At 57.0% G+C, this 56854-nt stretch carries 58 protein-coding genes, 4 tRNA genes, 1 other RNA gene and 2 pseudogenes (1 of these 65 cut by a window edge); 11 read left to right on the top strand and 54 right to left on the bottom strand.

Annotated elements, in window-relative coordinates:
- Positions 1–193: 193 nt before the first annotated feature.
- The 11 genes and pseudogenes from EL26_RS24715 to EL26_RS19410 all read right to left on the bottom strand — a co-directional run bounded on the left by EL26_RS24715 (position 194) and on the right by EL26_RS19410 (position 8202).
- Entirely contained in the window at positions 194–559 is a 366-nt protein-coding gene (locus EL26_RS24715) for a YmaF family protein (protein ID WP_420802076.1), read from the bottom strand.
- 252 nt (positions 560–811) lie between these two features.
- Positions 812–1237 (bottom strand): arsenate reductase (thioredoxin), encoded by a 426-nt coding sequence (gene arsC / locus EL26_RS19365; RefSeq protein ID WP_038092966.1) that lies wholly within the window; start codon positions 1235–1237, stop codon positions 812–814.
- Between the two features lie 17 nt (positions 1238–1254).
- Entirely contained in the window at positions 1255–1707 is a 453-nt protein-coding gene (locus tag EL26_RS19370) for an ArsI/CadI family heavy metal resistance metalloenzyme (RefSeq protein ID WP_038092968.1), read from the bottom strand.
- Positions 1708–1726: 19 nt separating this feature from the next.
- The gene (locus tag EL26_RS19375) at positions 1727–3019 is read right to left on the bottom strand and encodes an arsenic transporter (RefSeq protein WP_038093149.1); all 1293 of its coding nucleotides are present in this window, start codon (positions 3017–3019) and stop codon (positions 1727–1729) included.
- Positions 3020–3062: 43 nt separating this feature from the next.
- Positions 3063–3386 (bottom strand): ArsR/SmtB family transcription factor, encoded by a 324-nt coding sequence (locus EL26_RS19380; protein WP_038092971.1) that lies wholly within the window; start codon positions 3384–3386, stop codon positions 3063–3065.
- A gap of 172 nt (positions 3387–3558) precedes the next feature.
- Positions 3559–3876, bottom strand: a complete 318-nt coding sequence (gene yabA / locus EL26_RS19385; protein WP_038092973.1) for a DNA replication initiation control protein YabA — start codon at positions 3874–3876, stop codon at positions 3559–3561.
- Positions 3877–3930: 54 nt separating this feature from the next.
- A pseudogene (locus EL26_RS19390) lies at positions 3931–4629 on the bottom strand (PSP1 domain-containing protein); the annotation flags it as partial.
- A 6-nt stretch (positions 4630–4635) separates the two neighbouring features.
- Positions 4636–5607: a DNA polymerase III subunit delta' gene (gene holB / locus EL26_RS19395; protein WP_038092975.1), complete on the bottom strand. Its 972-nt coding sequence runs from the start codon at positions 5605–5607 to the stop codon at positions 4636–4638.
- Positions 5608–5656: 49 nt separating this feature from the next.
- Positions 5657–6103: a YaaR family protein gene (locus EL26_RS19400; protein ID WP_052036601.1), complete on the bottom strand. Its 447-nt coding sequence runs from the start codon at positions 6101–6103 to the stop codon at positions 5657–5659.
- 2 nt (positions 6104–6105) lie between these two features.
- A complete protein-coding gene (gene tmk / locus EL26_RS19405; RefSeq protein ID WP_038092978.1) occupies positions 6106–6738 on the bottom strand; it encodes a dTMP kinase in 633 nt (210 codons plus the stop codon).
- Between the two features lie 6 nt (positions 6739–6744).
- Positions 6745–8202: an aminotransferase class I/II-fold pyridoxal phosphate-dependent enzyme gene (locus tag EL26_RS19410; RefSeq protein WP_038092983.1), complete on the bottom strand. Its 1458-nt coding sequence runs from the start codon at positions 8200–8202 to the stop codon at positions 6745–6747.
- Positions 8203–8401: 199 nt separating this feature from the next.
- Between EL26_RS19410 and EL26_RS19415 the strand changes: the two genes are divergently transcribed.
- Positions 8402–9832, top strand: coding sequence for an NAD-dependent malic enzyme (locus EL26_RS19415; protein ID WP_038092985.1), 1431 nt, complete (start codon positions 8402–8404; stop codon positions 9830–9832).
- Positions 9833–9892: 60 nt separating this feature from the next.
- On the opposite strand, the gene EL26_RS19420 is transcribed toward EL26_RS19415, so the two are convergent.
- From EL26_RS19420 to EL26_RS19435, 4 genes are all read right to left on the bottom strand, one after another.
- A complete protein-coding gene (locus EL26_RS19420; RefSeq protein ID WP_038092986.1) occupies positions 9893–11017 on the bottom strand; it encodes a Fic family protein in 1125 nt (374 codons plus the stop codon).
- A gap of 65 nt (positions 11018–11082) precedes the next feature.
- A complete protein-coding gene (locus EL26_RS19425) occupies positions 11083–11883 on the bottom strand; it encodes an ABC transporter permease (protein ID WP_238546153.1) in 801 nt (266 codons plus the stop codon).
- A gap of 18 nt (positions 11884–11901) precedes the next feature.
- Positions 11902–12696 carry an ABC transporter permease gene (locus EL26_RS19430; RefSeq protein WP_052036602.1) on the bottom strand — a complete coding sequence of 265 codons (795 nt, stop codon included), beginning with the start codon at positions 12694–12696 and terminating at the stop codon, positions 11902–11904.
- 1 nt (position 12697) lies between these two features.
- Positions 12698–13702: an ABC transporter ATP-binding protein gene (locus EL26_RS19435; protein ID WP_038092988.1), complete on the bottom strand. Its 1005-nt coding sequence runs from the start codon at positions 13700–13702 to the stop codon at positions 12698–12700.
- 118 nt (positions 13703–13820) lie between these two features.
- Between EL26_RS19435 and EL26_RS19440 the strand changes: the two genes are divergently transcribed.
- The 3 genes from EL26_RS19440 (at position 13821) to EL26_RS19450 (ending at position 17151) form a co-directional block, all read left to right on the top strand.
- On the top strand, positions 13821–14351 hold the full coding sequence (locus EL26_RS19440) for a cysteine hydrolase family protein (RefSeq protein WP_038092991.1): 531 nt from the start codon (positions 13821–13823) through the stop codon (positions 14349–14351).
- A gap of 31 nt (positions 14352–14382) precedes the next feature.
- Positions 14383–16131 carry a DEAD/DEAH box helicase gene (locus tag EL26_RS19445; protein WP_038092995.1) on the top strand — a complete coding sequence of 583 codons (1749 nt, stop codon included), beginning with the start codon at positions 14383–14385 and terminating at the stop codon, positions 16129–16131.
- 129 nt (positions 16132–16260) lie between these two features.
- Complete coding sequence (locus tag EL26_RS19450; protein WP_038093000.1) at positions 16261–17151, top strand: acetamidase/formamidase family protein; 891 nt, start codon at positions 16261–16263, stop codon at positions 17149–17151.
- Positions 17152–17202: 51 nt separating this feature from the next.
- Here EL26_RS19450 and EL26_RS19455 read toward each other — a convergent pair whose 3' ends face one another.
- Positions 17203–20652 (bottom strand): efflux RND transporter permease subunit, encoded by a 3450-nt coding sequence (locus tag EL26_RS19455; RefSeq protein WP_238546154.1) that lies wholly within the window; start codon positions 20650–20652, stop codon positions 17203–17205.
- 94 nt (positions 20653–20746) lie between these two features.
- Complete coding sequence (locus EL26_RS19460; protein WP_052036603.1) at positions 20747–20944, bottom strand: sigma factor G inhibitor Gin; 198 nt, start codon at positions 20942–20944, stop codon at positions 20747–20749.
- A 212-nt stretch (positions 20945–21156) separates the two neighbouring features.
- Between EL26_RS19460 and EL26_RS19465 the strand changes: the two genes are divergently transcribed.
- Genes EL26_RS19465 through EL26_RS19475 form a run of 3 tightly spaced genes read left to right on the top strand, consistent with a single transcriptional unit; the run spans position 21157 to position 22621 of the window.
- A complete protein-coding gene (locus EL26_RS19465) occupies positions 21157–21873 on the top strand; it encodes a glycosyltransferase family 2 protein (RefSeq protein ID WP_038093009.1) in 717 nt (238 codons plus the stop codon).
- A gap of 2 nt (positions 21874–21875) precedes the next feature.
- A complete protein-coding gene (locus EL26_RS19470) occupies positions 21876–22271 on the top strand; it encodes a DUF2304 domain-containing protein (protein WP_038093011.1) in 396 nt (131 codons plus the stop codon).
- Positions 22268–22621 (top strand): EamA family transporter, encoded by a 354-nt coding sequence (locus tag EL26_RS19475; protein ID WP_038093014.1) that lies wholly within the window; start codon positions 22268–22270, stop codon positions 22619–22621. Before EL26_RS19470 ends, EL26_RS19475 begins: the two co-directional genes overlap by 4 nt.
- A 79-nt stretch (positions 22622–22700) precedes the next feature.
- Here the strand turns inward: EL26_RS19475 and EL26_RS19480 are convergent, their stop codons facing one another.
- The 3 genes and pseudogenes from EL26_RS19480 to EL26_RS25080 form a co-directional block, all read right to left on the bottom strand.
- On the bottom strand, positions 22701–22967 hold the full coding sequence (locus EL26_RS19480) for a pro-sigmaK processing inhibitor BofA family protein (RefSeq protein ID WP_038093016.1): 267 nt from the start codon (positions 22965–22967) through the stop codon (positions 22701–22703).
- An 84-nt stretch (positions 22968–23051) separates the two neighbouring features.
- On the bottom strand, positions 23052–23348 hold the full coding sequence (locus tag EL26_RS19485; RefSeq protein ID WP_161780759.1) for a hypothetical protein: 297 nt from the start codon (positions 23346–23348) through the stop codon (positions 23052–23054).
- A 14-nt stretch (positions 23349–23362) separates the two neighbouring features.
- Positions 23363–23434, bottom strand: a pseudogene (locus tag EL26_RS25080) (DNA-binding response regulator); the annotation flags it as partial.
- A gap of 122 nt (positions 23435–23556) precedes the next feature.
- Here EL26_RS25080 and EL26_RS25600 point away from each other — a divergent pair.
- The gene (locus tag EL26_RS25600) at positions 23557–23697 is read left to right on the top strand and encodes a hypothetical protein (protein WP_161780760.1); all 141 of its coding nucleotides are present in this window, start codon (positions 23557–23559) and stop codon (positions 23695–23697) included.
- Positions 23698–23779: 82 nt separating this feature from the next.
- On the opposite strand, the gene EL26_RS19490 is transcribed toward EL26_RS25600, so the two are convergent.
- Positions 23780–24088: a YaaL family protein gene (locus EL26_RS19490; protein ID WP_202962870.1), complete on the bottom strand. Its 309-nt coding sequence runs from the start codon at positions 24086–24088 to the stop codon at positions 23780–23782.
- A 99-nt stretch (positions 24089–24187) separates the two neighbouring features.
- On the opposite strand from EL26_RS19490, the gene EL26_RS19495 reads away from it, so the two are divergent.
- Positions 24188–24883, top strand: a complete 696-nt coding sequence (locus tag EL26_RS19495; protein WP_052036604.1) for an endo alpha-1,4 polygalactosaminidase — start codon at positions 24188–24190, stop codon at positions 24881–24883.
- Positions 24884–24902: 19 nt separating this feature from the next.
- Here the strand turns inward: EL26_RS19495 and EL26_RS19500 are convergent, their stop codons facing one another.
- From EL26_RS19500 to EL26_RS19555, 12 genes are all read right to left on the bottom strand, one after another.
- Positions 24903–26783, bottom strand: coding sequence for an HD-GYP domain-containing protein (locus EL26_RS19500; protein WP_152559334.1), 1881 nt, complete (start codon positions 26781–26783; stop codon positions 24903–24905).
- Between the two features lie 24 nt (positions 26784–26807).
- Positions 26808–27245 (bottom strand): DUF2304 domain-containing protein, encoded by a 438-nt coding sequence (locus tag EL26_RS19505; RefSeq protein WP_038093024.1) that lies wholly within the window; start codon positions 27243–27245, stop codon positions 26808–26810.
- Complete coding sequence (locus EL26_RS19510) at positions 27235–27969, bottom strand: glycosyltransferase family 2 protein (RefSeq protein ID WP_038093027.1); 735 nt, start codon at positions 27967–27969, stop codon at positions 27235–27237. Before EL26_RS19510 ends, EL26_RS19505 begins: the two co-directional genes overlap by 11 nt.
- A complete protein-coding gene (gene murJ, locus EL26_RS19515; protein WP_038093030.1) occupies positions 27966–29372 on the bottom strand; it encodes a murein biosynthesis integral membrane protein MurJ in 1407 nt (468 codons plus the stop codon). Before murJ ends, EL26_RS19510 begins: the two co-directional genes overlap by 4 nt.
- Complete coding sequence (locus EL26_RS19520; RefSeq protein ID WP_038093033.1) at positions 29369–30241, bottom strand: polysaccharide deacetylase family protein; 873 nt, start codon at positions 30239–30241, stop codon at positions 29369–29371. Before EL26_RS19520 ends, murJ begins: the two co-directional genes overlap by 4 nt.
- Positions 30242–30254: 13 nt before the next feature.
- Positions 30255–32240 (bottom strand): hypothetical protein, encoded by a 1986-nt coding sequence (locus tag EL26_RS19525; protein WP_038093036.1) that lies wholly within the window; start codon positions 32238–32240, stop codon positions 30255–30257.
- Positions 32241–32256: 16 nt separating this feature from the next.
- The gene (locus EL26_RS19530; RefSeq protein ID WP_038093039.1) at positions 32257–33840 is read right to left on the bottom strand and encodes a hypothetical protein; all 1584 of its coding nucleotides are present in this window, start codon (positions 33838–33840) and stop codon (positions 32257–32259) included.
- Positions 33840–34925, bottom strand: coding sequence for a hypothetical protein (locus tag EL26_RS19535; RefSeq protein WP_038093042.1), 1086 nt, complete (start codon positions 34923–34925; stop codon positions 33840–33842). The genes EL26_RS19530 and EL26_RS19535 overlap by 1 nt, the downstream gene beginning before the upstream one ends.
- Positions 34903–35328: a hypothetical protein gene (locus EL26_RS19540; protein ID WP_038093044.1), complete on the bottom strand. Its 426-nt coding sequence runs from the start codon at positions 35326–35328 to the stop codon at positions 34903–34905. Before EL26_RS19540 ends, EL26_RS19535 begins: the two co-directional genes overlap by 23 nt.
- 25 nt (positions 35329–35353) lie before the next feature.
- Positions 35354–37093: a GT4 family glycosyltransferase PelF gene (pelF, locus tag EL26_RS19545; RefSeq protein ID WP_052036605.1), complete on the bottom strand. Its 1740-nt coding sequence runs from the start codon at positions 37091–37093 to the stop codon at positions 35354–35356.
- Between the two features lie 302 nt (positions 37094–37395).
- Positions 37396–38568, bottom strand: coding sequence for a carboxylate--amine ligase (locus EL26_RS19550; RefSeq protein WP_038093046.1), 1173 nt, complete (start codon positions 38566–38568; stop codon positions 37396–37398).
- Complete coding sequence (locus EL26_RS19555) at positions 38565–39683, bottom strand: KamA family radical SAM protein (protein ID WP_038093049.1); 1119 nt, start codon at positions 39681–39683, stop codon at positions 38565–38567. Before EL26_RS19555 ends, EL26_RS19550 begins: the two co-directional genes overlap by 4 nt.
- A gap of 212 nt (positions 39684–39895) precedes the next feature.
- On the opposite strand from EL26_RS19555, the gene EL26_RS26290 reads away from it, so the two are divergent.
- Complete coding sequence (locus EL26_RS26290; protein ID WP_238546155.1) at positions 39896–40159, top strand: hypothetical protein; 264 nt, start codon at positions 39896–39898, stop codon at positions 40157–40159.
- A gap of 174 nt (positions 40160–40333) precedes the next feature.
- Here the strand turns inward: EL26_RS26290 and recR are convergent, their stop codons facing one another.
- The 14 genes from recR to EL26_RS19630 all read right to left on the bottom strand — a co-directional run bounded on the left by recR (position 40334) and on the right by EL26_RS19630 (position 48353).
- Entirely contained in the window at positions 40334–40939 is a 606-nt protein-coding gene (gene recR, locus EL26_RS19565) for a recombination mediator RecR (RefSeq protein WP_038093054.1), read from the bottom strand.
- Between the two features lie 19 nt (positions 40940–40958).
- Positions 40959–41270 (bottom strand): YbaB/EbfC family nucleoid-associated protein, encoded by a 312-nt coding sequence (locus tag EL26_RS19570; protein WP_038093057.1) that lies wholly within the window; start codon positions 41268–41270, stop codon positions 40959–40961.
- Between the two features lie 27 nt (positions 41271–41297).
- The gene (dnaX, locus tag EL26_RS19575; protein WP_052036606.1) at positions 41298–43370 is read right to left on the bottom strand and encodes a DNA polymerase III subunit gamma/tau; all 2073 of its coding nucleotides are present in this window, start codon (positions 43368–43370) and stop codon (positions 41298–41300) included.
- 102 nt (positions 43371–43472) lie between these two features.
- Positions 43473–44198, bottom strand: a complete 726-nt coding sequence (locus EL26_RS19580) for a hypothetical protein (RefSeq protein WP_038093060.1) — start codon at positions 44196–44198, stop codon at positions 43473–43475.
- A 2-nt stretch (positions 44199–44200) separates the two neighbouring features.
- On the bottom strand, positions 44201–44668 hold the full coding sequence (locus tag EL26_RS19585; protein ID WP_038093063.1) for a protein-export chaperone SecB: 468 nt from the start codon (positions 44666–44668) through the stop codon (positions 44201–44203).
- Between the two features lie 25 nt (positions 44669–44693).
- On the bottom strand, positions 44694–45275 hold the full coding sequence (locus EL26_RS19590; protein WP_038093067.1) for a hypothetical protein: 582 nt from the start codon (positions 45273–45275) through the stop codon (positions 44694–44696).
- A 241-nt stretch (positions 45276–45516) separates the two neighbouring features.
- Positions 45517–46629: a two-component system sensor histidine kinase NtrB gene (locus EL26_RS19595; protein ID WP_081857350.1), complete on the bottom strand. Its 1113-nt coding sequence runs from the start codon at positions 46627–46629 to the stop codon at positions 45517–45519.
- 167 nt (positions 46630–46796) lie between these two features.
- An RNA gene (ffs, locus tag EL26_RS24720) (signal recognition particle sRNA large type) lies at positions 46797–47061 on the bottom strand.
- Positions 47062–47073: 12 nt separating this feature from the next.
- Positions 47074–47165 (bottom strand) — tRNA-Ser (locus tag EL26_RS19605).
- Between the two features lie 11 nt (positions 47166–47176).
- Positions 47177–47267: transfer RNA gene (locus tag EL26_RS19610), tRNA-Ser, on the bottom strand.
- Between the two features lie 24 nt (positions 47268–47291).
- Positions 47292–47756, bottom strand: a complete 465-nt coding sequence (gene tadA / locus EL26_RS19615; RefSeq protein WP_152559336.1) for a tRNA adenosine(34) deaminase TadA — start codon at positions 47754–47756, stop codon at positions 47292–47294.
- A 55-nt stretch (positions 47757–47811) separates the two neighbouring features.
- Positions 47812–47890, bottom strand: a tRNA-Arg gene (locus EL26_RS19620).
- A gap of 42 nt (positions 47891–47932) precedes the next feature.
- Positions 47933–48023 (bottom strand) — tRNA-Ser (locus EL26_RS19625).
- A gap of 75 nt (positions 48024–48098) precedes the next feature.
- Positions 48099–48353 (bottom strand): hypothetical protein, encoded by a 255-nt coding sequence (locus tag EL26_RS19630; protein ID WP_038093077.1) that lies wholly within the window; start codon positions 48351–48353, stop codon positions 48099–48101.
- Positions 48354–49048: 695 nt separating this feature from the next.
- On the opposite strand from EL26_RS19630, the gene EL26_RS19635 reads away from it, so the two are divergent.
- Positions 49049–49360, top strand: coding sequence for a hypothetical protein (locus tag EL26_RS19635; RefSeq protein ID WP_038093079.1), 312 nt, complete (start codon positions 49049–49051; stop codon positions 49358–49360).
- 63 nt (positions 49361–49423) lie between these two features.
- Here the strand turns inward: EL26_RS19635 and EL26_RS24135 are convergent, their stop codons facing one another.
- The 7 genes in view from EL26_RS24135 to EL26_RS24140 are tightly spaced (at most 56 nt apart) and all read right to left on the bottom strand, a layout consistent with a single transcriptional unit that may run on beyond the window.
- The gene (locus EL26_RS24135; RefSeq protein WP_052036607.1) at positions 49424–50233 is read right to left on the bottom strand and encodes a peptidoglycan recognition protein family protein; all 810 of its coding nucleotides are present in this window, start codon (positions 50231–50233) and stop codon (positions 49424–49426) included.
- Between the two features lie 56 nt (positions 50234–50289).
- Positions 50290–50799 (bottom strand): phage holin family protein, encoded by a 510-nt coding sequence (locus tag EL26_RS19645; RefSeq protein ID WP_052036608.1) that lies wholly within the window; start codon positions 50797–50799, stop codon positions 50290–50292.
- 20 nt (positions 50800–50819) lie between these two features.
- A complete protein-coding gene (locus EL26_RS19650; protein ID WP_038093082.1) occupies positions 50820–51107 on the bottom strand; it encodes a hypothetical protein in 288 nt (95 codons plus the stop codon).
- A 4-nt stretch (positions 51108–51111) separates the two neighbouring features.
- Positions 51112–52272: a hypothetical protein gene (locus tag EL26_RS19655; RefSeq protein WP_038093085.1), complete on the bottom strand. Its 1161-nt coding sequence runs from the start codon at positions 52270–52272 to the stop codon at positions 51112–51114.
- The gene (locus tag EL26_RS19660; protein ID WP_038093088.1) at positions 52265–55360 is read right to left on the bottom strand and encodes a fibronectin type III domain-containing protein; all 3096 of its coding nucleotides are present in this window, start codon (positions 55358–55360) and stop codon (positions 52265–52267) included. Before EL26_RS19660 ends, EL26_RS19655 begins: the two co-directional genes overlap by 8 nt.
- Positions 55361–55374: 14 nt before the next feature.
- The gene (locus EL26_RS19665) at positions 55375–55680 is read right to left on the bottom strand and encodes a hypothetical protein (RefSeq protein ID WP_038093091.1); all 306 of its coding nucleotides are present in this window, start codon (positions 55678–55680) and stop codon (positions 55375–55377) included.
- Positions 55681–55724: 44 nt separating this feature from the next.
- Positions 55725–56854, bottom strand: partial view of a phage tail tape measure protein gene (locus tag EL26_RS24140; protein WP_052036609.1) — the 3' end only. It continues 3460 nt past the right edge of the window; only the last 1130 of its 4590 coding nucleotides appear in the window; its start codon lies beyond the right edge, outside the window — the gene reads right to left on this strand; it ends in the stop codon at positions 55725–55727.

Here is a 56854-nt window from a genome sequence, read left to right on the forward strand (position 1 = left end):
AACAACGATCCAAACAACACGATATATCCAGAATGCTCCAAGAGCTGTTTCACATCGAACATGGAGAAATTCCCTTTGACCTCTGACGGCAACGTTCCTACAGAATGTCGACAGTTGCTTTGCAAAGGTCCCGTCTTTCTTTAAAAAACAAAAAACGGCACCCCCAGCGGGTTGCCGTTTTTGTGTGTGTTCTTTACACTTCTCCACCCGTTTTGCCGCGATAGTGATGGGTATGTGGAATGCGGCCGTTACCAGTTGTGACACCTTCAAAGAAATGATAGTGCCCTCCACCTGGCAGAGGAATGGCAGGTCCTGTGGTTCCGTGCAGGTGGTGTCTGTGCCCGTCATCGAATGTGGTGCTGGTTGCATACCGGTGAGTATGAGGCACTCCGCTCGGAGCAGGCTCTGTCGTGCCGGCATCCCGATGCCGATAACCGACATCAAATGAAGTCGTACCGGAAAAGTGGTGGACATGCACAGCGCGTCCGTCCCATGAAAGGAGAAAAACTTGATGGGAGTGGGGCTCTCCCGCTTCCTCGGCTTCCCCACTCCTCTTCATTCGGTCTTCCATTAGTAGCCGGCGCCGCCGTAGCCCGGAACGAGCAGGATGAACAGAACGAAGATGATCAGAAACACGACTGCCCAACGAGTGTAGCCGCCAAATTGTCCGTACATGAGATTCCCCCCTTTCCTCTTGTCCCTACAGACTATGCATCGTCGCTCCGGCTTGTCAGGGCATGTATAACAGGAGTACCGCCTGCTTTTGTACAAAAAAACGACCCTTCTCGAAAACGAAAAGGGTCGCTGTTGCTTATTCGCCTTGCTCTGCAAATCGCCGGATGCGCGCTTCGATGTCATCGCGCACGCGTTGAAACACCGCCCATTTCTCCTCGTCGGTGCCGGTTGCTTTTGCCGGATCGTCGAAGCCCCAATGGGCGCGCTTGACGTGCGGCGGGGTCACCGGGCACTTGTCGTTGGCGTCGCCGCACAGTGTGATCACATGATCCGCTTGGTTCAAAAGCTCGGCGTTGAGGAGGTCGGACGTTTGCTTGGAGATGTCGATCCCCTTCTCCGCCATCGCTTTGACGGCGTTCGGGTTCAAGCCGTGCGCTTCAATTCCCGCGCTGTAGACGTCGTAGCGGTCGCCGAGGTGTTTTTTCCCAAAGCCTTCTGCCATCTGACTGCGGCAGGAGTTGCCTGTGCAGAGGAAGTAGATGATTTTTTTGTTGTCCGTCATGAGAAGAAATCCCTCCGTTAGTCGAGGTTGATCAGTTCGACGGGGGCCGTTGGGCAACAGACGTCCGGTACCGCCGCCTCTCCCGCCGATTCAAATTCGGAGTCTTCCCGGGTATAGAACACTTCCCACGCGTTGCCTGCCGGGTCGTGCACCCAGATTTTATCTTGCACGGCATAACAGCAGGTCGTGTTCATTTCGTCGATCGGGACGAGACCGGCTTCTTGGAAGCGTTGCTTCATCGCGAGGACGGCTTCCGTATTCTCCACTTGGAAGCCCAGATGGTTCAGAACGCCGTTCGATTCATAAGGGCGAACGTTCATGGAAAAATGAAGCGGCGGGTTGTTCAACTCAAACTTTGCGTAGTTCTCTCTGACCTTGGTTGGTTCCTCGCCAAACATCGCGCGGTAAAACGCTAGAGTTGCTTCCAGATCGGTCACGTTGATGGCGACGTGCATGCGGAATGTCGTCATGGGTTTCATCCTTCCTTTTTTAGTGAATGAGGCTGAGCCACAGATACAACCCGACGAGTGTGAGGAAGAGCGTCGGGATCGTGAACACAATCCCGTTTCGAAAGTACCGGCCCCATGTGATCACGACTCCCTTGTGAGAGAGGACATGAAGCCAAAGCAAAGTCGCCAGCGACCCGATCGGCGTGATCTTCGGGCCCAAATCGCATCCAATGACGTTGGCATACACCAGCGATTCTTGCACAACTCCCGTAGCGGTCGTTCCTTGGATCGCGAGGGCGCCGATCATGACGCTCGGCAAGTTGTTCATGATCGAGGACAGAACGGCGGATAGGAAGCCCATCCCCAGCGACGCTGCAAACACCCCTTGGTCTGCCGCTTTTTGGATAAGCAAACCCAACAGATCGGTCAACCCGACGTTGCGAAGTCCATAGACGACGACATACATCCCGATGGAAAAAACCACAATGGTCCAAGGGGCTTCTCTCACCACTCGCCAAGTCTCAATTCGTTTCGACTGCCAAGACGCGAACAAGAAAACCAAAGCCGCAACTCCCGCCGCAATCGAGACACGGATGTTGAGCCATTCGTTCAATAAGTAGCCTGCCAACAAGATACCCAAAATGACCCACGACATGCGAAACAGCCGGATGTCCTTGATGGCTTCGCGCGGCTGTTTGAGTTCGGCCAAGTCATACGTTTTCGGAATGTCCCGTCGGAAGAACAGGTACAAAACGAGCAAACTCGCTCCCAGAGAGAACAAGTTCGGAACGATCATCCTGCCTGCATATTCCAAAAAACCAATACCAAAGTAGTCCGCCGACACGATGTTGACCAAGTTGCTGACCACCAGCGGCAGCGAAGTCGTGTCCGCGATGAACCCGGAGGCGAGAATGAACGGAAGTATCATCCGATCCGGCAGTTTCAAAGCGCGGACCTGCGCCAGAACGATCGGGGTCAAAATCAGCGCCGCCCCGTCGTTTGCAAACAGTGCGGCGACTGCTGCGCCGAGCAGCACGACGTACACAAACATCCGACGTCCGTTGCCCTTCGCCAGCCGCGCGATATGAAGCGCCGACCATTCGAAGAACCCGATCTCGTCCAACAGCAAGGAAATCAAGATGATCGCAACGAACGCAAGCGTCGCGTTCCAAACGATCCCGGTCACTGTCCACACGTCATCAAGCGTCACGACGCCGCACAGCAGAGCCAGAAGCGCACCGCCTGATGCAGACCAGCCGATGGACAACCCCTTCGGCTGCCAGATAACACCGACCAAAGTAAGAACGAAAACGGCGACCGCTACCCATGCCATGGAGGACATGTCGCTGAAACACTCCTTTTGCAAAAAATCACGCTTACCTGCAGCAAACTTTGAGTCCGTTCTGCTTGAGCTCTTCGATCTTGTTGCTCAAATCCGGCATGGCTTGCAAGTTCGCTTCCAGGAAGGGATAGAGCGAACCGTCCAACGAGTAGAAGACCCACTGGCCTTCTCTGCGTTCTTTGACCAGTTTGGCGGTCTTGAGTTTTTTCAAATGTTGCGAGACGGCCGGCTGCGTCATCTGCAGAATTTCAACCAACTCGCAGACGCACAGCTCTTCCGTTTTCAACAAGGCGAGAATGCGCAATCTCGTTTTGTCTGCGAATGCTTTGTAGCACTCCTCCAGAACTTCAAACTCCATGTCATCACCTCATCACTATATAAGCATATGCGAATATCCTTGTCAAACACGCGCAAGTAACGCCCACACCGCCGTCACGTATCACTTGCAAGAAGATCCATAATCTCCAACAGCAAAAAAAACCCTCGTTCGGCATTGGAACGAGGGTTTTCGTTTGAAACGATTTGCGGAACTATTTGTGCAAAAACGAGAGGCAGAACAGGCAATCCCCTTCGGTTCGCAGACTGCCGTAGTGCAGGTTGCAGATGTGAAACCCCTCTTGGTACAGCCGCGCGAGGTTGTCGTACCCTTCGCCCAGCACGGGAGCGGGTTCCCCGGACTTGGTGGTTTTGTCTAACCGCTTCCGCAGGTTTTCGTTCTCCATCGTGAGCTTCTGGTTTTCCTCCAACAGCTCGACGATCTTCTGTTTCAGCGAGCCCAGTTCCCGGTAGAGTTCGCCGATGCGTTCCTCTACGTTGGCAACTTGAGCAAAAACGGCCTGTTTGTCCACACGCGCTCACCCCGCTCGCAAAAAAGTCTAGTGATCGGTATTCTCCCGCTGTTGCTTGCCCTTGCCGTGCGGCTTGCCACCAGCGGCCACTTCGACTTTGCTGCTCTCCGCCTCTTCGTAGCTGTCCGTCTCAAACTTCAGACAGCACATCAAGCGGCCGCACAGCCCGGAGATCTTCGCCGGATTCAGCGAGAGATTCTGGTCTTTCGCCATGCGGATCGAGACCGGGTCGAAATCGCCCAGCCACGAGGAACAGCAGAGGATGCGCCCGCACGGACCGATGCCGCCGAGCAGTTTGGCTTCATCGCGCACGCCGATTTGGCGCAGCTCGATGCGCGTGCGGAAGACCGAGGCGAGGTCCTTCACGAGTTCCCGGAAGTCCACGCGACCGTCCGCTGTAAAGTAAAAAATGATCTTGTTGCGATCAAACGTATACTCGACATCGACCAGCTTCATTTCCATCTTATGGTCGATGATCTTCTGTTGGCAAATATGAAACGCCTTCTTCGCGGCGACCTTGTTCTCTTCCACCTGTTGGGCGTCGCGGGCGTCTGCTACGCGCAGGACCCGCTTCAGCGGCAACACCACGTCTCCTTCGGAGACCATCTTCTTACCGATGACCACTTCTCCGTATTCCACGCCGCGCGCGGTTTCCACGATTGCAAAGTGTCCCTTCTCGATGGGGAGGTCGGCCGGGTCGAAGTAGTAGATCTTACCCGCTTTTTTAAAACGGATTCCGACGACGGCGAACATGCGATTCTAAACCCCCTGCAGCCGCAAGATCATCTGCTCAAGCGTCAATTGTACGTTGGCATTGCCTTGCAAGCGTTTTTTGGTCGAGAGGATCGTGTCGATCATCCCGACGAGTTGATCCGTGCGATACTGCGCTGCCTGGGAGCGGTATTTGTCTAGTTGTCCATCTGCTGCCACGGCTGTTTCAAGTCCTAGGCGTACGTGCAAGACATCGCGATACCACCACGCGAGAGCCTCCAGCAAATCATCGATCTCGCCGGACGTCCAACTTGGCTTGATCACTTTCTCCTGTATCGTAAAGAGGGGATTCCCTCTGCGTGTTGCAAGTTCCTCACTCAATTGTACCATTAGCGACAAGACTTCCGCAAATCTCTCCCCGCTGGCAAATTCCTTCGCCGCCCCAAAACTTTGCTTGAAATGGGCAAGAAATTTCGCCCGCGAGGCAGAAAGTCCCTCTCTCTGCAACAATTCCTGCGTGTGCCCGACCGGCAGACGGTCAAACGGAATCAGTTGGCACCGCGAAATCACGGTCGGCAACAACTTCGATTTCGATTCTGCCAAGAGGATCGCCACGACGGGCGTCGTCGGCTCTTCGAGGAATTTCAGCAAGGCGTTTGCCGCTTCCACCGTCATCCGGTCCGCCTGATGGACGATGTAGACTTTGGTGGCGGTCTCCATCGACTTCCTGGAGAACGCTTTTTGCAACTCCCGGACTTGCGCGATCTTGATGGCGTTGCCGTCGGGCTCGATCACGATCACATCCGGGTGGTTGCCGGACTGAAACAGCCGGCATTGAAAGCAAACCCCGCAGGGCTTCTCGCCTTCGCCTTGGCAGAGGATCGACATGGCCAAGTGGTTCGCGGTCTCCGCTTGCCCGGACCCCTCCGGTCCAACAAACAGATACGCGTGCGCCAAGCGCCCGGTCTGCAAACTCCGGGCCAGCATGTCAGCCGCGGGTCCCGGTACGGGCCAGGTCATCGCGACCCCTCCTCTTTCTGGTAGAATTCCTACGTAACAGTATTTCTTCCTAATAATATAAGTTCAGCAGCAGCCCGCGAATGTCCCCGATCTTGTCGAGGATTTCGAGGTGGTCCTTCTCATCCGCCACGACTTTCTCGGCGAGTTCCGCCATCAAGTCGTCGATTTGAGAGATGATTTTGTACAGACGCATGCGTCCGCGCTTGTCAAAGCCCTGCTTTTCCTTGGACGAAAAACCGCCCTTCACCACGTGTTCGAGGAAGCGGCGGACGCGTTCCTTGTAGTCCTGAAGCGACTTCCACGACATCGACTTGGCGAGCAGTTTCCCCATGTCGTCGATTTGACGCATGAGGTTGTCGAGTTCGGCCTTGGTCATTTTCTGGTTCGCCTGTTGAAACAGGTCTTGAAACGCGGGAGAGCGGACGTCTCCCGTCGCTTTGTCATCGCGCAGGCCGAGCGTGTCCACGAACGGCCTGGAGTTGCCTCCGATTTTCATCCTCAACCGCTCCTTCGCAAGTGCTGACGGAGATCTTGCCAGATCGCTTCGGTCACCGCTTCCACAGGTTGCGTGCCGTCGATGATCACGATGCGGTTCGGCTCTTCCTTGGCAATCTGCAAAAACTGATCGCGCACGCGACGGTGATACTCCAGATCGCGCTGTTCAATGCGGTCGAGCGATTTGCCGCGCGAGGCGAACGCCCGCTCCAACCCGATTTCGCAGGGCACGTCGATCATATACGTGCGGGTCGGCCAGAGGCCGTCGGTGGCGATGGAGTTGATATGCCGGACTTCCTCCAAGGAGAGGCCGAGCCCCGTCGCTTGGTAGGCGAGGCTCGCGTCGATGTATCGGTCGCAGAGGATCACGCGGCCCGCTGCAAGCGCCGGGCGGATCACTTCCGCAACATGTTGGGCACGCGACGCCGCGTAGAGCAGCATCTCCGTCTTGGCGGTCATCGCGTGGTTTTCGGGGTTGAGCAGCATCGACCGAATCTGGTCGGAGATCGGGGTGCCGCCCGGTTCCCGAGTGGTTTGCACTTCTATTTCCAAACGGCCGACGAGTTCGGACAAGCGGCGAATCTGCGTGGATTTGCCGCTGCCGTCCGGGCCCTCAAGTGTGATAAAAAGACCCACTGCTTGCTAGACTCCCTTCTGCTGTTGGGACAGAACCTGTACTTCCGACATCCGGCTGTCCTCCACACCTTGGAACCGGACGCCGGCTTCGCGGAGGGATTGGATGTGCGCGATCAACTCGTCCGTCCATACTTCCCCGGGCACAATCAACGGGATGCCCGGCGGATACGGGATGACCATCTCGCCTGCACAGCACCCGGCCGCACCTGTTAAGGGTACACGTTCCATGTCCATCTCAAACGCTTCATGCGGAAGGAATTTCGCTTGAAGCTCCAACCACGCGAAATTTCCCTCGCTTGGCGGAGACTCCGCCGCCTCTCCTTCCGCAGGTTCCAGCGCCAGCAGCGCTTTGACCAGCCGCTCCACCTGCCGTTCGCGGTCTGCGTACGTGAAGACGGCGAGCAGATTGTGCGGATCGGAGAGTTCGAGCGTGAGATGGTGTTCGCGGTGCAGCGTCTCGTAGACCTCTGTCCCGCTTTTGCGAAGCCCGGTCACTCCGATCGTCCATTTTAAAGGGTCGACGCGAAAACCGTCAGGCGTTTCTTGCAACAATTTCAGGTACGGCGACGCTTGAAGCTGCGCCGCGCCCGTTTGTACTGCCTGGAGAGCTTTCGAGAGCATCGCCTGCCCCTCCGTCTGCATCTGGTGCCTGGCGACATCGAGCGACGCCAGCAAGAGATACGAGGGAGAGGTGCTCTGGACGAGTTGCAGCCGTTTGCGAAGCCGTGCGCGGTTGACGCGCGGGCCTTGGACGTGAAGCATCGATGCTTGCGTCAGCGCGCCCAACGTCTTGTGCGTGCTCTGCACCGCCATGTCAGCGCCGGACGCCATCGCCGTCGGCGGCAGGCTTTCATGAAACGCAAAGTGCGCGCCGTGCGCTTCGTCGACGAGGAGCATCATCCCCGCCTCGTGCACAACGTATGCGATCTCTTCCAGATCGGAGCAAATCCCGTGATACGTGGGGCTGACAATCAACAGCGCCCGCGCATCGGGATGTTTCTGCACCGCCGCGCGCACGGTTTCCACCCGCACGCCCGAGGCGATCCCAAACGCCTCCAACACTTCCGGTTGATAAAAAACGGGCTGTGCTTGTGCCAGCACGAGTCCGTTCAACACCGACTTATGCAAATTGCGGGGCACGAGGATCTTCTCCCCCGGTCGAACCGCGGTCAAGATCATCGCCAGATTCCCTGCCGTACTGCCGTTTACCAAAAAATACGTTTCCTCTGCGCCAAACGCGTGCGCCGCCAAGCTCTGCGCTTCGCGGATCGCCGCTTCCGGCGCATGCAGATCGTCAAGTCCCGGGATCTCCGTGAGGTCGAGGCGTCCTGCATGCGTTAGCCAAGCGCCCAGAGCTCCGTGCAATCCCCGGCCCATTTTATGCCCCGGTACATGGTAGCTGCCGGGGTTGTTCTGCAAGTGAGAGAGGATTGCTTCCAAGATGGGAATAGTAGAGACACCCATGACAAAAATCGATCCCCTTGCGTTATGTAGTTCGCTCCCTGAAGCTGTGAATCCTTTTTCCTATTATAGTCTGGGGGCTTTGCGGCAAACAAGTTGGGGGATTTTGTTCATAAAAATTTGCCTACCGAGTCTATTGATTCTCTAGCAAGAGTGCTACAATAGATTTTATATTTTTCGGTTCACTAGGAGGATTTCATTTATGGCACAAGAACGGACAGCCGGTCTTTCGCTGATCTACCGGCTTGAACTTAAGAACAGCTCGCACATCTTCGGCCTCGTTGCCCACCATATCGGTCAAGAAAACGGGGACATCATCGGCGTCGACGTCGTGCACGTGGACAAAGACACCGTCATCCGCGACATCAACGTCAGCGTGTTCGACCGCGAACACGGAAACCGCATTCAGGAGCGTCTGAACGCGGAAGACGGCATCAAAGTCATCAACGTTTCCGACCGCACCTACCTGATGCACTTGGGCGGCAAGATCGAGATGCGTTCGAAGATCGCGGTCCGCAACCGCGATGAACTGTCCCGCGTCTACACCCCGCACGTGGCGGACATCTGCCGCACGATCGCAGCAGACCCGAAACAAGCGTTCAAACTGACGATCAAGAAAAACACCGTCGCTGTCGTTTCGGACGGCACCGCGGTCCTCGGCCTCGGCGACATCGGCCCGTACGGCGCGATGCCGGTCATGGAAGGCAAAGCGATGCTGTTCAAGCAGTTCGCCAACGTCGACGCGTTCCCGATCTGCCTCGACACCAAGGACACCGAAGAGATCATCGCGCACGTCAAAGCGATCGCGCCGGCGTTTGGCGGGATCAACTTGGAAGACATCTCGTCTCCGCGCTGCTTTGAGATCGAAGCCCGCCTGAAAGCGGAACTCGACATCCCGGTGTTCCACGACGACCAACACGGCACCGCCGTCGTCCTGCTCGCAGGTCTGATGAACGCGTGCAAACTGGTCGAGAAGAACCTCGCCGACCTGAAGATCTGCGTCGTCGGCATCGGCGCGGCGGGCATCGCGATCACCAAGATGCTGTCGCTTGCAGGCGTCAAGAACATCGTCGGCGTCGACCGCGCCGGGATCATCTCGCGCCATGAGCAGTACGAGAACAAGATGTGGCAATGGTACGCGGAAAACACCAACCCGGAGAACGTCCAAGGTTCGCTTGACGACGCGATCACCGGTGCTGACGTGTTCATCGGGGTCTCGGGCCCGGGCGTTTTGAAAGTGGAGCATCTGCAGAAGATGGCGAAAGACCCGATCGTGTTTGCGATGGCGAACCCGAACCCGGAAATCGACCCGGAAGTGGCGGCACCGTACGTGCGCGTCATGGCGACCGGCCGTTCCGACTATCCGAACCAGATCAACAACCTGCTCTGCTTCCCGGGCATCTTCAAGGGCGCTCTGGACTGCCGTGCTTCCGACATCAACGAAGCGATGAAACTCGCAGCGGCGAACGCGATTGCGTCTGTCGTAAGCGAAGACGAGCTCTCGGAGCAATACGTCATCCCGTCCGTCTTCAATAAGAAAGTCGTCGAAGCCGTCCGCCTCGCGGTCATCGAAGCCGCCTACGAAACCGGCGTCGCTCGCCGCCGCTACCGCAACTACAAAGACGTGAAGTAAGCCTGCGTCTGACTATAGAAAAAAGAGTGCATCCGCCGCCTTGGCAGATGCACTCTTTTTTCATTGTAATAAATATCGGTATCTATCAAGATCCTGCTCCATCTCTTCCGCCAACTTCCGATACTTTTCTGCTAAAGTCACGGAACGAATCCTCTGCGCATCTTCATCACGGGGGACTAAAAAGCCTTCAGCAATCCACTTTTTAACCTTGTCACGAATGGTACGTTCTGAAAGGTCTAATAACCGTCGGATATCCGTGGTCGACAAAGAAACGCGCTTAAAAGCCAATTGAGCAAACACCATTCGTTGTTGTGGATCGAGACCCCGAATCAGCTCAGGTTCCACCGAGATATACTCATAACTCAGTTGACGCACCTCATCTGCAACCTCTGAAAAAACAGTCGCCGCCCCTTCGATGAAGAACTCCAACCACCGCGTCAAATCAGCGTCGTTTCGACCGAAGTAGTAGTTATGGTGCAAATCCATCTGCAAACTTTCGTAATATCCGGTAAGATTGCGGTCGTAAAACGTCTCTAACACAAACAGACCTTTCAAACCCAGACCGGCTTTTCTCAAAAGATACGTAGCAAACATACGGGCTGTTCGACCATTGCCATCCATATAGGGGTGAATGGTCAAAAACTGATACATAAAAATACCCGCCTTGATCGGGGCCGGGATTTGCATGCTGTTCGGCGAGTTGACCCAAGCCACCAAGTCTTCCATCAAGGTAGGGACGTCTTGGTATTCAGGAGGCATGTAGTACCCGCTTTGATTACGATTTCCTACGACATTCTGAGCCTGTCGGTATTCACTGAATTTAGGGCGTCTCCCCCCGTGAACCACTTGGATCACCGCATGCAACTGCTTGATCAATTCCTCTGTGATCGGTAGTTGCCGGTGCTCCGCTTGTTCAAGAAACTCGATGGCTTTCATGAGATTGAAGACCTCTTGCTCCAACCCTTCCTCGCTTTGCGCGTACAGCGCCTGCCGCTTCGCCCGTTCATCCAAACGGTTGCCCTCGATCTTCGTCGAGAGCAAGACCGTTGATTCTCTGGATTGTTTCTGGAGTTTCTTCAAGACCGACGGGGGAAGTGGAAGATAATCAACGATCACGCTCGCTCGTTGAATGTCCATGAGATGTTGCGCCATTTTGTCCGTGATTGAATAACGCGGTGTGAACACATTCATTCCCCCTTTTTCTATTTTCATTATATCATTGCCGCTATTTTGCCGCAAACGAACGAATCTTAACTCCCCGTACTCGTATACGCCCTTAGCCCCTTCCCCCAGAACCAGTACGCGATCCAGCAGGAGACGACCGCCACGACGGGGGTCAGCAGCGCCACGCTTTGATAGCCGGAATGCTCGATAAACGCACTCGCCGGGTAGAACGCCGTGAACCCGTACGGGATCACCCACGTCAGTAGCCCGCGAATTTCCTTCGAGAAGATCGTCAGCGGATACCGGGCAAACTCCGCCACTTGAAACACCCCCACGACGATCGGCAGCGAATCCACCATCCAAAACGACAACGTCGCAAAAAACAAATTCACCGCCACAAACACCGCGCCGCTTGAGAGGATCATCACGATCAACAGCAAGACTTTTCCCACCGTCCACACGATGCTCAAGTGCGAAATCGCCGTCAGCAGCAAAATCAACCCGATCGCCAATTGCCCGAACCCATCCTGCTGCACGCGGTTGGCAATCACATGAAACAGCGGATTCACCGGCCGAATCAAAAACCGATCAAACTCTCCGTTGCGAATGTACTGCCACCCGATCGTCCACAAGTTGTCGAAGAAGATATGGTGGATCGACCGCCCCGTCGAGGCAATCCCGTAGATGAACAGCACCTCGTAAAACGACCACCCGTTCAACGACTGAATCTGGTCAAACACCACTTTCACAAAAAACACCGACGTAAACTGAATCAACACCACCGAAAACACGCCGACCAGAAAATCCAACCGATACTCCATCATCACTTTCAACTGCGCCGTAAAAAAATGCCCGTACAACCGCAGATACCGCATCAACGTCCTCAACGCTCTCCCCCCTCTCCGTCATCCACCGAAGATCGTCACTTTCCGCATCGCACGCGACCACGTCCAGCGCACCAACAAAAACACACCGAGCAACCAAGCGGCTTGAATGCCCACTTGCACCCACGCCTCAGCCCCGCGCAACGCGCCCGTATAGATCGAGACCGGCACATACACCATCGACTGAAACGGCAAGAATCGATTCACGCTCTGCAACCACTCCGGGAACAACATCACCGGCACCAACTGCCCCGTGAAAAAAAGCAACACGGCATCGCGCAACACGCGCAAGCCCCATATGTTGACCGTGTAAAACGCCATGATCCCCACCAGCAGATCAAATTGTGCGCCGATCAGCACGCCGAGTGCCGTACTGAGGGGAAACATCGCCGCCGCTCCCCATGAAGGCGGCAGATTAATATGGAAGAAGAGGAATGCCAGCACCAAGATCGGAACAGTATTTCTCAGGAAATAACCGAACTTCCCGCCCAAATCGAGCGCTACTAATTTACTCAATTGGTCGTAGGGTCGCATCAATTCGATGGCGACCAATCCCCCGCGAATGTCTTCTGCCAATTTGCCGCCCGCGCCGTTGGTGTAGCCGCCGATCATCGACGCGACGACCATATACGTGATCATGTCGTCCAGCTTGTACCCGTGCAACTCGCTCGGCCCGTTCGCATACACCGCCCGCCAAAAATAAAACAGCACCAGCATCTGCAAAATCGAACTCACCATCGACGACCAAAACCACGCCCCGTACGCAAAGTCGAGTTTGACTTGCGACTTGGCGATTTCATAATACGCTCGGATCATATCACAGCCCCCGCTCGTAGATGTCTTTGACGATTTGTTCGATGTGAACTTCGTCAATGGTGAGGTCGCGGATGGTGTACGCTTGCATCATTTCGGAGATCACTTCCGCCGCTGTGATCTCTGCGTTGTTGAAGGAGAGCGAAATGCTGTTGCTTTTTCCCGCCGCTTCCCGATGGCTGACCACTTGTTCCACGCGGGTGGCGAGGGCGTACGGGATCGTGAACCCGTCGTTTTTTTCAAGGTCGAAATGGATGGTGCGCTTGTCGCCAAAGCGTTCCTTGATCGCTTGGAGGGCACCGTCGTAGAGGATCTTGCCGCCGTCGATAATGATGATGCGGTTGCAGATTTCCTCGATGTCTTGCATGTCGTGCGTCGTCAAGATCACCGTCGTCTCCTGCTGGCGGTTCATCTCGCGGATGAACGCGCGGATGCGGTCCTTAACAGCGACGTCGAGGCCGATCGTCGGCTCGTCGAGGAAGACCACCGCCGGATTATGCAGAAAAGCGGCGGCAAGCTCGGCGCGCATCTTCTGCCCGAGTGACATCTGGCGGACGGGGATGCCGAGCAACGGCCCGAGGTCGAGCACGTCGGTGAACATTTCGAGGCGCTGCTGGAACTCCGTTTCCGGCACCTGATAGATGTGTTTGAGCAAGTGATACGACTCGCGGATCGGAATGTCCCAGAACAACTGCGTGCGCTGCCCGAACACCGCTCCGATCTGCGAGGCGTTGCGGCGGCGGTTTTCATATGGAACGATGCCGTTGACACGGACGACGCCGGAGGACGGAGTGAGGATGCCGGAGAGCATTTTGATCGTCGTGGACTTGCCTGCTCCGTTGGCGCCGATATAGCCGACCATCTCCCCTTTTTGAATCTGAAACGAGATGTCCTGCACCGCTTGCTTGGTTTCGTACTTGCGGGAAAACAAACTTTTGACCGCACCGGCGAGACCGGGGTCACGCTTGGCGATTTGGTATTGTTTGCTGAGATTTTGCACGTCGATCATGCCGTGAACTCCTTCTGTGGAAAGAAATCGTTTGGCTATCATCCTATCATGACCGTTTCACTCTTGTCAGCATCTCCCTTCTCAGGCATAGTGGAGAGCATGAGAGGAGAGATGCACGGTGAAACAAGCTTTGTTGATCGTCGATGTGCAACACGGGATGTTTCGGATCGACCCGCCGGTGTATCAAGGGGATCGAGTGATTGCAGTTCTGCAAAAACTGATCCATCGCGCACGGGAAGCCGGTGTGGACGTGATCTATGTGCAGCATAATGGCGGGCCGGGTCACTTGCTGGAACTCGGAAAGCCGGAGTGGAAAATCCATCCGGGCATTGCACCGCAACCGGGTGACTTGGTGGTGGAGAAGCGGCGGCCGGATTCGTTTTTTCAAACGGTGTTGGAAGAGGAGTTGCAAAAGCGCGGCGTGACGCATCTGGTGATCGGCGGCATGCAGACCGAGTTCTGCGTGGACACGACGGTGCGGCGGGCGTTTTCGCAGGGGTATGATCTGACGTTCGTGGCGGACGGGCACAGCACGTGGGACAACGAGTGGCTGACGGCGCAACAGATCATCGACCATCACTCCGACATCATGACTCGCTTTGCAGATGTGAAGCGGGCGGAGGAGATTGTTTTTTTCGGGAAAGAATAGAGGCAAAACCTAGCTTGTGGAGGACGATGGAATGACGACTTTTGCCCACTTGGGTGTACGACCGGAATTGTTGAATTTGTTGCAGCGAAACGGGGTGTTTGAACCGACCCCCGTGCAGGAGCAGAGCATCCCGGCGCTGTTGCGCGGTCAAGATGTGATCGCGCAGGCGCAGACGGGGACGGGCAAGACGCTGGCGTTTCTGTTGCCGATCTTGGAGACGTTGGATGTGGAAGCGGATCATGTGCAAGCGCTCGTGGTCACGCCGACGCGGGAGTTGGCGTTGCAGATTACCGACGAAGTGAAAAAGCTGGCGTCGGCTGTCGGCGCCCGTGTGTTGGCGGCGTACGGAGGGCAGGACGTGGACGCGCAGGTGCACAAGCTGCGCGGGGCGATTCACTTGATCATCGCGACGCCTGGGCGACTGCTCGATCATCTGCGGCGCGGGACGGTCGATCTCAGCAAGCTTCGGATGCTGGTGTTGGACGAAGCGGATCAGATGCTGCACATCGGGTTTTTGAATGAGGTGCAGCAGATCATGGATCACGCGCCGGCCGACCGGCAGATGATGCTGTTCTCGGCGACGATGCCGAAGAACGTGCAAGACTTGGCGAAGCGGTATATGAACCAGCCGGTGAACGTGCAGGTGAAGAGCAAGCGCGTGACGCTCGATGAGATAGAGCAAGTGGTGATCGAGACGACCGACCGCGAGAAGTCGGAGGCGTTGATCGCGTCGATTCGGAAGTACAACCCGTACTTGGCGGTGATCTTCTGCCGGACGAAACGCCGGGCGAAGAAGCTCACGGAAGAATTGGCGGCAGAAGGGTTTGAGGCGGACGAGCTGCATGGCGACTTGTCACAAGCGAAACGCGAGCAGGTGATGAAGCGGTTCCGGGATGCCAAGATTCAGTTGCTGATCGCGACCGATGTGGCAGCACGGGGGTTGGACGTGGAAGGTGTGACGCACGTCTTCAACTACGACATTCCGCATGATGTGGAGAGCTACATTCACCGCATCGGCCGGACGGGTCGCGCGGGGCAGCGCGGGGTTGCGGTGACGTTTGTCGCGCCGAGGGATCGAGAGTTCCTGCGGATGATCGAGGCGGGGATTCAAAGCAACCTGCACAAGCAAGTGACCCTGCCGAAGCGCGGCGGCGAAGGCCGCGAGTTCGGCGGGCGCGGAGGCGGCGGTTCGGAACGAGATCGCGGGCCGAAGCGCGCTGGCGGCGGCGGGTACGGCGACCGCAACAAACCGCGCGGCGGACGTGCGGGAGAGCGGGAGAAGCCGCGTGATGGACGTTCCGGCGACCGCAACGCCGGGCGTGGTGGCAACTCCCAACAAACCCGTGGCGGACGCTTTGATGATCGTGACAACTCTCGTGGCGGTCGTTTCGATGAACGCGAGAAACCGCGCGGAGGTCGCTCCGACGATCGCAATACCGGGCGTGGCGGCAACTCCCAACAAGCCCGTGGCGGTCGCTTTGACGATCGTGACAACTCTCGTGGCGGTCGTTTCGACGAACGCGGGAAACCGCGTGACGGGCGCTCCGATGATCGCAATACCGGACGCGCTGGCAACTTCCAACCAGCCCGTGGCGGACGCTTTGATGATCGTGACAACTCTCGCGACACACAACGCGGCGGGCGAGAGAACACGACGGAGCTTCAGTCTCCCTATGGAAGCGGCGCAGACCGCTCCCGCAACTCCGGAGGCAGAGGCGGACGCTCGGGTGGCCGTCCCCCGCAACCGACAGGCGGCGGTCGCGGTCGCAGAGGCCGTTAATTGACCCATTTGCCTTCAAACGACGAGACCCAACCTGCACTCGCTGCGGGTTGGGTCTTTTTTTGACGAATTGACGGAATTGCATTATGATTTGCATAACTATACCAGCAAGTCTAGGAGGAGAACGAGATGTATCGAGTGAGCAAAGACCACATGATCTATGCCATGTCCAAGGAACATGCTCCCGTCCTCACGGTGGAAGACGGCGCGACCGTCGTCTTCGAAACCTGCGATTGCTTCGAAAACCAGATCACGGCGGTGGACACGCCGTTTGAAGAATTGGATTGGGACCGCATCAACCCGGCGACAGGTCCGGTCTACATCGAAGGAGCGGAAGTCGGCGACATCCTCGCCGTGCAAATCCAGCGCATCCACCTCGCCGACCGCGGCGTCATGCTGACCGGACCGGGGCTTGGCGTGATCGGAGACGATTTGAAGGAAGTCTCGATTCGCCTGCTGCCAATTGAGGACGGCCGGGTCGTTTTTTCGGAAAAAGTGAAAGTTCCGCTCAACCCGATGATCGGCGTCATCGGCACCGCTCCGGCGGGCGATCCCGTCTCCTGCGGCACGCCGGACGCGCACGGCGGGAACATGGACTGCAAGATCATCACCGAAGGCACCACGCTCTATCTCCCGGTCAACGTGCCGGGTGCCCTGTTTGCGTTGGGCGACCTGCACGCCGCGATGGGTGACGGCGAAGTCGCGGTCTGCGGCGTGGAGATCGCGGGCGAAGTGACGGTGCAACTCTCCGTGCTCAAGGGCAAGTCGTGGAAACTCCCGATGGCGGAAACCGCCGATGCGGTGTATGCGATCGGCTCGCAACCGCTGCTCGACGACGCGGCGACGCTCGCCACGCAGAACATGGTGCACTACCTCGAAATCGAAGCGGGCTTGCAAAAGCACGAAGCCATCGAACTCATGTCGATCGCCGGCAACCTGCAAATCTGCCAAGTCGTCGACCCGAAGAAGACCTGCCGCTTTGAAGTGAAGAAGTCGGTGCTGGCACAGATCAAGAGCTAAAACCACCGACCCATACAAAAAGAGACCCCCGCGCGGGAGTCTCTTTTTTTCTTATGCTTCTGCGACTTGTGCCTGTGCCTTCTCCTTGCGCTTGCCAAACAGCGCATAGCGGATGTTGTCCAAGATCGTGTACGCAATCGGCACGACGATCAGGGTCAGCAGCGTGGATGTGGTCAGGCCGGAGATGACGACGATGGCGAGCGAGCGGGAGATGATGCCGCCGTCGCTGGAGATCGCCAGCGGCACCAGCGCCCCGATGGTCGCCACCGCCGTCATCAAGATCGGGCGAATCCGCGTCACGCCCGCTTCGAGCAGCGCGTCGTGCGTGTTCAGCCCCTTCGCGCGATTCTGCATCACGCGGTCGATCAACACGATGGCGTTCGTGACGACGATCCCGATCAGCATCAGAATCCCGACCATCGCCGGCATCCCGAGCGACTCGTTCGTCAAGTACAACCCCGCCATCGAACCCACGAAGATGAACGGCAGCGAGAACAGAATCGCCAGCGGCGCCAGCATCTCGCCAAACGCCACGATCATCACCATGTACACCAGCGCGATCGAAACGCCGATCGCCAGCGCCATGTTGGTGAAGCCGTCCGCCATCGCTTTCGACTCGCCTTCAAAGTAATACGTCACGCCTGCCGGAAGCGACAGTTTCGCCAGTTCCGTCTCGACGTTCTTCTGCACACCGGACGAGTTCGAGTCGGTGAACTTGCCGGAGATCGAGACGTACTCCTGCTGGTTCAGGCGCTGAATCGAAGACGCGCCGACTTTCTGCTCGACTTTGGCGACGTCGCCGATCTTCACTTGCTCGCCCGCCATGTTCGTCAACAGCTGCTCGGCGATCTTATCGGTCGTGTTCAAGTCGTCCGTCTTCAAACTCAAGTTCAAATCGGTCGTCTTGCCGTCCAGCGTGACGTTCGTGACCGAAGAGCCGGAGAGCATGTCGCGCACCGCGCCCATGATCATCGCCGGGTTGATGCCCTTCTGTGCCGCTTTGGCGTCATCCACCGTGATCGACACTTGCGGACGGCCGCCTTCGAGGTTGGTTTTGACATCGGCGACGTTCGGCACTTTCTCCACCGCTTGTTTCATCTGCACGGACGCTTTCTTGATCGTGTCGAGGTCCGGGCCGTTGATGACGAGGAACAAGCCGCCGCCCCCGGTGATGCCGCCGCTTCCGGCGATCGCCGTGCTCACGCCGTCACCAAAGTTGTTCGCCGCTTTGGTTTTTTCCCGCAGCGTCGCTTCAAACGCGCTGCCGTCCGCCCCGTCCTTGAGCGTCGCGCGCACGCGCACAGAGCCCGGGCGCACGGTCGTGTTGTAGTTGTCGACCGCTCCGGTGCCTTGTACGATCTGCTCCATTTGCAACGCGACTTTGTTCGTCGCCGTAAGCGCAGAGCCGACCGGGAGATCGGCGGTGTAGCTGTAGTTGACCGTCTTCTCCTGCGGGAAGAAGTTTTTCGGAATCTGGGTGCTGAGCCATCCCGTGCCGCCCAACAGCGCGAGGCAGATCACGATGATCAGCGTCTTATGCCCGAGCGACCAGTGCAGCAGCTTGCGGTAGCCGCGCTGCATCGCGCCTTCCTTGTGCTCAATCGGTTTCAAGTTGAGCAGGAAGAGGCGCGACATCAGCGGAACGACCGTCACCGCGATCAACAGCGAGAACGCCAGCGCGATGACGACCGACCACGCAAACGGAGCAAAAAACTTACCTACGATGCCCGGCACGAACGCCAGCGGGCCGAACACGGCGATCGTCGTCACCGTCGAAGAGGTGATCGCCGACGACACTTCGCCGGTCGCTTGCAGCACGAGGCCGGCGTTGCGCTCTTCCTTGCTTGCCGTCTGAATGCGGCGGTAGATGTTCTCGATGACGACGATGGAATCGTCGACGACGCGTCCCACCGCCACGGCAACGCCGGCGAGCGTCATCATGTTCAGCGAATAGTCCATGTACTTCATGACCATCATCGTCACGAGGATCGACAGCGGAATCGAGAGCAGCGCCACAATCGTCGAGCGCAGGTTGCGCAAGAACAACAGCGTGACGAGCGCCGCCAGCAGCGCGCCGAAAATCGCCTCGCGCAGCATCGAGTCCACCGATTTTTTCACTTCAACGGAGCTGTCACGCAGGGTGGTCAACGTGTACCCGTCCGGCAGCGTGATCGAGTGCAGCTTGTCTTGCACGCCCTTGACCACGTCGACGGTGTTCGCCCCGATGGACGGGTCGATGCCGACGACGACCGCCGGTTTGCCGTTCAGTCGGGTGTAGCTGCCTTGGTCGCCGACTCCATACGTCACATCGGCGATGTCGGACAGCTTCAACGAGCTGAGCGTAACGCTTGCTTTCGCGGAGTCGGTGCTCGGCGCGGCGGTTTTCGTGCCGCCGGAGCTCTTCATGCCCTCCATCAACTTCTGCGAGGACTCGCCGGACGCTTTCAGCGCGTCTTGGATCTTGGTGAGGTTGCCTTGCAGCTCCGTGATCTTCGCTTGTTCGGCGGCGATCTTCTGCTGCAAAGCCGGAACGTCGCTCGGAGACTCCGCAGCCGCTTTTTGCAACGCGGCTTGGTCTTGGAGCATCTGCGCGGAAATCTGGTTGATCCCGCCCATGATCTGAATTTCCTGCTGCATCAGCGCCTGCCCTTGCGCGAGTCCGCCCATGCCTTGCCCCATCGTGCCCACAGCGGAGCCCAATTGGCTCATCCCGTCGCCGATCGATTTGAAGGCGTCGGTCATGCCGCTCATGTTCTGCTCGACGAGAATCAAGTTGACGTTCTTCACATCGTCGATCGAAGTCAGTTGCTTGCCGACTTGCACGTTCATCGATTTGCCGTCGATCGTCACCGAGCCGGTCGGCGCGCTGACGTTGTTGGCGAGCAACGCTTGCTTGACTTTGTCGAGCGTCAAGTTGTGTTCCTTGAGCTTGTCCGGGTCGACTTTGACGTACAAATGCTTGTCCGCCGAACCGTCGACTTCGACTTTGGAAACACCGTCCACCGCTTGCAGCGACGGTTGCAAGGTTTGTTCAATGTATTGCTGGACGGTCGATTGATCCGCCCCGCCCCCGTCGACGGCAAACGTGTAGATCGCCTCGCTGGTCGGGCCTTGCTTGGCGACTTCCGGTTTGGTCACGCCGTCCGGGAACTTGACGCGGCCAAGCGCCGAATTGACGTCCTTCTCCGCGTCGTCCATCGACTTCGACATGTCAAACTCCATCGTCACAGACGCGGCGTTCGCCATCGACGTGACGTAGAGGTTTTTCACGCCGCTGACGTTTGCCAGCTGCGTTTCCATCGGTTTGGCGACGTCTTCGAGCACCTGCTCCGGCGTCGCGCCCGGATACACGGCGGTGGCGGAGAGATACGGAATGTCGACGTTCGGCAACTGTTCCATCTTCATCGTCTTGACGGCGTACAAACCTCCGCCGAAAATCAGCAAAATCACCAGGAAGATCAAACCTGCATTCTTCATGGAGAACCATGTCAGCTTCTTCAAAAACTCAACCCCTTCCCCGCTCTATTCTACTGACTCGCAGGTCATAAAGATAGCGGGAAATCGTTGCAACTTTATGAAAAAAATCAGCGACCCCTTACGAGATCGCTGACATCCAGATCTGTTTCATTCGGTCGATGTAATACGGGTACTTTTCGTCCAGCACGTCGGTCTGCACAATTTCCCGTTCGCATTCCGTGCAGAGGAACGACTGAAAGATGCGAATCCCCAAGTCCTTCTGCTGCGAGCACACGATGCACGTGCCCCCGCTGTTTGCGGTGTTCCGTTCTTCCATCCGCGCCATCCTCCTCTCCAAACATTGCGACTACTATCAATCCAGTATAACAGGTTCGAAGTTTTTTATACGTATATGAAAAAAAGCCGACGCCTGTGCGTGTCTTCCAAATTCAAGCAAACCGCAGGTTGTAGTTTTGGCGCACATCGGTCATACTAAGATATGGTATCGTCGTGGAATCGGTCCAATCTAGTAGAAAAGGCGAGGAATTCATGAACCTGCACGCAAAAGTTCTCGTGATCATCCCGGCCTACAACGAAGAAGGCAGCATCGCAAACGTCATCCAGCGCATCCAAGCGGTCTCCCGCGACATCGACGTCGTCGTCATCAACGACGGGTCGCGCGACAACACCGTGGACGTGGCGCGCGCGGCGGGGGCGACGGCGGTCATCGACTTGCCGTTCAACCTCGGCATCGGAGGCGCGATGCAAACCGGGTATCTCTATGCTTACAAAAACGGGTATGACATCGCGTTGCAAATCGACGCCGACGGTCAGCACAACCCGTATGACATTCCGAAGGTGATCGAGCCAATCCTGCGCGGCGACGTGAACTTCACGGTCGGCTCCCGTTGGGTGGAGAAGACCGCGTACAAATCGTCGGCAGCGCGCCGCGTCGGCATGGTCATCTTCTCCAACTTGATCAAGTGGGTGACCGGCCAGATCTGCAAAGACCCGACCTCGGGCTTTCGAGCGGCCGACCGCAACGTCATCGCGATGTTTGCGAACTACTATCCGGTGGATTACCCGGAAGTCGAAGTGCTCGTGCACATCGCCAACAGCGGGTTGAAATTCCAGGAAGTGGCGGTGGAGATGAGCGAGCGCCAAGCGGGCTCCTCCTCGATCACCCCGATCAAATCGCTCTATTATATGGTGAAAGTGGGCTTGGCGGTTCTGATCAGCGCCACGCGCCGCGAGGGGGTTCTGTGAGCGTGTTCAACACCCCTGTGATCTATCTGCTGTCGATCTTGTTTTCGCTGTTGTTCGTCCTGTTCGTGCTCTCGCTGGTGCGCCGTCGCAAGCTGCGCGAACAGTACTCGATCATGTGGATTGTGCTTGGCGTCGTCATCGTCGTCGTGTCGGTGAAATCCGACTGGCTGAACCAATTGGCGGGGTGGCTGGAAGTCTATTACGCGCCGTCGCTGTTGTTCTTAATTGCGCTGTTGTTCTGCTTTGCGTATCTCTTGCACCTCACCGTCGTCATCTCCAAGCTCTCCGACCGCGTGGTCAAACTCACGCAGGAGCTGGCGATCTACCAAAACCGCGAACGCGAGCAAACCTTGCAAGTGCACGCGCAGGCGCACGCCGGAGAGGAGATATCGTCATGAGCAAGCTCGTCCTCTACCTGCTCCTGCTCGGCAACATCCTGTTGCTCTCCGGCGGCCAGATCGTCTGGAAACACGCGCTCTCGAACATGACGGGAGGACTGACGATCGCAAACCTCCTCACGTCGCCCGGCGTCTACATCGGCGGGTTCATGTACGTGATCGCGACCGGCCTCTGGTTTGTGATCCTCAACAACATGAAGCTCTCGGTGGCGTATCCGCTGCAAAGCTTCGCGTACGTGATCGGGATCTTCTCCGCGTGGTTGGTGTTCGGCGAGAGCATCCCCGCGACGCGCTGGATCGGCGGCGCGGTGATCTTGATCGGCGTCTTCCTGATTTCCTGGAAAGCCTGACCCTCAAACCTTATGTAAAAAGCCTGTGGCCGCCGCAACGCGGAACACAGGCTTTTTTGTGACGAGCTTTCTTGACGGGTCAGATCAGCCAGAGATGAATGACGACCAGCGCGGCGACACCCGGCAGTCCCAGCAGACCTGCCGTCAACGCGGTGGCGGGGTTCAGGCCGATGTGAAACCCGAACGACCCTCCGACCAAGTTGACCAGCACGAGCGCCACGAGGCCGACGATCAGACCGCGCACGAGATTCATCAGCGCGGCCCCCGGTTCGCGGACGAACTGGGCCAGAAGGTAAAGTACAACAACTGCACCGATCATCAGCCCGATTACTTGCCAAGCTGTCATGTTTGCCTCATTCCCTTCCCCTTGTCCTCTTCTCTACTCTATGCGCGAGCGCACAACGAAATGATAGGGGAGGAAAAAAACAACCTACACAAACATCCTCGTGTCGTTATTCCGGCTGAACCGATACGTCGCCACCAACCCGAAGGCAAGAGCAAAGCCCACGAGGATCACCAAGTTCAGATACAGCCCGCCAAGCCCGATCCCCGCCAACCCGAACAGAAGCAACACCGGGAACAGGACGTACGCCGGAACCCCCGATTCGATCCCGAACACTTTTTTCATACAGAACAGCGTCACCACAATCTGCAACGACATCACGATCACGCTGACGATCACATTCGAAACTACGAACGACCACGGGTGAATCGGGGACGTCAGCAACCGCAAGAACGTCCGGAGGTCAGGATGATTTTCATGCCTTCCCGAATGAAGGAGTTGTCATCGGCAATCAGCACTTTGATCTTCAAGGGAGTGTGCCCTCCTTACCATTTGTACGAAAGCCAAAAAAAAGCGGTGACTCGCAATCGCGGGTCACCGTCTCAATGGAGCGATTGACGACGTTCGCCAATGCCCTGGGAGGCCATCCAAAATGTTAAACTTTGGTTGGTTACTTCTTAGTATAGCAGAAGTCGGCGCAAATATGCATCTTTTTTTGTTTCCAATTTGTGAAAAACCTAATGAAATTACCGACGGAACTGGTATTTATGAACGTTTACCTTTTATCAAATGAGGAAACCGATTGTGATTTACATTAATATTGACATTACAACACCTCTTCTGTAAGCGTTTACAGATGCGAAGAACCGCCCCTTTTAGAGGGACGGTTCCGGGGACGGAAGTTCTTGCGCTTTGTAGCGTTTTTTCGCCTCGCGCAGCAGGTAGCCGTATTTGCGTTCGGCAGCTTCAAGGTAGTAGATGGCGTGGTCGATCAGTTCGGGTTCGCAGACGTGGTCGATGTGTTGTTGGGCGATCGCCCATTCCTTGCGGGCGGCTTCGATTTCTTGGCGCAGTTTTTCAAAATCGGAGGGCTCTTCCTCCAGCGGGCCGCGTCCGCGCAACCAGTTGGTGACGCGTTGCAGGCGGCCGATGCGCGCAAGGCGTTGTTTGTCTTGCTTCTCCACGGGATTTCCCCCTTCTCTTCTCTCTACGGTTCGCAGGTAGTAGAAGTATAGTCAGGCCGTGGGGAGGTTAGAACAACAGACATCCCGAAATCTTCAAGTATGAGAAACTTTCAGATCTATTACGGGCCGGTGGAGGAGACGTCGTTTCTCGCCGGGTATGATTTGGTGATCCTCGAACCGCGCCACGTGACGAGTGAGCAGGTGCGGGCGTTGCAGGCGGCGGGGACGCTGGTGTTCGGGTATTTGAGCGTGTTGGAAACCCCGATGTGGAATGAGGTGCGGTATGTCTTGACGGAAGGGATGCGGAAGTTGCGTTTTTTTCCGGAGTGGGGGTCGTATCTGATGGATATAAGGGATGTGGGGTACCAGGGGATCTTGTTGCAGGAGGTGTTGGAGGAGATTCTCGTCAGGGGGATGGACGGCGTTTTCTTGGATACGGTGGGGGATTTGGAGGAGTATGTGGAAGAGGAGGCCGAGCGGGAAGAGATGTTTCGGGCGTACCGGGACTTCCTGCAGCGGTTGCACACGCTGGCTCCGGGGGTGCGGCTGCTCCAAAACCGCGGTTTCGACACCCTCCCCTCTGTTAAAAACGCCCTGTTCGGCGTCCTCTGGGAAGACTGGCGCGGAGAGCTGTGCGAGCATGAATGGGTGCAGACGCGGGTTCGAATGGTGGATGGAGTGCGGGTGTTCACGGTGACGGCGAGCGGCGACCCCGTGCATGAGGAGACTTCGCGCGGGCTTGGGTTCACGCACCTGACGCGCGAGACGGATTATTTGAAAAAGCCTTCTCCCTGATCGCAGGGAGAAGGCTTTCTTATACAACTTTCCCGCCCAAGGCGTTGCGCCGTGCCATGGCTTCGGTGTAGACGAAGCAGGACTCGCAGGATTTGCCGTGGGCTTTGCAGTTGTTGGTGTCCATTTCCCAGCAGTTGAGGTGCACTTGGCCGTACGCCGGGCAGTTCGCGCACACTTCCGCCGTCGAGCAGGTCATCTCCCAGCAGGGGCCGAGCGCCTGGCCGGTGGTCTTCACGGCGCTGCGCTTTTTCTGGTACCAGCGCACCAGCGCGTCGACCGCCTGCGGGTCCAGTTGCGAGCCCGCCGCGTTCTTGAGCAGCTCCAGCGCTTTGTCAAACGGCAGCGGCGTGCGGTATTTCCGCCCGTTGATCTTCGCGAGGAACGTCTGCACCACCGCGATGATCTTCGCGCCCATCGGGATCTCCGAACCGCGCAACCCTTCCGGATACCCGTGTCCGTCCATCCGCTCATGGTGATAGCGCACGTACGACGCCACCGCTTGGTTGCCCAGCAGCATCTCGATGATCTCCGCTCCGACCTCGGCGTGCAGTTTCATTTTTTCAAACTCGATCTCGGAGAACTTGCCTTCCTTGAGGTAGAGTTCCTCCGACAACCCGAGCACGCCGATGTTCGAGAGATACGCCGCCAGCGCAATGTCTTGAATCTCGCGCTGCGGCAACCCAAGCTCCTGCGCGATGATGATCGAGTAGCGGCTCATCAACTCCGAATAGCCGACCGTGTACGGGTTCAAATCGTCGATCGTCTTCGAGAGCAACTTCATCAAGTCGATGTAGTTGTTCGTCATCGGCTTGATCATGTTCTGAATCCGCAACAGCCGGCTCAACGCTTTCGTCAGCGCCCGCATCGACGTCGCATACTGCTCTTCCGACAACTCTGTCTCCCCCGCCAAATCCACGCGGCAGACCAACAAGCCGGTGCGGATGCTGTCGGTGAACTTCCCGATCAACAGCAACTCCTGCCCCCGCACGTTCAAGAGGTTCGAGAGCTTCGGATACTGCGCGTTGTTTGGGCGAATCACCACGTCCTCGCGCTGGGCAATCGCCCGCCACAGCTGCGCGCCGACTTCGCGGTCTTGGTAGATCGCGTTCTCTTGACTTGCCGTCCAGCCGAACAGCACCGGCACATGGAAGCCGCCCTTGGCCTGAAAGGAAATAAACGCGTCGGAGATCCCCATCGAGGTGGCGAACATCTCCAGCGTTTTCTTCATCACGGCGTCGGCGTTCAGCGCCATCGACGAGACGGAGCGCAACGCGGTCTCCGAAGTCACCACGATGTCCGTCTGAATCTTCATCCGGTCGGTCTCCACCAACACGTCCACCACTTGCGGCAGAAGCTCGTTGACGAACTCCAAGCGCTTGCGGACAGACCCGGAGATCGACTCGATCGGCCCGATGCGGATCAAGCCCTTCCCGCCCGCAATCGGAATCGAGAGCAGCGGCACGCGGCCTTCCTGCACCACGTCCATCTCCTTGCCGATTCCTTCGACACTGAGCGAGATCGGGGGCTGGTAGGTTTCTTTTTTATCAGGGGCGAGGCGGTTGTACGTGGGGGCGACTTTGCGCCCTTTGACATCGTGGAGGTGGCGGACGGACTTCAGCAGGTACTTCTGCTGGCTGTCGTCGCGCAGGTAGAACGCATAGCCGTGCGAGTCCACGATGCCGCTGTAGATTTCGAGGATGATGTTCAGGTTGTTTTCCACTCCGGCGGAGGGCTTGATGTTTTTCAACAGGCGCGTCGCCTGCTCCAGCCGGTTCGCTTGCACGCGGCGCGCCCGGCTCTGCAAGAGAAGGACGAGAAAGGAGAGCACCAAGAGCACGCCCAACACCGCAATCCCTGCGCCTGCATAGGCGGCCAAGAGGTCATTCATTCGAGACAGCACGATGCTCCCTCCTTTCCTGAAGTTCTAGGAGTTGGATTCCGGTCGGCTTTCCCCTTCCGGCTCCGGTTCCGCTTCCGAAGCAGCCGCCGCTTCGACGATCATCTGCTGCGCCGGTGTCTCTTGATTCGGCTGGTTCAAATACTGCTGCAACGACACATGCTGGGCGATCTGCCGCAGTTTCGATTGCAGCGCGGAGATCTGCATGGATTGATAGAGCACGAGCACCAGCAACACCAGCGTGGAGATCATGAACAACAGCGACGGCGGATAGTCGATCCCTAAGCGCTTCGCCGCCCAGTCCACCCACATCGGGTTGGCGGAGATCAAGAGGATGACGAGTGCGCCAAAGCCCCACGCGATGACGTTCCACTCGCTGATTTTCTTCTTCAACAACAAGTTCGCCACGGTGAACACAAAGCAGAGGCCGCAGAAGATGAGGAAGATTTTCAGTTCAAGATGCATGACGTGCCTCCCGCTTTGCAAGTTTGGCGTGCAGCAGCACGACGGAGATCGCCAGCAACACTTTCATCATATACAGGATCGGTTTCAACCCCGCATGCATCGAAACGCCCGCTTCCCGCAGCCGCATGTGCGCCGGAATCTCGCGAATCCGGTAGTCGCGGAAGATCTGCTCAATCAGCATGTCCGCGTCCGGGAAATCCGCCGGAAAGCGGTCGCGCACGGCGTAGTAGTTGAACACGTCGGCCGCGATGCCGCGCAAGCCGGACGTCGGGTCGGAAATCCGAAAGCCGGTCGTGGCTTGGATCATGCGGCGGAAGAAACGCACGCCGACCTTCTTGGCGGCGCCGGTTTGAAACGACGTTCCTCCTTCAAGATAGCGCGATCCGATCACGATGTCCACGTCGCCTTTTTGCAGTTCGGCGATCAAGTTGACCAAGTTGACCGGATCGTGCTGACCGTCTCCGTCAAATTGCAAGACGAAGGAATAGCCTTTGGCGGTCGCATACTTGTACCCCGTTTGCAGCGCCGCCCCGTAGCCCAAGTTGTACGGATGCGAGATCACCGTGACCGGGTAGGAAGAAGCGATCTGAGCTGTTTTGTCCAGCGACCCGTCGTCGACGACGAGGATGTCGGCCGGCAAGTTCTGTGCCAGAATCCCTTGCAGGACTTTGGCGATGTTTTGTTCCTCGTTATACCCCGGAATGACGATCAAGAAGGCATTCATTGCGCTACACCCTTATCCCCAGTTTTTTGTAGATCGCGTCGCAGCACCAGCAAGAGCAAGCCCGCGTTGACCCACGCCCCGACAGCGGCTCCGTACCCCAGCGCCGCCGCTCCGAATCGCGGAGCACCGCAGTAATCAAACGCGATGTTGACCCCCATCGCGAGCAGTCCCGTCACCAGCGGGGCTTTCATGCGCTCGACCGCCATGCAGTAGCGCAGCCCCACGTTGGCGAGCGCCACGCCGATGATCGCAAGCGAATACCCCGCCAAGATGTCGGCCGTCGTGCGCAGCGAATCGCCGTCAAACGAGCCGTGCTGAAACAACAGCGCCAAGATCGGCGTGCGGAAAAAAAACAACACCAGCGCCACCGGCACCGTCACGCCAAGCGTCAAGCGAAACGCCCGGTTCATCACCTTTCGCAGATCGAGCGTGTTGCGCTGTGCCACCGCGCGCGCAAGGGCGGGCAGCATAACGGTGGTCATCGCGGAGACGAACACCCAGTTCGGAAACTGCGAGAGGCGGAACGCGTAGTTCAACCCGGCGATCACGCCGCTGCCGATCGTGGAAGCGACGTGGCGTTCGAAGAGATAGACGAACTGCTGGGACGCGAGGATGAGGAGGTAGGGCGTGAAAGCGAGCCAGACGCGCTTGAGGTCGCCTGCTTCCGACAAACCGCCCGTCGCGGTTCGACCTGAAAGCCCGCCGACCTCACGCTCAAGTTCACGCTCACGCCCGCCCCAAAGCGCCCTCGCCAGCATCGCCCCCATCAACACAACGCCGCCGACGATCCCGAAAGCGGTCCACCACGCGCCCGTCTCTTGCGACGGTCTCCAAATCAACACCGCGACGAGCGCAAGCAGATAGCCCGCGTTGAACAACACCGGACCCAACGCCGGTTTTTGAAACTCGCCCTGCGCTTGCAGAGCGCCGCTCATGATCGTGCACAGCGGGAACAAAAGCATCGTCGGCAGCAGCAGCCGCAACAATCCGTGCGTCAGCCCCGCCGCATCCGGCTCCATCCCGCTGCCGAGCAAGCGCAGCACGGGCTCTTGCCACAGATACAACCCAAGCAGGATCACGCCCGACACGCTCACCAACACCCGCGTCAATTGGCGAAACATCCGGCGATACCGCTCGCGCTCTCCCGACGCCAACAGCTTGGAGAACATCGGCACGCACGTCACGCCGATCGCAAACGCGATCACGTTGTTCCCCACCGTATCGGGGATAAAAAACGCCAAGGTCAACGCATCGGCCGTCGGCGATGTCCCAAACACCGCCGCTTGCAACAGGTCTTTCCCAAACGCCACAAACGCAAGCAACAAGTTGATCAGCGCGACGACGCCGGTGTCCGTCTTGGCAAACTCCACACCCCGTGCCGTCCACGTGCGCAGGATCGTCACGCCGGACGCCCCTTCGGCAGCACCAGCGAGACGGGCGGAACGTGCTCTTGCAACCCGATGATCTCGCCGAGCGTCGTAAACCGGAACGTCTGCAACAGCTTTTCAAGCTTTCGCATCGTGCCGTTCAACCCGTAGTAATGCACGAACTTGATCAACGGCGACGCCTCCAGACGCGGCTGCTCCGGGTCGACTTCCCACGGGTGCACGTAGATCAACCCGTTGCGCTCTTGATTCACTTGCCGAAGCGCCCAGATCAAAAACCAACTCGGCAACGTCCGCAAGTAAAACCCGCCGCAGAACGGGATCGTCAAGCCGGCTTTCTTCAATACGGTGGGCGGGAACTCCAAGAGCGGGAGCGTTTCTTCCCGCAGAACCGGCTGAAACGGCGTGTGCGGCGACCCGGAGACGCCGGAGAGCGGCGTGCGAAACGGCTGGAGGCTGGAATCCACGTGGAAGCCCTCTTCTGCGAGGATCTTCAGCGCTTCGTAGCGGTCCGGCGTGATCGACCACGACGGCGCGCGGAACAGCCGCACGGATTGCCCCGTGATCCCCTCCAACACCTGCTTGGAGTAGCGCAGGTCTTCGCGGAACTCCTCCAGACTCATCCGGTTGATCATCTGGTGCCACCCGCCGTGCGACGCGATCTCATGCCCGTGACGGGCAATCGCTTCGACCAGGTCCGGATGGCGTTCTGCCACACACCCCAAGATGAAAAACGTCCCCTGCACCTTGTAGTGCGCGAACAGCTCCACCAGACGCATCGTGTTCCCGACCACGCGGTCTTCGTATTGGTTCCACGTCGAAACGTCGAAGGAAAAATCGGACGTCATGTACCAATCTTCCACATCGACGGTCAGCGCATTTTTCATGAACGGCTCCCCCTTACTCCTCGGTCTTGCCCCATACTTTCTGTTGTTTCTCTTCTTCCGTCTCGGCTTTGTGGAAGCGGTAGATGATCAGGTGCTGGTCTTCGTAGTAGACGTCCGGCTTCCCGTTCGCCGCCGTGTACTTCGCAAGCCACGCTTCAAACTCCTGATTCTCCTCTTTGCGGCTGGCGTACCCTTTCTCCAGCAGCGTGTAGATCCCGTTGGTCTTGCTGACTTCAAACACCTGCTTCTCGTGGTAGACGAAGATGTCCGGCGACAAGTTCGGGTCGGGTTCCGTCCAGCCGACGTGCGTGATCGGCGGCAGGGACGGGTCGTAGTTTTTCAGGAAGTCCGCGAGATAGACGTGATAGCCGTTGCCGAGCACCTCGGAGTACCCTTCGCTTTGCGAAACGATCGTCCACGTGTGCGGACGGAACTCGCTTGAGATCTTGAGGTATTGCTCGACGCCCGCGTTCCACTCCATTTTGTACGGGTGAATCGCGGCAAACTGCGTGGTGACGAAACAGTAAGAAAAAAGCACCCCTGCCGCCGTCCCTTGCAGCGTCGCCCGCACGGGATTCCACTTCACCCAGAGGAACAGGCAGTGAACTCCCATCCCGAGCGCCACCGGAATCGTCAGCCCCCAGAAGATGTTCACGCGGCTCGCCAACACCATGCTCTGCGTGACGGAAGGAGCCCATTCGTACATCACAAACGACGCGGCGATGAAGAGGATCGCGACGAGATCGGGGATTTTCTCCCGAAACGGTTTGCGGCGCAGGAGCCAGCCGAGCACGAGCACGGCAAGTCCCGCGAGCGCGAGTTCGTCCCACAGCCGCAAGTCCGGAGGCGACACTTGCGTTTTTTCCAACAGGAAGTTTTCCGACGAACCGTGGACTTCGCGCCCCAACAGTTTGCCGATCCCGAACGGCACGACGGCACAGACGATCGAGACGACTCCGGTGATCGTCATCGGCCACAGCCGTTTCAAGAAGGGCCGCGCCCGCATCACCAACCCGACAAACATCGCGACGGCAAGCGACATCCCGCCGTACGCAAACACCAGCGTGTGCACGAAGCCCTGAATCGACAGCCCGGCACCCCCGGTCAGCAAATCGTCGCGCTTGCCCTCTGCGATGTACTTCGCAAAAAAGTACAACGACGGAAACAGGAAGATCAGCGCAAACTCCTGCGAGTTCGTCGCCGCTTGCCGCTCCCAGTCGGCCCCTTGCAACGACGTGCCGCCGACGCCGTACGCCACCGCCGCCACCAGTCCGGCCCAGCGGTTGTTCGTAAAGCGCGCCGTCGTCCAATACGCGCTGAACGTGATCATCACGCCGACGAGCGGCCCTGTCCAATTCAAGATGTAGATCTGATCCACGGCGGCGAACTTGTGCAGGTACGCCAAGATCATGTGAAAGCCCTCGGGGTAGATGCCGTCGTGAAACAGCACGCGCTGTTCGATGTATTTCATCCACGCCAGCGTCACATACCCGTCCGACATCGACGGAGCCGCTTCCAGCACGGCGTATTTCAAGCGCACATACCCGGCGCAGAGAAACACCGCGGCAAAGCAGGCGGCAAACAGCCAATCTCCCGGGCTTCGCTGCGTGAAAGAGGCACGCAGAGAGGCGGTGTTTTTTTTCAAGAGGGTCTTGGCGGCCTTCTTCCACCGAATGCCCAAGTCGAGCAACTCGTAGAACGTCAACCCGATCATCGTGAACAGGTTGTTGCGGGCGGAGGCGGCCGTTTTGCGCAGATAGCGGCGGGACGCGTACAGCAAGATCACCGCCAAAATCGCCATCACTTCAAACAGCTTGGTGAGCACCAATCCGTACGCCAGCACGATGTAGAAAAAAACAACCCTCGTAAAAGCCGCCATGCCCCGCTCCGGTCCCTCCGGCAACCCAAACATGCGCTTGGGCATCCAGACAAACAGCACGAGAACGGCGAAGGCGTAATGGAGAGCCACATACACGGTGTTCCAAAACGTGCCGTACAACGTTTCCCCTCCCTTCTTAGGAAGCCGCGTACACGTAATAATCGAGGTTGTGAAGCAGGCGGCGAACCTGAGCGTAGGAGAGCAACGTGAACAGGATGCAACCGAGCAACAGGCCGAACACCGCCCACGAATAATCCCCCCAGCGAGAGAGCAAGAACGAAAGCCCGATGTTCAAAAACGCCGCCGGCAGCATCGCTTTGTTCACCATCTTGGGCTGGGAAATCGCAAACAGGATGACGGCGTTCATCAACCCCGCCGCCAAGATCAGATACGCCACCACCGCCGTGTAGAACACAAAGTAGGTGCGGGGCGTCGAGATCAGATACTTGCCGGATTTCGCAAAATAGACGTCATTCAAAACGTACATCCCGAGGATCACCAAGATTCCGCTGAGCACCGACGTGATCGACATGACGCCAAGCCAGCGGTGATAGATGCTCAGGAAATGCCGTTTCAACTTCCCGGTCTCAAATCCCCAGAAGCCCTTCTGACTGGCTTCGAGGTCCAGCATCATGCGGTTGACGACCACTTCGGCGACGCCAAGCGGCAGCATCAGCACGACCAGCGCGAAGTCGAGACCGAGTTCATACTCCCCGCGAAACCAGATGAAGTACGGCATGAACTGGTCGTTCGCCGACCACGCCATGATCCGGTCGGAGTAGAGGAAGAGGAAGTAGAGAAATCCGTACGCGAAGTACGGCATGATCGAGTAGACGATGATCGAGAGGCGCGGAAGTTTGGGGGCGATGCCCTTGTCTTCCTTTTTCTCCTGCTGTTTGAAGAACACGATCGCCAGCGTCATGCCGACGAGCGCCACCAGGAGAATCGAGATCAACTGCGCAAACAGTATGTCGAGGTGCACGACGCGAAACAGGAACCACACCGTCAAAATCCCCAAGGCGATCAACCCGGAGAACGTCAACTCCCGGCGCAGGATGTACATGACCGTCACAGACAGCCAAATCGACGTCAGGAAGGTAAAGTACAGCACAAGCAGCAAAAACATCCCCGACGGAAAGATGTTAAACAGCAAATTGAACAGGTAGGCGAGGACCCCCACCGCAAACGTGACGATGTAGCCCATGCGGATGAAGTAGAACGTGATCCTCCGCCCCATGTTGTAGTACCCCTGGAACAAGTAAAAAAATCCCCGCCGCGCAATCGCCTGCGTGAAGCCGCCGACGACGAGAAAGCTCAAAATCGTCCCGATGGCAATCACGGTGGCGAGGTCGACCGACAGAAACTCATACGACCAGAGCGAGAACTTCAAGACCAGCATCGACTCCACGGAGATCGCCATCGGCAGCGCGAAGATCAGCCCGCGCAAGAAACTCGTGATGATCTCCTTGGTGATCTGCAACTTCGTGCGCTCTTCCGGCTTTGAGAACCCGGCGTAGACGATGTTTTGCTGGATCATCTCCCACAGCTCTTCGGCGAGTTCAAACACGCTCTCCACGCCGTACAGCTCGCTGACCCGCCGGTCGTTGAGCCCCAAGGACTCGATCAGAGCGGCGATTTCATAGCGGTCTTGCGGCGAGATGTTGCGTTTTTGAATTTCGATCAGGAGGTCTTGCACCCGTTCTTGACGCGAGGACGGCATCACTGGTCCTCTCCGGCGTCGGGCAGTTTCATGTTGACGATCAGGTCGGGCAGCAGGCCGGCTTTCTCCGCGATCGCCGCCACTTCTTCCGTGATCTTCGCTCCCTTGGCGACGAGCAGGCGGCCGGAGCCGTCCTGCAGGTCGGCTCCGGAGATCTTGCCGACGATGTAGCGGTTGCGAATGGAGAGAATCTCCGCCGAGACGGCGCTCGATTCGCGGGATTCCTCCGGTTCAAACTCCGATTCCGCTTCGACGAGCGGCTCGCGGACGCGTTCCGGTTTCAGGTGCGGAGCTTCTTGAGCGGGAGCGGACTCTTCATACATCCAGTCGCGGCTCTCTCCGACTGAGATCGGTTCCTCTTCTTCAACTTGACCGGAGACGAACGATCCGATGTTGCCCCAGAACGCCAGCGGCGCGTCGCCCGGCGCACTTCCCGCCGCCCGCGCTTGACGGGCGGGGGCGGGTTTCGGTTCCGGCTGTTGCTTGGCTTTGAACTGGATGACGTTTTCGTGCTTGGGCTCTTCCGGCTCCGGTTTGCTTTCCGGAGCCGACGGGGTGACGGGAGCAGACGGTGACGGGGACGGGGATTCTGCCGCTTCCGGCACTTCAGGCGCTTCCGGCGTGAACTCTTCCAGCACCTCTAGGAGATCAAACGACGAGTTCGTAAATTTGTGCATCGTCGCACCGAACTCTTGCAGCATGTTGGTGAGCAAGTTGTTGTAATGGTCGATCTGCCCTTCGATGCTGTCGATTTTGCGTTGGTGCTCCGCTTGTTTTTGTTCCAATTGGCGCTGCAGGCCCTCCACTTCGGAGAGCGTGTGTTGGCGCATCACCTGCAGCACGGCGTCGGCGCGGGAGAGCAGAAGCTCGCGCAAGTACATCTGCTCGGCTTGAAGCTGTTGTTGGCGCGTCAATTCGTCGCGCTCCCGGCGCAGGCGGTCGTTCTCTTCGCGGGCGAATTGCAGGCGATTCTCCATCTCGGTGCGCTCAAGTTCTTGCAGGTGTTTGAGTTGACGCAGGTAGCCGGATACTTTTTGTTGACTCAAGCCGAACATTCTGTTTTTAAGTTGCGGACGGTCCTCCATGCTCTCCCTCCTTTACTTGAACTTGCAGATTGATCTCCAACTGTTTGAGCTTTTCAAGCGCCTGTTGCACGACCGATTCGCGGTGCAACTGGCTGACTTCCAGCACTTCGATTTGTTTTTGTTCCGAGAGCTTGAGCTCTTCAAGCATCTGGTACACTTCGCGGGTTTGTTCGAGATGCGCTTGCCAGAACAGCGTCATGACTTGCTCGTCGACGGCGTTTTGTTGAATTTCTTGCAGGTGTTGAATCTCCAGGCGCAGGCGGTCGTTCGCTTCGGTCAGCGCCGTGTGTTCCTGTTGCAGGGCGTCCATCTGTTCGCGGTGCGCCGTCTGCAACTCCGAGATGATGAGGTCCACCGAGTCCGGAGTGTAGCCCCAGACAGAACGTTTTGTAATTTTGGGCATTCTGGCTTCCTCCACGTCTCAGGGTTTATGCGATTTCAAGCAGGCGGATCAGCGCGTCCGCTTTTTCCAATTCCACAAACGCTTGGTCGTAGTCGCCTAAGTGATTGTATGCGTTGGAGAGTTCCGTCAAGATCATCGGACTGATCGGCGAATTGGGCTTGGCTTGCAGGGCGTCGCGCAAGTGCTGCGCCGCTTCACTGTACAGCCCGCACGCCATCAGCGCCATGCCTTGGTCAAACAGCAGCTTCTGCTGCGAGAGGCTCTCTTCGCGACGGCGGACGACCGGCACGCGTTCTTCGGCGCGCACCGCCAAGCGCACGTAACTTTTCAAGTGCAGGTCGATCATCTTGTTCAAAGTGAAAAAGTTCAGCGCCCGCTCGCGGGCTTCCTTGCCGAGCGCCGTGCGCAATTCCGGATTGCCCGCCAGCGTCAAGATCGCCTCCGCCACTTCGTCGGCGCGGCGCGGCGTCACGACGATTCCGGTGTCGCCGAGGGCTTCCGTCACCCCGCCGACGTCGGTCGCCACACAGGGCTTGCCGGTCATCATCGCTTCGATGACGGAATACGGAAACGCTTCGGAAATCGACGTCAGCGCGATGATGTCGCCGCTGGAGTACGCCGCCGACATGTTGCTCGTATGTCCGGCAAAAACGAAACTGTCACCCAGCCCCAACTCCGCGTGCAACTCCAAGCACTGTTCGTAGTAGGCGGGCACGGAAACCGACCCGTAGACGACGAAGCGGATGTCGGGGAATTTCTGCTTGACTTGCGCCGCCGCCTGCAAGAACGTCAACACGTCTTTGAGCGGGTCGATGCGGGCGACCATGACGACGGTGACCACCTCGTTCGCCGCGGGCGGCGCCTCCACGAACACGTTCGGGTCAATGCCGTTGTAGATGACGCGGATGCGGTTTTCCGGCACGCCGAAGCGCGTTTCCCAGCGGGTGTTGTAGGAACACACCGGCGAAACTTGGTCCGCATACGCGTAATTGGCGGTCGCAAGCGATTGGATGAAGCGGATGAGGAACGTGTTCATAAACGACGAGTACGGCTGCTTGGAGAGCGCCAAGTATTGTTCGCGGAGATAGACCCCGTGCTCCGTGAGCATGAACGGGGTGCCGAACTTGATCTTGGAGATGATGCAGGGGATGCCGCAGAACGCCGCCGCTGTCGAGTGCGTCACATGCACGTCGGGAACCGGCGTGTTGACGATGTTCAAGAAGCGGTACACCCAGCCGAGCGTCTGCACCAGACCGTAGATGTCCGGTTCGCTGAGCCGGTTTTCCTTGTGACTGGCGAGCTCCAAGATCAGCGCCTTGTAGGTCTCCCACGTCAGTTCCGATTTGAACGAGACTTTGTAGTCGTACTCTTGGAAGTAGTCGTACAGCGAGACCAGCAGTTTGCCGAATTTCTTCGGGCTTTTCACCTCGGTGAGGATTTCATGAATCAACTCCACGAACAGCGGGAGGAACACGTCGCGGATGTGCGGTTCGGTTGTGTTTTTTTTGGGCAAGTAGATCTCGGAGAAGGGAATCTCCAAGTGCTCTTTGGGCTCTTCCGTTCCCCACAGCGGAACGTTGATCATGTCGGCGTGCGCGGGCAAGCCGAATTTCTGCGTGATGAACGGGTTGGCCGTGATGGCATAGACGACGAAATCGACCATATCCATTTTCTGCACCAACGTCTCGCACCACGTGGAAACCCCGCCCTGGTGGTACGGATACGTTCCCTCGGTCGACAAGAGAATTCGAATTCGCCCAGACATGCCTTCACCCCTTTCGCCCTGTTAAACATAAGTACAATTATTGTATCATCTCAACCGCGAGCGGTATATGAAAAACGGTCGAGAGGCATTCGCCAAATTTATCTATACTTAACGTATGAAAGCCACTGTTATTTTGCTGAATTTACCATTTGGAATTATTCTAGTATTCGAGGAGTTTGGGACTAATGTACCAAGCCTTTGGCGAACTGTCGAGAGTAATTTCGTATCAAATCGGTGACTTTTGAACTATTTCTCGAAAAAAAAACCACTGCGCGGGGGCAGCGGCTTTTTTCAGAGCTTCGTTATCGGCGGATGATGAATTTCCACATCTGCGGGTTCCACGCAAACCGCAGCGCGGAGAGCAGAAAGCCCACCGTCGGCAACGGGTCTTCCTTGGACACGGTGTCATCCGGCGTGGAGAAGCTCCAGAACGGCGGATTCATCTCGCGGCGGTTCGGGTTGCTGAGGTAGTGCAGCACATCGCCCGGCAGCAGGGCGCGGCCTTGGACGCCGGTTCTGTACGTGTGCATCTCCTCGACAGGCAAGTCCAGCGCGTGTTGATGCAACAGATACGGAAAGTCCACGCCGCAGCGGATCGACAGGTGGACGGAGCTCCAGAAGCGCGGGTTGATCTCCAGCAATTTCGGCACGCCGCTGCGCGGGTCGACGATGAATTCCACGTCGACGACGCCAAACCACGGGACATGCTCCATCAGCCGGATCGCTTCTTGGAGCACTTCGGGAAACTCCACGCTCTCGTGGATCGTGCTCGGGCCGCGCTGGATCGGGTAGTTGCGGATCTGCTTCTGGATAAACGTGCCGGTCAAACGGTGTTCGCGGTCATAGGAGAGGCCGACGTCGTACTTGGTGCCGGGCGGAATGCTTTCTTGCAAGAGCGGATTCGGGTACTCGGCATGCACGTCCGGGTAGACCCGCAACAGTTCTTCCAGCGACTCGATGAAGCGCACGCCGCGGGAGCCGGAGCTCATGCGCGGCTTGATGACGACGGGGAATTCGAGGGCTTGTACCAGTTGGCGAAGTTCGTCGAGGTCGACCTGTGCGCCGAACTGCGGCTGGATCGTCTGCGGGCAGGACACGCCGGCTGCCATCGCCACTTTCATCGTCTCGCCTTTGTCGGAGGCGATCTGATAGCTTTCAAGCGACGGGACGGGCAGGCGGCAGATGCCCTGCAACTCCCCTTGGCGGCGGACGACGATTTCCATCGTGTCTTCGTCCATCGGGAACAGCACGTCGACTTTTTCCCGAATCAACGTCTCGCGCAGCCAGTCGAAGAACGCGTCCGGTGCAGTTTTGGGATCGGGGTAGAGGAAAGTCTGCTCGGTGTATTTGGAAAACCCGGTCGCGTGGAAGCGGATTTTTTCCCCGACGAGGATGCGGTGGCCGCGCTTGCCAAGCGAGCGGGTGATGGCGAGAGACTTGCTCAACATGCCGTTGGTGACGAAAACGGTGGTCATGCTCTTCCTCCCTTGTCGGGTGCAGACCAGTGCTGTTCCGATCCCGGCAAGTCGTCAAACCACGCCGCGTCGTCCGGGCAAGGGAGGATCATCATCTTGCCGTAGTCGTTGTCGCGGCTTTGGTGGTATTTCAAGTAGGCGGTGCCGTTTTCGATCGCGAGTATTTCGATCTTACCGGACGTGTGGCTCATCACCAAGCGAACGCGCTTGCCGAAGCCGGACGTTTTGCTTTTCGCTTCTTCGACCATCTTGTAGATTTTGTGCAGGGGCAAGACGAACGACGAATTCCCGATCACCGGGCGGTTGACGAAGAAGTAGTACGGGTTCACGCCCGCCCACGACAGTTGGTCGAGCAGTTCGGCGAGCACGTCGGCGTCGTCGTTGATGCCTTGCAGGATCGGTGTTTGGTTGACGAGGATCACGCCTGCGTCGTGCATCGCTTGGAAGCCCAGGCGTGCTTGCGGCGTGATTTCGCGCGGGTGGTTGACGTGCGTGACGACGTAGATGCGCTGGTCGGGCGACGAGTAGGTGCGGAACAGTTCCAGCAAGTTCTCGTCTTCGTAGATGCGCATCGGGTTGAAGACGGGGATCTTTGAGCCGATGCGGATGACTTTGACGTGCGGAATCTCGCGCAATTTTTGCAAAATCGCGCCGAGGCGGGTCGTGGAAAGCGCCAGCGGGTCGCCTCCGGTGAGCAACACGTTGTTGATCTCCGGGTGTTGGCGGATGTATTCCAAGCCCTCGCTGACGTCGACGGTGTGTTCGTGGACGTCTTCCAAGAACAGCCGCTTGCGGAAGCAGTAGCGGCAATACGCGCCGCAGATTTCCGAAACGAGCAAGAGCGCGGTGGTTTTGTACTTGTGTTGGGTGCCCTTCGCGACATAGTTCGTCTCTTCGGCGGACGCGTCCCACTGCCCGTAGTCTTTCAACTCGTCGGTGCTCGGGATGACGAGTTTGCGAATCGGATCGTGCGGGTCGTCCCAGTTGATCAGTCCCAAGTAGTAGTCGTTGACGCGAAAGGCAAACTGTTCGGTGACAGCTTGCAACTGCTGGCGTTCTTCCGGGGTCAACTGCTCGATTTTGTTGATGTCTATGATGAACTTAGGGTTGGACATGATGTCTGAACCTCCTGAGGGCACGAAGCGAAAGTCCCGATTTGAATTTACAACCTTTGGGACTAATGTACCAACTGAGGGGTCGGATGTCGAGTTAAAAAAGACCCTTGATTGGAAAACAGGGTCTTTTTCTTACGTGATTGAATACCGGCGGGAAGGCCGCTTTGCTGCTTTGCGCATGTGCGGCGCAGGGCGGTTTTTTAGAGAGCGGGTTGCATGCATGGCTGGAATTGGCGGATGAGGTCTTCGAGGGAGTCGGCGATGCGTTCGAAGGTGCCGAATTCGTAGTCTTCGAGGTAGACGGCTCCCGTTTCGTTGTGGACGACGACGAGGAGGCTTTGGTCGGTGCCGGTTCCCAGCGGGATGTATTCGAGCGAGCCGTTGTGGGCGTCTTGGTAGCCGGTGGTGCAGATGTAGAACTCTTCGAGCTCCCGTCCGGGGGGGCAACCAAAAAGTTCGTAGTTTTGATCTTTTGAAGAAGATTAGAATACTCGATGTCACGGTTCCAAATCCCAAACTTTTTCTCAATATTATGGATACCGCCAAATCCTTTATGTAGCTCCTTTGGACGTTCCATCCCCCACCTGAAAAAAGCCCCTCCCCCGCGACGCGAAACGCCACGGGAGAGGGGCTTTTTGAGCAGATACGTATTAAAGTTCTCTGCGGCCTTCGAGAGCTTTGGAGAGGGTGACTTCGTCGGCATACTCCAGATCGCCGCCGACCGGAAGACCTGCGGCGATGCGGGTGACTTTGATTCCGACCGGTTTCAAGAGACGCGAGAGGTACATCGCCGTCGCCTCCCCTTCGATGTTCGGGTTGGTCGCCATGATGATCTCGTTGACCTCGATCTCCGGGTCTTGCAGACGACGCAGAAGTTCGGCGATGCGGATCTGATCCGGGCCGATGCCTTCGATGGGAGAAATCGCGCCTTGGAGCACGTGGTAGAGCCCGTTGAATTCGCGGGTCTTCTCCATCGCGACGACGTCCTTCGCCTCTTGCACGACGCAGATGACGTCGCGGCGGCGGGATTGGTCGTTGCAGAGGCGGCAGGGGTCAACATCGGTGATGTTGCAACAAACCGAGCAATGATGAAGGTGACGCTTGGCGTTGACGAGCGCTTTCGCCAGTTCCATCACGTCGTCTTCCTTCATGCTCAGCACGTGGAACGCGAGCCGTTGGGCGGTTTTCGGCCCGATCCCCGGCAGACGGTTGAAGCCGTCGACGAGGTTGGAGATCGCTTCCGGGTAGTAGAGCATCGGGAGTGGTCTCCCGCTACTAGAACAAGCCCGGCATGTTCATGCCTTTGGTGTACTTGCCCATTTCCGCTTGGGTCATCTCGTCGACCTTCTTCATCGCTTCGTTGATCGCCGCGAGCACGAGGTCTTGAAGCATTTCCACATCGTCCGGGTCAACCGCTTCCGGCTTGATCGTGACGGATTGGACTTGCTTGTGGCCGGAGACCACGATGGAAACGACGCCGCCGCCCGCGGTGCCTTCCACGGTTTTGTTGCCGAGTTCTTCCTGGGCTTTCATCATTTGTTCTTGCATTTTTTGTGCTTGCTTCATCAGTTGTTGCATGTTTTTCATGGGAGATTCACCTCATGATAGAATATGTTACTCCAGAACCGTTACATGCTCGGGTCCGAAGAGATACTTGGCTTTTTCGACGAGGTCGTCGATGTCTTGCGCGCGCGGTCCGGTCGGAGCAGGCTCAGGCTCGGAAGCATCCTGCGCCGGGGCGTCCGGTTGTTCTGCCGGAGCTTCGTGCGCAGACGGATGGTCTGCCGCCGCCGCTGCCGGACTCGGACTTGCAACGCTCGGGCTTGGCGACGGCGCGTCGTTTCGCGGCGGCTCTGCGCTCGGAGCGGAATCGCCGCCGCCCGGCTCCGGAGTGGGAACGGGCACGGGCATGTTCTTCGCAAAGCGCTCCCATTCGTTCTCCATCACCGCGTACAGCTGTGTCGGCGCGCCGTTCATCAATTGCGTGAAGACCGCGTCGATGATGTCTTTATGAATCGGCTTCATGATCGTCTCTTTGTGAATCGGCGATTTGAACGCGACGATGATGAACCCGTTGGAAACCGCTACGGGGTTGCCCGCCAAGAGCCAGGCTTGGGCGGTGATTTTTTGCTTTTTCACTTCATCCAGCACGCGCTGCCAATAGTTTTGGACGTGCGCCAACGCTTCCGGGTTCGGAGCGCCCGCGACTTTGTCCAATCCGGCGTTCGCAGAAGGCGCGGACGCTTGGGGAGCCGGACGCGCCGGTTCCGGTGCGGACTGTGCGGGAGCAACCGGGCTCGGAGTTTGTCCGCCGGGCCTTCCCGTTGGAGCCGAAGCCGGCGCGGGCGCGCTGGAAACGTGCGCGGCTGCCGGAGACGGAGCACTTGCCGTGTTTCGAGCGTTCGCCGGAGCGGGAGCCTGTGATACGGCGCCGCCGCCCGACGCGACGCGGTGTTCCAGTTCGGCGAGACGGCGCAGGATGTCCTGCGGCACTTGCGCGGGTGCTTGCATCCCGCCGCCGAAGTTGCCCGGCATCGGAGCGCCGCCGGAGAGCCGCTGCTCCAGCTCTTGAATGCGCTTGAGCAGATCTTCCGGTTGGAAAGACTGGATGTTGCACAGGCGCACCATCAGCATCTCCAACAAGAGGCGGCCTTGGGACTGCCACTTGAGTTCGTTTTGCACCTGCGTCATCTGCTCGATCATCTGGATGAGCAGTTGCGTTTCAAACAGCCCCGCCACTTCGGCAAACTGCCGGTCGTAGTTGGCGCGGTCTTGGATTTCTTCCAGATGCGGCACGGTCTTCATCATCAGCAGATCGCGGAAGTACGTCACCAAGTCGTGCATCAACTGCACGACGTCTTTGCCGTTGTCGACGAGCGTCCCGATATGCCCGAGCACGGCGGGCGGGTTGCGTTGTGCCACGGCGCGGGCGATGTCGGCGAGAATCTCCGAGGAGATCGAGCCGACCATCGAGATGATGTCCTCGGCGCGCACCTGGTCGCCGCCAAACGAGATGACTTGGTCAAAAATCGAAAGCGCGTCGCGCATCCCGCCCTCGGCTGCGCGCGCGATCAGCCAGAGCGCTTCCTCTTCGACCTGCACGCCTTTTTCCTGCGCGATGAAGTTCAAGCGGTCGACGATTTGACGCCCCATGATGCGGCGGAAATCGAAGCGCTGGCAGCGCGAGATGATCGTCGCCGGAAGTTTGTGCGGTTCGGTGGTCGCGAGGATGAACATGACGTGATGGGGCGGCTCTTCCAGCGTTTTGAGCAACGCGTTGAACGCCTCCGTCGTCAGCATGTGCACTTCGTCGACGATATAGACCTTGTAGCGCACTTCCGTCGGGGCGAACTTGACTTTGTCGCGCAAGTCGCGGATCTCATCGACGCCGCGGTTGGAAGCGGCGTCGATTTCCAGCACGTCCATGATCGAGCCCTTGGTGATGCCGATGCAAGCGGGGCATTCGTTGCACGGCTCCTCGGCGGGACCGTGTTCACAGTTGATCGCCTTTGCCAGAATCTTCGCAGCCGAGGTCTTCCCCGTGCCGCGCGGTCCGTTGAATAAGTACGCGTGGGCGAAGCGGTTCTGACGCAGCGCGTTTTGCAGCGTCCGCGTCACATGCTCCTGCCCCACAATATCTCGAAAAAGTTGGGGTCGCCATTCCCGATACAGCGCAATGTAACCCATGTCAGCGAACCCCTCCCTTCCATGTCCATAGATGTTCATTCTACAGAGTAACACAGTTCAGAGGCGAAATCAAAAGCGGAGGGATACGAAAAAAGCGGCCCATTAGGCCGCAGTTACAGTGCGATTCATGAGTTCGTAGAGGTTGTCATTTCCATACAAGTGGAACTTGTCCGTTTCCTCCCATAGTTTCTCACTGTCCAAGCAGATCCGAATATAGTCCGCATCTGACAGGCTTACTAAGAAGATTCCAAAACGAATACCGGTCCCTTTCAGAACGCTGGAAAGAATCCGAAGATATTGGATATCCTTGTTCTGAAAAGACAATGGCAGACATTTGATCTCAACAAACTCAGCTATAGGATCGCTGCGCTCCAAAACCCCTACGTCAACTGTTCTCTTTTTCTCCTGTTCGGTCAGATAATATCTGACGGGGTTTCCATTGACAAGCACTTCACACCCGGTTTCTAACACAACTTCAGATGAATTCCTGAACCTGTGCCGGAAGATGAATTCGACCAACTTTTCTGGAATGAGTCCCCGGAGCTTCACAACCTCCTCATCACTTCCACAAAGATCAAAAAAACGAATGAGTAACGCCCGGAATTCATCGATGTCTTGACCACGATCACGTTTAAAGTTTCTTTCACACCATTCCCGGACTTTTTGCTTACCGTTTGATACGGTCCACCTGCCACTGACCTTCATCAGATTATAGTATCTTGAAACCAACTCTCGATTGCGATATAAAAAACAAGCGATATCGGTAGCATAACCTTCTAAATGGGGATACTTTCGATCCAGTGGAATAAAGGAGATACTGCTGGTCATCTTTATTCCTCCGTGAGCAAATCATTATTACGATCTTTCGAATCATGGATGGATTGTAAAATATCCATGGTAGGTAATAAGACGGGTGGCAAAAGCATCTGGCTTGCAAGAGAACCGATCGTGGTTCTGGCGTAAGACAAAAGTTGGGGGACTACCTGGATCTCGGTGAATTCGTACAAGTCTTCGCGAGATATTTCATTTTCCGATTCAAAAACACCTCGATGAGTCGTCTCAAACTCATACATATCCATGTCCTCTTGATCACAAAGTTTTACGTGAACACGGAGATATCCGTGACTTTTCCGATCATCAAGGATTTCAACTTTATAGGACAATGCGCTTTTAAACCTTACCTTCGAATCTAACTCCCCATTGGTAAGTTTCATCGCCTTCACATCAACTAACACCACATTGGTCATTTGAATGTAGTATTTCGCCAATTGATAAGACTTAAATTCCTTATTCTCCATCTTCCATTCACCCTTTCTATTTACATCAAGCACATAAGGAAGCCCGCTGGTCATCAGCGGGCATTGTGGTAGGCGACATCCAATCACTAGTCATCGACATATAGGGTTGAAATTCATGAGTCATCGAAACTTGAGGTGGGAGTGTCCACTCGAAGGTTCCTTGCAGCACGTGAGGGACGACTTCTTGCAACTTCTCAACTGTGACAGAGACTTGTGAAAGCGTTCTGTACAACTCAGAGATTGAATCAACCATCGAATGTACGAAAAGTGCTTCCTCTCCCTCATCAAGCAGGGTTTGCAACGTATAGAGCTCAGAGTCCAGAAAATCTAACGTTTTGTCCGAGTTGGAGACTTGAAGAGAGGCAATTCGGTTCATTTTTTCCGCTCCGAATTCGTCGAGCCATCTCCAGAAATGTTTGTAGTCACCCTCAATCGAAAGACCCTCCTGCAAAACTTCCTCAAACGATTGACGACCAAAAACGGAAACCCCCATGATGTCCTCGATGGCCTTGAAGTAGCACAAAAAAATATCAGTGAGGATCTTATCCGATTCACTCGTCATTTTTCTGTCTACACCAATCAGACTCCATACATCTTGAACCATCATGAGCCACCTCTTTCATCGCTGAATTCATAGAAATAATTACCATGTTACCTAATAATAAACTATCATATTCAGCTTATCAAAATCAATAGTTTTGACCAAAGTTTCGACAAAAATTGCATTATTCCTCTTGTCTCTCCTTTATCATATGGTTGAATTCCTGCTTATATTACAACCCGATTTCTGTCATACCATAACAAGTAATTAGTATATACTTTTTGGGGATGAACTAATCAACCCATTGTCATGGTTGATTCCGCTCCACCAACCCCGGCAGCAGCACCGATACCGTCGTGCCAAACCCTTTGGACGTCACTTGAATCTTGCCGCCGAGGTCGTTGACGAGGCGTTGGCAGATCGGCAGCCCCAAGCCCGTCCCCGTCTCCTTGGTGGTGAAGAACGTGTCAAAGATCCGATCCAACATATAATGCGGAATCCCCGGCCCCGTGTCGCGGATGTCAACGCGCACCAGACCCTCGCGCTCTTGGTACGAACTCTCGATCTTCAACTTCCCGCCGTCCGTCTCCGCCATCGCTTCAATGGCGTTCTTGACCAAATTCCACAACACCTGCTTCAACATCTCCCGGTCCGCATACACCGCCGGCACCGGCTGCAAATCGAGCGCAAACTCGATGTTGTGCAAAATCGACTCGCTGGAGATCAGCGGCGCAATCACCGTGATCAACTCCTCCATCTCCAGCGCTTCCATCTTCAACTCCCGCGGCTTCGAGAGCAACAGCAACTCGCCCACCAACCCGTTGATCCGCTCAATCTCCGAGAGCATCACCGTCGTGTAGCTGTGCTCCTTGCCCATCCCGTTTCTCTCCAACTCATGCCGCATCATCTGCAAGAACCCTTTGATCGACGTCAGAGGATTGCGAATCTCGTGCGCCACCCCCGCGGCGATCTTCCCCACCGTCGCGAGCTTCTCATGGTGCTGCACCTGCCGCTCCAGCGACACCAAATTCCCAATCTCCTTCAAAAAAACGACCAGCCCCGCCGTCTCACCCTCGCGACCGCGCAAAAAATAACTGTCCGCCAGCACCGTCCGCTCCTTGCCGGAACGCAGCACCCGCACCACATGATTGCGCAAACACTTGCGCTCGCGAACCATCTCTTGCAACCATTCATACTCCGGCGTCACCGGCAACACAAACGATTCCAATTCGCAAGGCAGCACCACCTCGGCACTCTCCCCTGCCAGCAACTCGCACGCGGCCGCGTTCGCCGCCAACACCGTATACTCAAAATCAAGCGCGACCATTCCGTCCCGGTACGCTTCGATCTGCAACCCTTCCACCTGCAATCCCTCAATGGGTACTCCCTGTTCGCCCGATGCAGAGGACTGTCTCGTCATCACGCGCCAACCCCCTTCCCGTCATCTCTTACTGGGAAAGTTCTGCTAGCTTCCTGTCGAATCCTTCGGTGAACGATGTCTCTTCCTGTCGAACACAAAAACAAAAAAAACAGACCCGTGCGGACAAGGCACAGGTCTGTTCTCCCTACTTCGGTATAAACTTGTAGCCGTGCATCCGGCTTCGAAACCCCTTGAGAAGCCGAGAGGAGGAGTTAGCTCAGACCAGGCCGCCCTGCGGCACACGCAACGATTCCCTTAGTGCTGCTTCCTTCCGGACCTGACACGGTTCAGGAGGCTGCGTTGCGCAGGACCCAATCCTCAACACCACTTTCTCATCTGCAAACTTCCCACGGAAGTCCCTCAGCCGAACTTCGACCCCGCTATAGCGGATTCGCGGGTTACAAGGCGCCGCTACTGCCCCGTCTAGCACGACAAACTTTCTCTTGGCGGAGAGAAAGGGATTCGAACCCTTGAGACGGTTTCCCGCCTACACGATTTCCAATCGTGCTCCTTCGACCAAACTCGGACATCTCTCCAAAATAAAAAATGGCGGAGAGAGTGGGATTCGAACCCACGGGACCCGTGAAAGGCCCACTCGCTTTCGAGGCGAGCTCTTTCGACCACTCAGACATCTCTCCGTGACGTATGAACTTCGAAAAAACTTACTTGCGCCGGAGCCTGCGGAAAAAGTCCTTCAGCATCGCGCCGCACTCTTCAGCCAACACACCGCGAATCACTTGCGGCCGATGGTTCCAATCGTCCGTCTCCACGAAGTTCACTTTCGATCCGACAGCCCCGCCCTTGGGGTCCATCGCACCGATGATCACCTCGTCCACTCGGGAAAGCAAAACGGTTCCCGCGCACATCGGACACGGTTCTAATGTAACATAAAGCTGACATCCTGTCAACCTCCAGCCTCCCGTGACGCGGGCGGCTTCCCGGATGGCGATCAGTTCGGCGTGCGCCGTCGGGTCTTTCCACATCTCGCGCATGTTGTGCCCGCGGGCGATGATTTCGCCTCCGCGCACGACGACCGCGCCGATCGGAACTTCGCCGTAACTCCCTGCGATTTCCGCTTCCCGCATCGCCTCGCGCATGTAGAATTCATGATCCCGCTCGACTTCCACGAAAGCTCCTCCATCCGTTGGTGATCCTCTGGTTGATTGGTGATACTTAATAGTATGGCGCACCCGGAGGGATTCGAACCCCCCCAAGACGTCGTTTAGGAAACGACCGCTCTATCCACCTGAGCTACGGGTGCAAAAAGAACTCCATACGCAAAACCGCGATGGAGTTCCAACATTGGCGGAGGGGGAGGGATTCGAACCCTCGATACTGTTTCCAGTATACTCCCTTAGCAGGGGAGCGCCTTCGGCCAACTCGGCCACCACTCCAGAACGATTCTTAGTGTACAACAAAAGCCGCTCCTTTCGCAAGAGGCGGCATTTGTAAGATCCGGGACTTCTTAACTATCGGCGTCCCCGGATGCGATTGACCGCGTAAAACGTCATAAACAGCGTGTACGCCCACGTGAGGATGAAGATGATCCAGACCAAGAATCGCGGCGCCACCGGCGAGATGTACAAAAGGCCCGTGAAGAAAAACATCGCGATGGTGATAAAAATCGCCCGGCCAAACGCGGCGCGGTGAAACGCCATATACTGAATGACCACACAGATCACGAATACGATCACGCCTGCGGAAAAAAGAGCACTTGGACTCATGTAATAATTCCCCTCCTGCCTTACAATTCTACTCGACACTCATTATACAACAGAGTCAGTGCTAATGTTAGAACAGATTCCAATGTGTTCCGCTCACTTCCAGTAGTGCGGTTTGCAGTGTTGTTGTTGCACGATTTTTTCCCGTGTTTTCCACCCGTTTCTATCCGTGCGTTAGAATTAATGTTAGAAATGATAGAAGCTCGTCTGATTGGTACGGGCTTACAGACCATCCGTAATCGGGTGGTCTTTGTCATGTCCATTCGTGTTTCAACATATAGTGTATTGCATGTGATCACGTCACGGCCGACGACACACATAGCACCACGAACCTGCGGAGCGCGCCCGCGAGCTTTGGTATGCGCAGAACATCAGATGACTAAAGCTGTGCTTGGTGGGGGCGCTCACCGGGCTGTTCGTGGACCGCATATTTAAAACTGGACGGCTGCAAGACCAGATCAGAGACACAGCCTATTCTCACTTGAAAGGGCCGGGGGTGGACGCCCGCGCCGGTGTTACCGCGAGATCACGTCAAGACAGCTACGCCCCAGTTGGGGGCTCTTGAAAAATACAACTTCATATTTCTAACGAACCCCTTTCATTTTGTGGAAGGGGTTGTTTGTGTTAGGGAGGTCTTCCGCTACTTTTTGTTGAAATAAAACACGAACTAATAATTATTTTCAAGGAGTGAGATCAAATTGCGTTACGAAAATCAAATTGCTAGTTGGTGTAAGAAATGTGGTTGGTGGGGTCTTGTTGGGGCAATTGTAGCGGGGTTGATTTATGCTTGGCCAAGCGACGGAGTCAAAGTTTCGGCCGGTTACATTTCGAACACTATCGGTCAGCACGGATTTCTATGGGTTTCATTCCTCGAATTCATTGGTTCCGGCTGGATGGGGTGTCTGTTCTTTCTAGCCCTTGGCGAGATCATCGATCAACTCGCTGAACTGAACTGGCGTTGGCATGAGCGAGAGCGCCGCGAACATCTGGAACGTCAAAAAGCAAGCTAAAAAAAGCCCGCCCCCTTTAAATAGGAGGCGGGCTTTGAAATTCCCAACGCTTGCGAATTTTGATTAATTCTGATCGAACCGCATCTGCTCCGCGCCAGCGCTGTAGCACGCCTGCAGCGCGGCGTTGTCCGTGAGCGGCCACATTGCTTGCAGCAGTTTCTCGACCCGCTGAGCGGCGGCGGCCGTCGGCTTGCCAAGGTCTGCCGTGATCGGGAGCCCGGCGCGTGCGCGGATCGCGTTCGCCGCTCGGTTGAGCGCCACCTGATCGTCGCGGCGCGAGCTGGTGAAGTACGCGCTGATCAGTTTCACCGCGTCGGCGGCGGCCTCATTGTCGAGGTCGACGGCCTGCTGTTGCGGTGCCGGGTTTTTCTGCGCATCGAGGATCTTCTGCACATCACGGCGGAAGTCGTCCACCGTCTTGCCGAACGCGGCAAAGTAGCCGTCAGGGTCGGTGTGGTCAGTGCCGCCGAACTGTTGCGCGATCTCGTGGTGAGAGCGGATCATGTCCGCGCCGCGTCCGTATGCCGCGCACCGGCGGGCGAACCATTGGGTAGCGATGCCCCACACCTTGGCGAAGTCGGCCGTGTTGGTGGCGTGGCACAGCTCGTACCCTTCAGTCCACTGATTCGCCGGTTGGCCAACGTGCCAGCCCACTTCGTCGAGCGGGAGCGTCAGCAGGACTTCGTTCCAATCAATGAAGCCATGCGCATTGGCATCGCGGGGGCCAGAGTTGAAGTAAGCGAGCTCGTTCCGCGCCGTCGCGCCCGGCGACGCCGTTTCGTGCAAAACGAGGAAGCGGGTCTCCTTCCGTGTTTGGTAGGAGCGGTTTGCCGCGCAGGAAATCAGGCTGGTGTTGATCGTGAGAGTGGTCATGTGAAAAACCTCCTTGGATTGGAAATAGAAAGGGCTCCGCGTTCGCCGCTGGAGCCCTACTTGTTTTCGGTTTGGTCGGCAAGTTGGTCTGTGTTGCCGGTTGCCGCCTGCTGGCGTGCGGACGAGCGGTTCGTTTTCGCTAACAGTTCAGACCCTACGAGGTTTAGCACAACAGGCGGAATGTACTTCCCCCACCCCGCGCGCGCGGAGTTCGCAGTGAAACTCTGCCAAGTGTGATAAAGCAGCGCCAGCCAAACGCCATAGAACAGCACGCCCGGCGTACTGAACGCCTTGTCGAGTAGATTGGCAAATGCCGGGAGCGAGAGCACTACGAGGGTACGCTTGACCCCCTCGATCCCGTATTCACTGGAGTAGGTTTTGTCTTTTTTGGCGGCGGACGTGCCGGAAAACCAGTCGTACACCACGGCTCCCACAAGGATCAAGAATAGCGTCAGGCGGTCGGGACCGTAGAGCTTGTCTACCACGCTGCCGACAATCGCCCCCACAGCGGCGAATGCAGCTGTATCAATTTTCCACAGGCTTTCCAGATGCAAAGATTTGAACATTGGCTGTCATCTCCCTTTGTCTATAGCGGTTTCACAAACATAATCGTCATGTCGCGGGGAGTCCGGCACAGGACAACTACCTCTGCTCCGGGCACCAGCCCCGTGACATGCTGCGGAACGCCTACACCCGGAGTCGGCGATGTGGCGGCATTGATCGTCACCGTCGCCCGATTGCCGCTTACGCTTACGACCTTGCCGTCAGCAAACAGCGCCGCGTTGTAGCAACGCTTCTCCTCCAGCATTTTTTCAATTCTTGAGCTGATCCAAGACCATAATTTTTCGTACCACTGGTTATGCGTGTGTATCATACCCTCAGACCACCTTTCGAATCGCTTGGGCCTCACCGGTCATGAGGCCCGCGTTCGGCGACAGGTCGATGTTGAACCGCACCAACATGAACGTGCCGTCGGTGCCGATCCAATCGTCCGTGATTCCGATGACGTCACCGGCTTCGTGCAGGTAGTTCGGCCACAGCGAGAAGCGTTGCTCCTCCAAAACCACCGACGCGCGCTTCAGCTCGTAGTCAGCGCGGTTCTGAGCATCCTGCTGCGTGGCAATGATCGAGTCGGGAGATCCGTTGTTCCAGCGGAACAGACGCACGCCGATGTTGACCGTGGAAATCGGCGAGTTCGGGTCATCGTTCGATGCCGTCGCGTAGACGGTGGCAGTCTGAGACGATCCGCCGACGACGTCGACGCGGTTATACAACTTCGACGTGTTCAGCACCTTGTCACTCCCTGCATACAGCGTGTAGTCGCTCTTGTCGTAGACCCAACTCGGCGCAACTTGCGACACGTCCGCGACCTTCGGCCGGAATACGAGATGACCGTCCACGTCGAAATAGCAGTCGTAAACGGCGAGGTCTGCAAGCTCCCGGATCGCCTTTCCCCGCGACTCCCCCGCCTGGTATGTGAGGTCATAGGGAACGTTCACGGAGCACGCCTCGAACACACATTGTGATTTCGGTACGCCCGCCCCGGCTGCGATCAGCTTGATCGCCTCCGCAACCGGAGTAGCGGCCCCTTGGTCGTTCTTGGCTTTGACCGTCGTTGTGTCGGAAAAACATCCTAATGGTTGTCCGTCGAGCAACTTCCATTTGTCGCCGCCGGACAAGACGGCGATACGCGTTCCGTCCGGCTTCGACGTGGCTTGCAATTGCTCCAACAAAAAAACACCCTGCGGGACGTACGCGACGCCTCCGGGTGTTTGAAGTCCGACGTAGAGCTTCACTCTCTTATCAATCCAGATTCTACCGCCGATGCTCCACGTCAAGGCTCCGCTCGAATTGTCCAAGGTGATGTTGAACTGACGGCGCACATCCTGCTCACCGTCGACGGAGATCGTGCCGGAGATGATCTCCGTCTCGATACGATCGAGCAGATTTTCGTTCCAGTCCAACAGGTCGATACGAGCGTAGAGCACCGATGACGCGCCGGTCATGGCTTTGATAAAAGTAGAGTCTGCGTTATACATTTGCCGCCTCCCACCAATCTACTGTGACGTCGTATCTGACCCCGCCAAGGGTCACATCGTGCTTCGGCGGCTTGATCCGCACGCGGTAAATGAAGCCCGATGCGAATTTCAACAAGTAGGTGTTCGTCGATGCCGCCATAGCGTCCAAGCGCTCTGCGAGGGCGACCGTCTGCTCCGCGCTTGCGGTTTCCATGAGTGCTGCCAAAGTTCCGACCTTGTAGTTGGCAGCTCCTCGCCTCTCGCGCGGGTACTGCGAGAAAGTCTCTTGTAGCGCCGGTTGCTGGCCGGGGTCGATCTTCGCTCCGTTCTGGTTGTACTTGAAGCAGACGGAATTCGCGGGATTCGCTTCGTCAATCAACCACTGGCCAAAAAACGAACTGTTGACGGTGGCGCGGCCGTAATCGGACACCGCGCCACCGATTGTTACCCCGGTTACGCCGTACTCATGTTGCCCGGCCGGGCAGGTGTAGTCGATATACGGTGTGGTTGCGCCGGTAGCGACAAGCCTCCACGTCGTTTCACCGACCTTGCGGCGGTAAACATCGTTTCGCGTGACGGTCGGTTGGCTTCCCGTAGGTGCGGGATTCGTCCACGCGACTTTGACACTCGCGGTGATTGTGCAAGCGGTCGCGGTTACGATCGGCGTAGCGGGTGGCGTATACAAAACGGAAAAAGTTGACTTCACAGTCGCCGTGATCCCGTCCTGTGAGGTTGCGGAGAACTCGATTTGATACGTAGTCCCGTTCGCGAGGCCGGAGAATGTTTTCGTGTTTGCTGTTCCAACTAAGTCACCTGAATCCTGAACAACCGACGTTCCGGAAGCATTAAGCAAGCGAAATCGGAACGTCTGCTCTGGCGCGCCTTGCGCCTGTGTGTAGACCCCTTGGAACGTATAGGAATCCGTGGTGATTTTACCCCCCGGAATCGCGACGAGCGAGACCGACGGTGCGGTCGAACACTTAAATGTCGAGTAGCTCGACCAAGGAGACACCAAGCCAAGAGAATCGTAAAATCGAATCCGCCATTGATAGGTTTTACCGTTTTGGAGTTTGTTGGCAGGTACGTTACCAGTCACAGTGAGGGAGTTCGGTACACCCGTCTTCGGAATCGTCCACACAGGTGTTGACGGGCTGGAGACGTCGTAGAACTCCACTTCCATAGCGCTTGGATAGTCCCCCGGCGTATCCGTGAAGAGCGCGCTAAAATTCGCGGCCATCGTTGCGTCAAAGTTTGGAAGCGTAAGGTTCGTAGGTTTCTGCGGTGCAACATTAATCGAGATGGTCGCGGAGTTAATCGAACCGGTCGTGCCAAGCTGCCATGCGTAGGCGATGATTCTCGACGTGGTGCGTTTGACGGTCGCGTTCTTGATGTCATTCGTGCTGTCCGACTGCAAGACGGTCGCGGCGGCGTCCCACGCGATTCCGTCGGCGCTTGTTTTGAGCACCAATTGGTATTTGGAAGATGCCGCGTCGTAGGTCGTGTACAACGCGTAGAACTTGCCTGCATACGGGTCTGCCGTAATGCCAGCGTTGTAGCAGTCTAAGTTGCTCACCGGAGCGGCGAGCGTTTGTATTGTGGTGGAAAAGTTGAGCCCGTTATACAGGCCTGTGCCAGTCGAATATGTCGTCCGGACGGAGATTTTCTTCTGAGTCGTCTCCGTACTTCCGGTTGCCTCTTCCCACGAAATAACATAACGCGCTCCGTTGTAACCGACGCGCGGTCGTTGCGCGCGGCCGTAATAATCCGCTGATACGAAATTGACGCTGACGAACGACGAGGACGCCGCCTGCCATACCGATTGATTGATCCGGTAGTCCGAATTTGACGCGTAGTATTCGGACGCGAAGAAGACTGTCGGCGTGTCGTCGGTTCGAATCACGACAAACGGGTCTTTCTTATAGCCGCCGTTGTCATTGCTTGAGAGGCGATAGTTAGTCCCGAACAGGTAGCCCCCGTTTCCGTCTGCCGTACCTTTGATCGCGAATACGTGGATTTGGTTCACGTATGACGCGTTGGAGCCGTCAGGATACGCGTATGCGAGCCAGAGATTGCCGGTTGAGGTGTACGCATGGTGTACGATTTTCTCGACCTTGCCGGAGGGGAGACCACCGACAACGCTCCTCCAGTTCGACGTGACGCTTGACACGGTTGCCGCGTCAAACTCCAACAACACGCAACCGGTCGCGTGAGCGGCGAACAGAGAGACCCTCGTACCGAACGCGGCGAGATTACCGCCGGACTGGATGCCGGTGTACGCAGCGGAACCGAACGTCGTCCATGTCGTGCCGGAGTCGACCGATTTGTAGAAGTCGTACCGCGCGTTGGTGGCGTTCCAGACTGCGCTGATCAACCAGTTGTTCGAGAGTTCGACGATTTTGTTGCCGCCATAGAGGGCGTCGGTGCCGCTGGCGGCTACAACAGTCGGGTCGATGATGACCGGGTAACGGCGTTCCGGATCGGATAGCCACGTATACGGAACAGATGTGCAGACCTCCAACCGTCCGTTGGTCAGCGTTGAGCAGATGTACCGCCCACGCATCCGCTGAACCTTGTCGTTCTGGTCCCACGCTTCAACAGGAGGTAGCGTGAAGACGACCTGGCCGTTTCCGTCTACGAGCTCCAATACCTCCGCTTGGAAGTCGCCGGACGCTTCCGAACCGTCTGCGAGCACGCGGAGATCAGCGCTAAACTCCAATATGTCCTTGGCAGCAAGCCACGGGCTTTCCAGAATTTCAACCGGCGCGCGCAGGTCAACACGAACGCTCATGTAGTGCTTGAGTCGCCCCGCTTCGAGCGTCCAGTAACTTTCCATCTCCGGGTACGCTTCACCGCTTCTGACGTGGAAGTCTCGGTTTGCGACCGGCACCAGTTGCCCCGCGTCGTACAGCACATCTTCCAACCCGCTCTCCGGGTCGAAGTACCTGGTATCCTTTGGCGTGATCGTGATGGTGTACCCTCCGGCCTCATAGGTAACGCGGCCACCGTTGAACGTCGCTTTGGTTTGGCCGTTGTCGCTTTCCAATGTGCCTTTCTCTCCGACGATCAGCGGCGCAGGGGCGAGGGCGGTATTTTTTACTATGATAGGCACATTTTCCGCCTCCTTTACTGCTGAGTGTAGAACAGGTCTCCCGCCGCCTCGCTGTTGCGAACGATCGTCAAAGTTGTTCCGTCCGCGAGCGAGTACGTCAGCGGGAACAGCGGGGTGAACGACCTGCCGCCACGATACCAGCGCTCCTTGCCGCTGATCAGGTACATGGAGTCAGACGGCTCCACGGAGCTGCTGACGCAGAACTGCTTCACCAAGTCCGGAGCGACGGCCGACACGTTGACGTCAGACGGGTCGCCAGTTCCACCGTAAAGCTTGCCGTTGTCGATCATCGTCACTTGCCACTTCGTTGCTTGAATCATGTCTCTTCCTCCTTTAATGTAAAAAGCCGTCCGAAGCTGGGCGGCTAATTCGGAACTCCGTTCATGAGGTTTTGCACCTCGCGCTTCACCTCTTTACGTGCAGCGTCAGCAGCAACGTTGGCGATCGTGTCGGCATCCATGTGCGGCGTCACTTGAATTGGAACTGTGACGTTGATGTTTCCGACGCCAGCCGGACGAGCGGAGTTTGTGAGGGGCTGCTGAGCCGCCACCATCACCGCGCGGTTCATCCGGTCTGACGCAGTCTCGCGTGCCATGAACATTTGCATGAACGCTTCGAACGTGCGGTTCTGCGACACCGACAGGATGCGTTCCCCCGCTTCGAGGGTGTAGGTCGGCTCGCTTCCGGGCGGACCCGGAACACTGTCCGTGCCCGTGTGCGCTTTCGGGAATGTCCACTTGCCTGTGGCGTCGTCGTATTGGCCGCCGATCGACTTTCCAAGAGTCGAAGCTTGGTCGTGGAGCTTTTGTTGCTCTTCCGGCGATGCGGTCTGCCACTTTGCAGAGATCGCGGCCATCTGCGCTTTGATGTCGGCCACGCTGTTTGACTTCGCTCCGGTTGGAGCTGGCGGGCCGTAGACGGGGGCAGGGGAGATCGAGCCAGTCGCGCCGGTGGAGAACAGTCCTCCGGCCGCCATGATCTCGTTTTGCGTTTTGATGTACTCGGCTTTCATGCGGCCAAGATAGTCTTGAACATACCCCAGCGTGGTTTCGAGACCGTTCTTCTCTACGGAAGCGCGGGCGTCGGCGTTGATCCGCTCGTCGGACAAAAGCTGTCTCCAATACGCTTCGTGCGCGGCTTTCAATTTCTCGTTGCTGTCGCGGACTTCTTGCAGCTTTGCTTCAAGTTGTTCGCGCTGCTTGCGGGTCTCCTGATCGCGCTCCATGTCGCCGATCCGGTCTTTCTGGTCCTTGATCTGCTTGTCCAAGTCTGTGAGCTTTGCTTGATCAGCGACGCGCTTTTCGACCAGATTACCGTTTTCGTCCTTCTCGATCTTGACGTAGCGTTTGTCGTCAGCAACTTTGTTCCGCTGATCTTGGAGCTCTGCGAGCTTTTCGCGTTCCCGCTCGATGTCCGCGAGTTCTTTTGCGGCTTGCGTTTGCTTGTCCAATGCGTCGATCTGGTCTTGAACCGCCTTTTCGTTCGCCTTGGCTT

Origin of the sequence: Tumebacillus flagellatus, from assembly GCF_000714935.1 — a bacterium.
Classification (GTDB): domain Bacteria; phylum Bacillota; class Bacilli; order Tumebacillales; family Tumebacillaceae; genus Tumebacillus; species Tumebacillus flagellatus.

Coding starts and splice junctions, on each gene's coding strand:
- pelF (WP_052036605.1), bottom strand. CDS start 37,093: ATGTCTGGGCGAATTCGAATTCTCTTGTCGACCGAGGGAACGTATCCG.
- arsC (WP_038092966.1), bottom strand. CDS start 1,237: ATGACGGACAACAAAAAAATCATCTACTTCCTCTGCACAGGCAACTCC.
- EL26_RS19380 (WP_038092971.1), bottom strand. CDS start 3,386: ATGGAGTTTGAAGTTCTGGAGGAGTGCTACAAAGCATTCGCAGACAAA.
- EL26_RS19375 (WP_038093149.1), bottom strand. CDS start 3,019: ATGGCATGGGTAGCGGTCGCCGTTTTCGTTCTTACTTTGGTCGGTGTT.
- EL26_RS19510 (WP_038093027.1), bottom strand. CDS start 27,969: ATGAATGCCTTCTTGATCGTCATTCCGGGGTATAACGAGGAACAAAAC.
- EL26_RS19450 (WP_038093000.1), top strand. CDS start 16,261: ATGTATCGAGTGAGCAAAGACCACATGATCTATGCCATGTCCAAGGAA.
- EL26_RS19505 (WP_038093024.1), bottom strand. CDS start 27,245: ATGCATCTTGAACTGAAAATCTTCCTCATCTTCTGCGGCCTCTGCTTT.
- EL26_RS19475 (WP_038093014.1), top strand. CDS start 22,268: ATGAGCAAGCTCGTCCTCTACCTGCTCCTGCTCGGCAACATCCTGTTG.
- EL26_RS19590 (WP_038093067.1), bottom strand. CDS start 45,275: ATGATGGTTCAAGATGTATGGAGTCTGATTGGTGTAGACAGAAAAATG.
- EL26_RS19655 (WP_038093085.1), bottom strand. CDS start 52,272: ATGTATAACGCAGACTCTACTTTTATCAAAGCCATGACCGGCGCGTCA.
- EL26_RS24135 (WP_052036607.1), bottom strand. CDS start 50,233: ATGACCACTCTCACGATCAACACCAGCCTGATTTCCTGCGCGGCAAAC.
- EL26_RS19460 (WP_052036603.1), bottom strand. CDS start 20,944: ATGGAAGAACGGAACACCGCAAACAGCGGGGGCACGTGCATCGTGTGC.
- EL26_RS19430 (WP_052036602.1), bottom strand. CDS start 12,696: ATGATCCGAGCGTATTATGAAATCGCCAAGTCGCAAGTCAAACTCGAC.
- EL26_RS19495 (WP_052036604.1), top strand. CDS start 24,188: ATGAGAAACTTTCAGATCTATTACGGGCCGGTGGAGGAGACGTCGTTT.
- EL26_RS19540 (WP_038093044.1), bottom strand. CDS start 35,328: ATGCCCAAAATTACAAAACGTTCTGTCTGGGGCTACACTCCGGACTCG.
- EL26_RS19530 (WP_038093039.1), bottom strand. CDS start 33,840: ATGCCGTCCTCGCGTCAAGAACGGGTGCAAGACCTCCTGATCGAAATT.
- EL26_RS19645 (WP_052036608.1), bottom strand. CDS start 50,799: ATGTTCAAATCTTTGCATCTGGAAAGCCTGTGGAAAATTGATACAGCT.
- holB (WP_038092975.1), bottom strand. CDS start 5,607: ATGACCTGGCCCGTACCGGGACCCGCGGCTGACATGCTGGCCCGGAGT.
- EL26_RS24715 (WP_420802076.1), bottom strand. CDS start 559: ATGAAGAGGAGTGGGGAAGCCGAGGAAGCGGGAGAGCCCCACTCCCAT.
- dnaX (WP_052036606.1), bottom strand. CDS start 43,370: ATGGGTTACATTGCGCTGTATCGGGAATGGCGACCCCAACTTTTTCGA.
- EL26_RS19550 (WP_038093046.1), bottom strand. CDS start 38,568: ATGACCACCGTTTTCGTCACCAACGGCATGTTGAGCAAGTCTCTCGCC.
- EL26_RS19520 (WP_038093033.1), bottom strand. CDS start 30,241: ATGAAAAATGCGCTGACCGTCGATGTGGAAGATTGGTACATGACGTCC.
- EL26_RS19650 (WP_038093082.1), bottom strand. CDS start 51,107: ATGATACACACGCATAACCAGTGGTACGAAAAATTATGGTCTTGGATC.
- EL26_RS19595 (WP_081857350.1), bottom strand. CDS start 46,629: ATGACGAGACAGTCCTCTGCATCGGGCGAACAGGGAGTACCCATTGAG.
- EL26_RS19585 (WP_038093063.1), bottom strand. CDS start 44,668: ATGGAGAATAAGGAATTTAAGTCTTATCAATTGGCGAAATACTACATT.
- EL26_RS19630 (WP_038093077.1), bottom strand. CDS start 48,353: ATGAGTCCAAGTGCTCTTTTTTCCGCAGGCGTGATCGTATTCGTGATC.
- EL26_RS25600 (WP_161780760.1), top strand. CDS start 23,557: ATGTTAAACTTTGGTTGGTTACTTCTTAGTATAGCAGAAGTCGGCGCA.
- EL26_RS19465 (WP_038093009.1), top strand. CDS start 21,157: ATGAACCTGCACGCAAAAGTTCTCGTGATCATCCCGGCCTACAACGAA.
- EL26_RS19410 (WP_038092983.1), bottom strand. CDS start 8,202: ATGGGTGTCTCTACTATTCCCATCTTGGAAGCAATCCTCTCTCACTTG.
- EL26_RS19580 (WP_038093060.1), bottom strand. CDS start 44,198: ATGACCAGCAGTATCTCCTTTATTCCACTGGATCGAAAGTATCCCCAT.
- EL26_RS19480 (WP_038093016.1), bottom strand. CDS start 22,967: ATGACAGCTTGGCAAGTAATCGGGCTGATGATCGGTGCAGTTGTTGTA.
- EL26_RS19535 (WP_038093042.1), bottom strand. CDS start 34,925: ATGGAGGACCGTCCGCAACTTAAAAACAGAATGTTCGGCTTGAGTCAA.
- EL26_RS19665 (WP_038093091.1), bottom strand. CDS start 55,680: ATGATTCAAGCAACGAAGTGGCAAGTGACGATGATCGACAACGGCAAG.
- recR (WP_038093054.1), bottom strand. CDS start 40,939: ATGCTCTACTACCCGGAAGCGATCTCCAACCTCGTCGACGGCTTCAAC.
- EL26_RS19435 (WP_038092988.1), bottom strand. CDS start 13,702: ATGATCGACGTGCAAAATCTCAGCAAACAATACCAAATCGCCAAGCGT.
- EL26_RS19570 (WP_038093057.1), bottom strand. CDS start 41,270: ATGAAAAACATGCAACAACTGATGAAGCAAGCACAAAAAATGCAAGAA.
- EL26_RS19555 (WP_038093049.1), bottom strand. CDS start 39,683: ATGTCCAACCCTAAGTTCATCATAGACATCAACAAAATCGAGCAGTTG.
- EL26_RS19415 (WP_038092985.1), top strand. CDS start 8,402: ATGGCACAAGAACGGACAGCCGGTCTTTCGCTGATCTACCGGCTTGAA.
- EL26_RS19370 (WP_038092968.1), bottom strand. CDS start 1,707: ATGACGACATTCCGCATGCACGTCGCCATCAACGTGACCGATCTGGAA.
- EL26_RS19445 (WP_038092995.1), top strand. CDS start 14,383: ATGACGACTTTTGCCCACTTGGGTGTACGACCGGAATTGTTGAATTTG.
- EL26_RS19400 (WP_052036601.1), bottom strand. CDS start 6,103: ATGAAAATCGGAGGCAACTCCAGGCCGTTCGTGGACACGCTCGGCCTG.